Here is a 57,671-nt window from a genome sequence, read left to right on the forward strand (position 1 = left end):
ATATTCTCCCTTTAATTGAAAAACATATATATCAGAATATCTCTTTTAGGGGGCTTATTATGAAATTTATCACTTTTTCCGTCGGACTTATCGTTGTTTTTTTCCTTGCCTATATTGCTAGTAACAATAAAAAACATATTAAATTCAAACCAATTTTCATCATGCTTATTATACAGTTAATTTTAACCTATTTATTATTAAATACAGAAATCGGCCTCGTACTTATTACGATAATTTCTAATTTGTTTACAAAGTTACTCGACTACGCTGCATCCGGTATAAACTTTGTATTTGGCGGTCTTGCAAACAAAGGAGAAATGCCATTTTTCCTTAACGTGTTATTACCGATTGTCTTTATTTCCGTCTTAATCGGTATATTACAACATTTCAAAATACTGCCATTCTTCATTCATTGGATTGGTTTCTTTCTCAGTAAAATAAATGGTCTTGGGAAATTAGAATCTTACAATGCCATCGCTTCTGCTATTGTCGGTCAATCAGAAGTTTTTATTACGGTAAAAAAACAATTAGCTCAAATCCCAAAACATCGACTTTATACACTTTGCGCCTCTGCTATGTCCACAGTATCTATGTCCATTGTCGGTGCCTATATGACGATGATTGAACCAAAATATGTAGTAACCGCACTCGTTCTCAATTTATTTAGCGGTTTTATTATCGTACTCATTATTAACCCCTATAACGTTAACGATGATGAAGATATTTTGGAAATAAAAGGTGAAAAGCAAAGTTTTTTTGAAATGCTTGGAGAATACATCCTCGATGGTTTTCGCGTAGCAATTGTCGTCGGCGCTATGCTTATTGGATTCGTCGCATTAATGAGTTGCATTAATGACCTATTCCTCATTATATTCGGCATTACTTTCCAACAACTAATAGGTTATGTATTCGCTCCAATCGCATTCCTTATCGGCGTACCAAGTTCTGAAATTGTCACAGCTGGTAGCATTATGGCAACTAAACTTGTAACAAATGAATTCGTAGCAATGATGGATCTTAGCAAAATTTCCAGTACTCTCTCTATCCGTACAGTTGGTATTATTTCTGTCTTCCTCGTTTCTTTTGCCAACTTCTCTTCCATTGGAATTATTTCAGGTGCGGTAAAAGGGTTAAACGAAGAACAAGGAAATGTCGTTGCCCGATTTGGTCTAAAATTATTATACGGAGCTACTCTTGTTAGTATTTTATCTGCGATTATTGTAAGTATTATGCTGTAATTAGGTAAAATTTTATCATTTTCTTATTCTTATCTTTTGTATACAATAACGAATAGGTGTCTTATAAATAATCAAGACATCTATTTTTTATACATGTACAATCCCTTTTATTTAGCGTACAATATTTTTTTATGTGTTTTAATACGCTTCTAGATGTATACACTTTGATTGTTTTAAAGGAGAAAAAATGATGAAATCCGACATGAACAAAGAAACTCGAGCCACAAAAGGACGTTCAAAGAAAAAACGCCTACTTTGGTTCATTCTTATTCCATTACTTATTGTAGCAATGGGAGCAGGAGGTTACTCCTTTCACATATATAGTAAAGCAAAATCCGTCTTAAGCAACGCCTATTCTGGATTGGGCCGAGGAGATAAATCCAGCAAACGTGAAGAAGCTGTTAAACCTATGACTGACAATATTTCTGTTCTTATCATGGGTGTAGATGAAAGTGATATCAGGGAAAAGGATTACGGAAAAGCAACTCGTACGGACGCTTTATTACTTGCAACAATTAATAAAAATGATAAATCCGTTAAACTTGTCAGTATTCCACGTGACTCACGTGTTTACATTAAATCGCGTGATAAATATGATAAAATTACACATGCACACGTATTTGGTGGCGTAGACAGTACAATTGATACAGTGGAAAATTTTTTAGATGTCCCAGTTGATTACTATGTAAAATTTAATTTCAAATCCTTTATCAATATTGTTGATTCCCTTGGAGGTATTACTGTCGACGTTCCAGTTGAGTTTACAGAACAAAATAGTAGCGACGAAGCAAATGCTATTCACCTCAAAAAAGGACGCCAACATTTAAATGGAGAAGAAGCACTTGCACTAGCTAGAACTCGTCATATTGATAGTGATTATATGCGTGGTCAACGACAACAACTTGTTTTGGAAGCTATTGCCGAAAAAGCACTATCGCTCAATTCCGTTAATAAAATCGGAAGCTTATTAGATGCTGTCGATAACGACTTAAAAACAAATTTAACTTTTGATGATATGATGGCTATTGCCAAAAATTCAATGGATTCAAAATTAAAAATGGATAAGCTACAAGTAGAAGGTACTGATAAATATATAGGTGGTATTTATTATTACGTTCCGATCGAAAAAAGCGTTCAGGATATATCGACAACACTGCAAGAACATCTTGGTGTTACGAATAAAAATGAGCATAAAAAATTATAATAAAAAGGCTGCTAGATTTTTCTAAGCAGCCTTTTTATTATAATTTTCAACATATTCCGCATGCATATTGTGACAAAAAGAGACAATTATTACAACAGTGTAACGTTTTTTATGAAAACATTACACACACAGTAAAAATAATAGTATACTAGTACGTATATAATGTTATTTTCATCATTTTTATACAAAAAATGTAATACATATATTTATACATAAATTTCTGGGGGGAAATAAATGAAGCTAAGCAAAATACTAATCGGCTCCGCTATTGCTGGTGGCATATTACTTTGTGTAGGTGGCGTTGGTGGATATCAATATGTATCCAAACTAAATAATCAATTAGATACAACTGCACTACCAAACACTACATTTGAAGGTATTTCTCTTGATGGAAAAAATAAAGCAGATATACAAGCAATTGTTAATCAAAAGGTGAATGAATTAAATCAAAAATCTCTTAACTACACATTCCAAAACGATAAACAAACTTACACATGGAAAGATTTAGGCGTAGATTATAAAGAAAAAGACATTGTCGACAATATATTTAAGGAACAAGAAGGCAATATAATCAATCGTTATAAACTCCGCAAACAAGCTGAGACCGGCGAATTAAAACGCGACTACAAATTAACACCACAATTAAATACAACAGCTTATGAAACCTTTATAAAAGATAAATATAATGAAACATTAAAAAATCCTGTTAATGCAGAATTAAGTGTTGAAGGCTCTACAGTAAATATTAGTCAAAGTCAAAACGGAGAAAAAATTGATAAAGGAAAACTAAACGATTTAACAAGCGAAGCTATTACTACTGGTAAATCAGATGTTTTATTACCGGTTACACTAATAAAACCAGAACGGTCTACAGAAGATATACAGAAAATGGGGATTAAAGAAGTCATTGCTGAATATTCTACTCCAATGGCTGGCCGTAATGGAAGTCAATCTTTTAACGTAAATAAGTCAGCTAATACTTTAAGTGGAGCTATTGTAGCACCTGATGAAACATTTAGTTTTAACGGACGCGTTGGCGTAACTGATGCTGCACATGGGTATAAATCCGCAGCTGTATACTTGCAAGGTAAAGTTATACAAAGTGCTGGCGGGGGAGTTTGCCAAGTAAGTAGCACATTATATAGCGCAGCTTTAAGAGCTGACTTAGGAATTGTAGCTCGAAGCAACCATTCTATGCCTGTACATTACTTACCACTTGGCCAAGATGCAGCAGTGGCAGATTATGGACCTGATTTAAAATTTAAAAACAATACTGGGAATTATATTTACATTCAAGCCTTTTCAAATGGAGGTAGTATTACTGCACGCATTTTCGGTACAGCTACTGGGAAAGATGTGGACGTTTCTTCTAAAGTGATTAGTGAGACTGGCGATAAAATTACGGCTGTGACATATAAAAAAGTAACACAAAACGGTGAAGTAATCTCAAATGGACAAATTTCAAAAAGCGTATATAAAAAGGCGTGATTACTCACGCCTTTTTCTTTTGCAATAATAGTAAAAAAGTTTCAAGATGGTCTTTCGTTTCTTCTAAAGACCACATACGATTTCCTTGCTTCGCAACTAGTACGTAGGCTTCTTCCCACGCGTTCTTTTTCTTCATATATAATAATTCGTCTCGTAATTTCGAAACAATTTCTTCTTCTTCTTGATCTAGAAACTCTTCCATCACACTTACTATTTCATTCTCATGGATGCTTAACGTACAATACGATTTGAGAAAGTATTGTAATGTCGTATACATGTTTACTCCCCCTTCTTATTTGTCAGATGGATAAGAAGTAACAATCTTAAATCCTAATTCCCCTGACTTATCTCTCGCTAAAACAGTTACAGTCTTTACTAGTTTGTCTTTTACACTCATATTTTTCTTTATTACCGTTTTTCCAACCGGGAATGAATGAGTTGTATTCAATACAAGACGAGCTTCTTTAGAGTTTTTTAACCAGTCCTGAATTTCTTTATCATGTTGTTTTAAACTATCTTTCACAGCCTTTGTCGCTGTTTCCTTATCATAGTATGTACTTGCCGCTGAAACTTTATCTGTACTCAAACGTTTTTTCAACTCTTCTTCTGTTTTTCCAACATGCCTTTCAATCGTATGACCGTTTTTAGGTGGTCCTTCCATTTCATCTAAAATATTATCACTAATTTTCTCTACTGATGCCGAATGATCCTCTTTAGGTTTTTCTGTTTTTTGTTCTTTTCCAGCACATCCACTTAAAATCAGTACTAATGCAAGTAGACTACTCAAGAAAAGACTACTTAGTCGTTTCATCATATCACCTCTTCCATGATTATTATCGCAACTCCCTTAAAAGTCAATTTCGCATAGAAAAAACATGCAAATTTTAAATATCTACACATATTTCTATACATACTCAATCATATCTTCACTACACAATTGTACTTTTTTACAATTCCTCGTTCTTTTTCTATACCCACTGACCTAATTTCATCAAATCCAACGTTTTTTCACTTTTTTAAAATATACCCCTATTAATTTTAAATTATTTCCCGCAAAAATCAACCTTATATACACTCGATAATTCCTTTATTTAACGGTCTTTATTCGAACTTTATAAAATCAATGAATATACCCCTCATTTTATATACTCAATACCCCTATAAGGTATATGAGTATTATTTTATCAACAAATATCTATATTATGTAAATTTCCACTTGCCTATACTATAGAAATATGGTGTAATGCAAAAAAAGATAAAGGATTTTATAACTATGGCAGAAACGATTCAAAACTTCTTAATGGAATATTACTCAATTGCAATACCACTTAGTCTCTTGATCAATGTTGTTATTAGCTTATTAGGGGTTATTCCAAGCATCTTTTTGACCGCTATTAACATACAGCTTTTCGGTTTAACTAACGGAACTATTATTTCAATCGTTGGCGAAGCGTTAGGAGCTATTATCTCGTTTTATATTTATCGCTTAGGCCTTCAAAAATTCACTCACAATAAGGTAAATAAGTACCCACAAGTAGAACGCCTCCTTTATGTAGAAGGTAAAGAAGCCTTCCTACTCGTTCTATCGTTTCGGTTGATACCTTTCATTCCATCAAGCATCGTCACTTTATTTGCAGCTCTAGGGAATATGTCATTACTCTCCTTCAGTATCGCCAGTACAATAGGGAAAATACCGGCCTTATTGATCGAAGTATATTCGGCATACCAAGTTATGAATGGAACAAATGAAGCGAAGTGGATTGTAACAATCGCAGGTTGTATCGGATTATTTTATTTGTGGAAAAAATGGAGAAAAAAATAAAGAAGGAGCATAGGCTCCTTCTTTATTTTTTGAAGTATATTCTATTAATACATATCTCTTACGAATAGAAGTATCTTAGTTTACACCAACAGCACTAAATGATTGCTTAACTGCTGTTACTTCAGCAGAATTCGCACCATATAAATCAGCTGCAGCTTGTACTAATCCAGCACGAGCTTGACTAAATGTAGTAGATTGCGTGAAATACTGTGTATTTGCACGGTAGTAAATTGCACCTAATTTATCTTTTCCGATACCATTTACAGTTACACCGTAATGTGTACCACCATTTGCTAATAAATAAGCTTCTTTATTAATAATACCACTGTTCGTATGAACTCCACCGTTATCACTAGTGCCAGTATAACGCTTAGAATAATGATCTGGATCACCATATTTCGTTGGATCGCTCATAGAGCGAAGTGCATCTCCTGCTTTACCAGGCGTGTAAATATCTTCACCAATCTCCCAATCTGGGTTACGGTTATCATAAAACTCTACTAATGTTCCAAAAATATCAGAAACCGCTTCATTTAATGCTCCTGATTCATTTTGATAAATTAAATTCGAGCTATTTTCCGTAACAGCATGCGTCAATTCGTGACCAATTACATCAAGACCACCCGATAAGTAAGTAAATGTTACACCATCACCGTCTCCATATACCATTTGTGAGCCATTCCAGAAAGCATTATTATACTTACTTCCATAATGCACAGTTGATTTTAATGCTGCACCCGCATCATTAATTGAGTTACGATTAAATGTATTCTTATAGTAATCATACGTGATACCCGCATAGTAATGAGCATCAACTGCCGCTGCATCATACGCTGCATTAAATACATTATTGGCATTTGCCCATAATGTTCCTGGTAGTGTTGAACGGTTTTTCGCATCATATGTGAAAATCGTTGCTCCACGTGTATTATCTTGTAAGTAGTAAGATGACCCAGATAACGTTGTATTAAGCGACTTCGTATCACCTAACACTCCAATACCTGTTCCCACTTTATTCGTTCCTGTAACAGGCTTTACAACCGCTTTCGCATCCTGTTTAGGAGCATCTTGTTTAACTGGTGACTTATCATCTTTTGTCACATGATCAATGGTATTATATTTATTTAAAACTTTACCGCTATCCGCTTCAATGAAGTAATAATAGTTACCTGGGCTTGGATCTAGGAAGTTCAAGTTTACAACGTATGCATACGTTGTTTCTTCACCATTTTGATATACATATAAGTCCGCTTTTGGCTCCACTTCATACTTCGGTGTTACTCCTAAATCTTGTTGCGCGATTTCAATTGCTTTTGCGCCTTCAATCTTATTCTTATTTTTCAACTTATCCTTCTTGTCCAAATCAGGCGCAACTGTTCCAGACAATACTTTTAAAGAACCATCTTTACTCACGTGAGCTACTTGAGTAGACCCCCATACAGGTACTCCCTCGTAAACTTGTTGCATACGTACTACTGTTGAATCAGTTACAGAGTCTTTTTTCACTTGTTTCACTTTGAAAGAATCTTGGGCACTCTTTTCCCCTAGCTTATAATCACCTTTTGCCGCATTTAAGTAATCAAACACGACAGATTCCGCTTTATTTCCAGTTGCTCCAGTTAGATCACCAGAAATAAACTCAGGTGACTGCACTGTCTCGTTGTACTTCTTCGTAGAGAGCACATTTTTAGAATCTGCAAACGCAGAGCCTGTCCCTCCAAACGTTGTAACTGCCATTCCTGCCGCTAAAACTAATGCTAAACTCTTCTTTTTCATATAACCTTCCCCCTAATAAAAAATTTTTGAAAAAGAGTAATTTTATATTAGCATTATGTTTTCACTATTAATATACTAAAAATTCAATTAATTATTTTCTCAAGTTTTGTAGAATTTTAGGGAACAAATATTGAGAAACCCCTTTCCGAACGGAAAGGGGTTTCTCAATATTTTCTTAACCATAAATATCTGGATTAGAATAGTTTATAACTTTTTCTTGCGGGAAATCAAAACCATAAATGTCCGGATTAGAATAGTTTATACTTCCTTCTTGTAAAGATTGCAATCCATATATGTCTGGATTAGAGTAATTTACTGATTCTTCTTTCAGGGATTTTACTCCATATATATCCGGATTAGAATAGTTAACTCCTAAAGACAAAATCGTCACTATACCTAGTCCTACCACACCATATATACGCTTTTTCAATTCAATTCCTCCTTTTCCTCCAAAACTTTAATAGCTTCTTTATAATATTTATTACTTTCTTCATACTTAAATTCATTCTCAAAATACATAGCTAATTCTAAATACGCATTTTTCAATTCTTTCATACTACCTACACTTTTAAAGAATGGAATAGCCTCATTCTCTAAGAATCTCTTAAACTCTTGAGGTTCCTCAAAATATTTATACTTAAATATGCAGAACGAATAGATCATTTTATTATATTTTTCATCACTACGTGAGCAATCAATCCCTTTTTCTATCCATTCCTGTGCTTCCTCATAACGTTTAAGATGAATACATTGTTTAGCTAGCCCGTAAATTGTTTCAATATAATTCATATTGACTGCCTTCTGTAATTCGAAACTTTGAAGAAAATAGTTCTTTGATTTATCATGTTCATTTTTATAATGGTATAATTCTCCCATATTATTTAAAGTCATGGCCTTAATCATGTCTTTTTCCGCAAAAGAATCTACTTCTCTTAATATACTTTCATAAATCTTTAAAGCTTCTTCATACTGCGCTTTTTCCACATAACTTAAAGCAATAATTGTTTGACAATTGATTACATAACGAAATTTGTATTCGTTACGGAATCCTTCCATAGCAATATGAGCAAAATGCATGGCTAAATGCGGTATGTTTAGGTGGCTATATGCGAGACTCAAATTATAATATATACCATTTTCATAATATCCTTGTTCTCTAGCCATTTCTTCCGTCTCAATTAAATATTCCAAACTTTCCTTATGCTTATATTGCAAACTAAGCAATATAGCCTTACTATACGTATAAAGCATTTTTTGAAAAGGTGAATATTTCTTATAAACCTTTTTCAGTCTATCTAACTCTTCTTCAAGAACTAAAATATCCCTTTTCATAATTAAATAACGCGTATAAAGCAGTTTATAATAATTTATAATTTCAAAATCTAACACATGCTTCATTTCATCTTGTAACTCTTCATATATGCGTTCTACCTGTTGCCTGTCCAAATGAATTAGTGCATTCAACCACTCATCCAACTTCACTTTCACATCTTCTTCTACATCTCTCAAATCCGTCACGGCAATTTCTAATCTCGTGCAGAGCAATTGTAGAATCTCTTCTGATGCTTCTATCTTTCCATTTTCGATCTTACTTAAGTATGAGACAGAACAAATGCCCTGACATAATTCTTCTTGTGTCATTTTTTGCTGTAGCCGTTTATAAAAAACTTGCTTGCCTATTTTTTCTAATGTTTGTTGCATTGTCCTCCTCCATTCTCATTACCCCCATTACTCTAATAATACATAAAATCTAGAGAAATATAAATTGATAAATGTAAATTTTCTAAAAAATATGCATTATTTCATTTTTTTCTCTCTTGACTTCAAACCCATATTACTTCTTTGCTACGAAAGGTGGAAAATTGGTATACTATAACCAAATTACGGAGGTGTTTTCGCAATGAATCATTATAAAGACGATAGTTACGCCTTACATACAGATTTATATCAAATCAACATGGCTTATACATATTGGAAAGATGGTATTCATAATCGCCGTTCTGTTTTTGATTTATACTTTCGAAAGCTTCCATTTGAAAACGGCTATGCTGTTTTTGCTGGTCTTGAAAAAATTGTAGAGTACATAGAAAATTTCAGCTTTACCGCAAGCGATATCGCTTATTTAGCAGAGCTACAATTTGAAGAAGACTTCCTTCATTATTTACAAAATATGAAATTCACTGGAACGGTTCGTAGTATGCAAGAAGGTGAAGTTGTTTTTAATAACGAACCTTTATTACGTGTTGATGCACCGCTCGGCGAGGCACAAATCATTGAAACCGCCCTCTTAAACATTGTAAATTACCAAACATTGATTGCTACAAAAGCCGCACGTATGAAGCACGCTGCAAATAATGATGAACTTTTAGAGTTTGGTACAAGGCGCGCTCATGAGTTCGATGCTGCTCTTTGGGGGACACGCGCTGCCTTTATTGGCGGTTTTTCTTCTACAAGTAACGTTCGGGCAGGAAAACGCTTCGGCATTCCTGTAGCTGGCACACATGCCCACTCTTTCGTTCAAGCGTATCGCGATGAATATGTTGCGTTTAAAAAATATGCTGAAACACATAAAAAATGTGTATTTCTTGTCGATACATACGACACATTGAAATCCGGTGTTCCAAATGCGATTCGTGTTGCAAAAGAGTTCGAAGATCGTATCGATTTTTATGGTATTCGCCTTGATAGTGGTGATATGGCTTATTTATCAAAAGAAGCAAGAAAACTACTTGATGCAGCTGGATTTACAAACACAAAAATTATCGCTTCTAGCGATTTAGATGAATATACGATTATGCACTTGAAATCTCAAGGGGCGAAAATTGATGTATGGGGTGTTGGTACAAAGCTAATCACCTCCTTTGAACAGCCGGCATTAGGCGCTGTCTACAAACTAGTTGCCATTGAAGATGCTGACGGAAAACTAAATGATACGATTAAGATTTCATCTAATCCTGAAAAAATTACAACTCCAGGACTTAAACGAATTTATCGTATTATCAATCGGGTTAACGATCATGCAGAGGGCGATTATATTGCTTTAGATTCTGAAGAACCCGGAAAAGAAGAACGTTTAAAAATGTTTCATCCTGTTCATACATATATAAGTAAATTCGTAACCAACTTTGAAGCACGAGAATTGCATCAAGACATTTTCGTTAACGGTAAAAGAGCGTATGAACTACCAAACATATTAGATATTCAAAGATATAATGAAAACAGTCTCGCACTATTTTGGGAAGAATATATGCGCACTTTAAATCCCGAAGAGTACCCTGTAGATTTAAGCCAAAAATGTTGGGATCATAAAATGGATTACATTCAAACTGTTCGAGAAAAGGTTGCGAAAAATATACAAAAATAAACAGAGAAGTTTCCCCCTTCTCTGTTTTCTTAACGCCATATAAAATATATTAAAATAATACTTATTATTGTTTTATCAAGATTCATTTTCAACAAAATAGCTAAGACTAAAAATAAGAGAGGGCGTAATCGCGCCCTCTCTTATTTTTATAAATCTTTCACTCTCAGTACACGCATTGCATTTAAAACTGCAAGTAATGTAACCCCAACATCTGAGAAGACCGCTTCCCACATTGTTGCAATACCAAATGCGCCGAGTAATAACACTACCCCTTTTATCCCTAATGCAAATATAATATTTTGCCATACAATGCTACGTGTACGTTTTGCAATTTTTACAGCTGTTGCGATTTTTGAAGGTTCATCAGTCATAATAACGATGTCAGCAGCTTCAATTGCGGCATCTGATCCTAAACCACCCATCGCAATACCAACGTCCGCTCGTGCTAATACTGGTGTATCGTTAATACCATCACCAACAAAAGCAACCTTTTCTTTCCCGTGTTTTGCTGCATCAATTTTTTCGATTTCTTCTACTTTTTGTTGTGGTAATAATTCTGCATGAACTTCATCTAATCCTAATTCTTTACCAACAGCTTCACCAACTGTTTTTGCATCACCAGTTAACATAACCGTCTTCTTAATACCTAATTCTTTTAGCTTTTGAATGGCTTGTTTTGAATCCTCTTTTACCTCATCAGAGATAACAATATAACCTGCATATTCACCATCTACAGCAACATGAACTAGTGTACCTACTGTATCTGGTTGCTTAAATGTAATGTTTTCTTTTCTCATTAATTTGGCATTACCTGCGAAAATTTCTTTTCCTTGTACTTTTACAACCGTACCATGACCAGAAATTTCACTATAGTCTTCAATGCTATTTTCATCGATTGATTTTCCATATGCAGTTCGAATAGATTGTGCAATCGGATGGTTTGAATACACTTCAGCAAACGCTGCATACTCTAAAATTTCTTCACTTGTAGTACCTTCACTCGGCTCCATTTTTGTAACTTTAAAGACACCTTTTGTTAATGTTCCTGTTTTATCAAAAACGATATATTTCACATCATTCAATGCCTCTAAATAGTTACTTCCTTTTACTAAAATACCACTTTTAGATGCCCCACCAATACCTCCAAAGAAGCCAAGAGGAATGGATACAACTAGCGCACATGGACACGAGATAACTAAGAATACTAGCGCTCTATAAATCCAATCTGAGAACGTAGCACCTTCTAAAATAAGCGGTGGAATAAATGCCATGATCGCCGCTGTTATAACTACAACCGGAGTGTAATAACGTGCAAACTTCGTAATAAAGTTTTCTGTTGGTGCCTTTTTGCTACTTGCATTTTGTACTAAGTCTAAAATTTTCGATACGGTAGATTCACCGAACTCTTTTGTAACTTCAATTGTTAATACACCATTTTGGTTTACAAAACCACTTAATACATCATTACCAACTTCTACTTCACGCGGTACAGATTCACCTGTTAACGCTGAAGTATCCACCATTGATATTCCCTCGACTACTTTTCCATCTAACGGTACTTTTTCACCTGGTTTCACGATAATATAATCGCCGATTTGTACATCTTCTGGTGATACTTGTTTCGTTTCATTTCCAACTTTCACATTTGCATAATCAGGACGAATATCCATTAATGAAGTAATTGATTTTCGAGAGCGATTTACTGCAATACTTTGGAACAATTCCCCTACTTGATAGAATAACATTACCGCAACTGCTTCTGGATATTGCTGAATTGCAAAGGCTCCTAAAGTTGCAATTGCCATTAAAAAGTTTTCATCAAACACTTGGCCGCGCGTTATGTTTCTTACTGCTCTCCAAACAATATCTCCACCAATTAATAAATACGCAAGGACGAATAATGGAATTGTTATCATTTGCGGTAATTCGGCTAATGCAGCAATCCCTGTCAAAATTCCACCGACTACTAATCGTCCTATCATCTTTTTCACATTTCCATCACCATGATCATGGCCGTGATCGTGTCCTTTTTCCTCTTCACGAACAACTTTTACATCTGGTTCTAACTTTTGAACGACATTTTTTATATCCTGTACAGTCGATTCAAGTTCTCGTTTATTTGCAACTTCTACTCTTAATTTCTTTGATACGAAATCAACAGTTGCTTCTGAAACTGTTGGCATTTCTTTTACCTTATTTTCAATTTTCATTGCACAATTCGCACAGTCTAAACCTTCTAATATAAATACTTCTTTTGCCGCTTTTGTTTTTTGCTCTTCTTGCACTTTAATGTGCGGCTCTAATTTTGTAACAAGTTGCTTCGCTTCCGTAACAACTTGATTTTCTTTATTATGCGGTGTTTCTAAAAGCATCGTCTTTGTTGCGAAGTTTACAGAACAAGACGTTACTCCTTCTATATTCCCAACACCCTTTTCAATTTTCATTGCACAATTTGCACAATCTAAACCTTCTAGCATAAGTTTCTTTTTCACTAATGCTTCTGCCATCGTTCTCCCCCCTCACGTTTTTATTCTTCCTCGTTTACGTGTTCAAACGCTTGCTCGAAGATATGAATTACGTGCTGGTCAGCTAATGAATAATAAACAACCTTTCCCTCTTTACGGTTCTTCACAAGCTTCGCTTGTTTTAATACACGAAGTTGATGCGAAATTGAGGATTGTGTCATTCCTAATAAATAAGCTAAATCACAAACGCACATTTCAGCTTCAAATAGCGCATGTAATATTCTCGTACGTGTACGGTCACCTAATACTTTAAACAATTCTGCTACTTTACTTAAACTTTCATCAGTCGGAATTGTTTCTTTTACTTGATCAATAACTTCTTCATGAATTACCGTCTGAGAACAAATTTCTTGTTGTGCTTCCACTTTATTTCCAGCCATCATAGCTCACCTCTTCAATTGAACATATGAACAATCATTCATATATCTTATACTTTTATTATATGAGCGCCTATTCATATGTGTCAATAAAATCTGCTATATTTTTTTGAACATTTCGTTCACATTTCAAAATAGGCATATAAATATTCTCCGCATTTGCTGTATTCTTCATACAAAAAGAGATATCCCATAAGCCGAGCTTTCAGCCAGAGTACATCCCTCTCTATTTACAGCAATACCCTAACAAAAGATATGATATCAACGATTCGACAAGGAATATCGATTTACCGACAAAGATTGATAATAGTAGCAACCTATATAAAAAGAAGACTGTCCAAAATATCTTTTTGGACAGTCTTCTTTTATTCACTTCTTAACTTTCACTGCATCTACAATTAACGAAGCAAATCCCAATTCACCATCTTGATTTCTATGATCAAAACGTTTCGATCGATAAATGAATCCTTTCTTTTCATCCCAATCACTGTAATGCAATTCACCATTCTCATCACAGTACTCTAAAAGCTTCACTTGAAAACTTGCCGATTCAAACATGGATGTGATTGTTTTATAATTATGTACAATTTTATGGCTTGCAGCTGGATGATTTAGGGGACCAGGCCCTCCCACTTGCACACCTTGCTGATATTCTTCATCAGGAAAAAACGCATCTGGAACCGCACAACGAATATAACCATCATCTTGTAAAAACTCATAGCATATTTTAGCTGCTTCTATGCCTTCCTCATACGATAAATGCTCCCATACATGTTCAGCTAAAATTGCTAATAAAGAATTCGGCTGAAATTTATTAATCCACATCTCTCTTTTTAATAAATTTAATTCTTCTTCATTCGTATGTAACCACCCTGGGTTATTATTATATCCCTCTGCTCCAACGACAACTTTCGTCTCCATCTTTACACCCCTTTTTCATATTCCGATCATAAAAATTCGCCAAATTAACATTGGTATCCTTTATTTCCCCAAAAAGAAAAAGCCTTGCGCGCTCCCTAGACGCACAAGGCTTACTATCTTATATCCCTTTAATTAGCTTTTTCTAAACTATCTTGCGAACTTCCATCTTCTTTTAGATGACTATGTTTTTTCGAATATACAAAGTATACAACTACTCCAATTGCCAACCAAACACCGAAGTATATCCATGTTTTTAATGGTAAATTTACCATTAAGAATAGACAACATGCAACTGAAATAATCGGTAAGATTGGTACAAACGGTACCATAAATCCACGTTGTAATTTCGGATGCGTTTTGCGAAGAATGATAACAGTTACACCAACCATCGCGAATGTTAATAACGCTCCAATATTCGCTAAATTCGACAATTCTTTTAAATCGATAAATCCAGCAATTAAAGCACTACCAATTCCCGTTAACCAAACTGAAAATGTTGGCGCTTCTGTCTTCTTGTTAATTTTCGCGAAAGATTTTGGTAATAAACCGTCACGGCTCATAGCGAAGAATACGCGTGTCGTAGCGTAGATATACGCGAAAATTACAGCCATAATACCAATTACAGCTCCAATAGCAATTACACCAGCCACTTTATCTTGTCCTACAACTTCTAGTACATAAGCCATCGCTTCAGGTACATCTAATTCCTTGTAAGAAACCATACCTGTCATAACAAGACAAACTACAACATAAATGATTGTACAAATGACTAATGAAGCAATAATACCAATCGGTAGATCACGTTGCGGATTTTTTACTTCTTCAGCAGAAGTTGCTAATGCATCAAATCCTAAGAAAGCGAAGAATACTGCTGCTCCTCCGGCAAAGACTCCACTTAAGCCGTACGGTGCAAATGGTATCCAGTTTTCTGGTTTCACATAGAATACACCAACTGCAATGAATAAAACAACAATACCAATTTTAATTAATACCATTATGTTATTCACACGCTTACTTTCTTTTGTACCTCGTGATAATAACCAAGTTATCACCAACGTAACGATAACTGCGGGTAAGTTCACTATACCACCTTGCGCTGGAATCGTTAACAATGCTTTTGGAATTTCAAGTCCCAATCCACTTACTAGGTTATGGAAGTAACCTGTCCATCCACCAGCTACTGCGGCAGTCGTTACAACGTATACTGACAATAATGTCCATCCCATTAAATGAGCTACAAACTCACCAATTGTTGCATAGGAATATGTGTACACACTACCTGAAACAGGAAGTGTAGATGCAACCTCTGCATAACATAAAGCCGCAAATCCACAAACAATTGCTGCAATCATGAATGAAAAAATAACCGCCGGACCAGCATCTCTTGCTGCTACTAATCCCGTTAATACTAGAACTCCTGTACCAATTATCGCACCAATCCCTAGCATTGTTAGGTCAAATGCCCCTAGCGTTTTCGTCAAAGTTTTACTTTTACTTTCCCCTAACAATTGCGTAACGGATTTCTTTTTAAATAGGTTGGCCACGATGAATGCCCCCTTTTACTAAGAAGAGCTAAGAGGTATTATCTCTTAGCTCTTATCATGTTGTATTATATATTGTTCGATTTTGTTTTGTATAATGCTTCTATTAGCAAGATACTGTTTCTGCTTCTAATAATTCTTTAGCACCTTTGTACTCTACACCATGAGCTTCTGCAACTGCTTCGAATGTTACAAAGCCATCTAATGTATTAATACCTTTTAGTAATGCAGAGTTGCCTAGGCAAGCTTCTTTGTAGCCTTTGTTAGCAATTTGTACTGCATATGGTACTGTTACGTTTGTTAATGCAAGAGTTGATGTACGTGGAACCGCACCTGGCATGTTTGCAACTGCATAATGAACAACGCCGTGTTTTTCGTAAGTTGGGTTATCATGAGTTGTAATACGGTCAGTTGTTTCGAAAATACCACCTTGGTCAATCGCGATATCTACAACAACAGAACCTGTTTCCATTGATTTAATCATTTCTTCTGTTACAAGTTTTGGCGCTTTTGCACCTGGGATTAATACTGCACCGATTACAAGATCAGACTCTTTTACAGCTTCTGCAATATTGTAAGGATTAGACATTAAAGTTTTTACTTGGTTTCCGAAAATGTCATCTAATTGGCGAAGACGTTCTGCACTTAAGTCGATGATTGTTACATCCGCACCTAGTCCAACTGCAATTTTAGCAGCATTTGTACCAGCTTGTCCACCACCGATAATTGTTACTTTACCACGTTTAACCCCTGGAACACCTGCAAGTAAGATACCTTTACCGCCTTTGTTCTTCTCAAGGAATTGTGCACCGATTTGTGCAGCCATACGACCAGCTACTTCACTCATTGGTGCAAGTAATGGTAGAGAACGGTTTTCTAATTGTACTGTTTCGTATGCGATAGCAACGACTTTCTTTTCGATTAACGCTTTTGTTAATTCTGGTTCTGGAGCTAAGTGTAAGTATGTGAATAAGATTAAACCTTCACTGAAGTGTTTGTATTCGCTTTCAATTGGTTCCTTAACTTTCATAACCATATCCATGTTCCAAGCTTCTTCAGCTGTATCAACAATTTTTGCTCCCGCTTCAACATACTCTGCATCTGTGAAACCAGATCCTAAACCTGCACCCTTTTGAATGAATACTTCGTGGTTGTTACGAACTAAATGTACAACACCTGCTGGTGTCATTGCCACACGGTTTTCGTTGTTTTTAATTTCTGCTGGTACCCCAATACGCATAATGAAATGCCCCCTTATAATTAACAGAAAAAAGGAATTCTTTTTTCTTTTTTTAATAATTAATAACTTATGTCCTTATTCTAGCATAACTTAAAAGTTATGAAAACGCTAACATACTATTTTTTTAAAGTTTATATATTTAGAATAGTGTAAATATATAAAACATTGATTCTATTGGGTCTTTCGTACCATTTCATTATCTATCACTCTATTTTTATTATACCCACTCAAAATGCACAGTAATCATTTATTATTTGACAATAATGTAACGATGTAAAAAAACTAAGCAATGCCGTATACATATGCACTTATTACTTTGTACAATACTTTAGAAATATATTCTTTTCACAAAAAAAAACAGCTACTAGTATTTAGCCAGCAGCTGGGTAACTTATAAATAACTTTGAAAATAAATCTTCTGTCGTTTCTGTAATTTTATCAAACAGATCACTTTCTTCCGCTTCTTGTTCTTTTAACATCTTAATTGTTTCACGTGCATCTTCAGGATAATCGGTAATGATACCATCTACGTTTAACTTATAATATGCCTTTAAACTCTCCATATCGTTCACTGTCCATACGTAAATTGGCTTATTTAACTTCCTTGCTTCTTTTACTAATTTCTTATTTAACATATATTCTTCTGCTACATAAAAATCAGCCTTCACATTCTTTAAGTTAGCTCTACTTGCATAAAGTATATATCCTACTTTTATATCTGGATTTGCACGCTTAAACTCTTTAATAAGCGGGTAATGTAACGTTTGAATTACACATTGCTTCTCAAAGTCATTATCTTTAATCGTTTTTAATACTTTGTTTACAAAATCTTTCTCGCCCCCATGAAGCTTCACTTCAATATTGAGTTTGATTTTATCCTTTGCCAGCTTAATGATCTCATCAAGCGTACTTATTTGTCCTGAAAATCCATCTTGACTAAGAGTAAGCTGCCTTAACTCATCCATCGTCAAATCTGATACATGCACATTCGCATTCGCAAGACGTTTTAGCTTCAAATCATGTATGACTGCTAGTTCACCGTCTTTCGTTTGCAATACATCTATTTCAGCATAGTCTGCTTTTGCATCAATAGCACCTTGTATCGCTTCTTTCGTATTCTCTACACCTTTTGATATATATCCACGGTGCGCCATAATAATCGGTTCTTTATACGAATTTGAAATAAACGTTACAATGAATGCAACGACCATTCCAGCAGTAATAATCCCCACGATATATACACCAATAAACTTCCAACGATGTTTTTTGAAGAAACATTTATCTGCTTTCGTTTTTGAATAATCTAATCCTTCTTCTAGTAAAACATCTTCAACCGGAACCTTTTGCAAATATAATCGCGTAATCGCCATAATATAAAATGGCGTCACAATAAAACTAAATAAATACAATGTACTCGTTAAAAATACAGACATTGTTGATTCAGCTAATAATGCAAATGTTCCTTTCGGATTTGTAAATTCATAAACACCCCATAGACACAATAAATATATTCCTAAAAATACAACATACACAATTCCTATTGAAATGAAAAAACCTACTAAAAAGAATAGTACTTTAAAAAAGCTTTCTTTTACTAACGTTGCACTTTTACGTGCTGCCATGCGAAATGGCTTTTGCTCTAAAACAACAATAGGTAAAACAAAAATCCAGCGAAGGTTCAAATACGCAACTACAGCAAAGAACGTGTAATAACCAACTTGTCCCATCGTTGTCTTAAACAGTTCTCCTGTAATGAAGTTAGGAATTTGAATTTGAGGGATTAATGCCGTTTCATATCCCATATTTAAAAGAGGTAACAATACGACAGCATATAAAATAAATCCCGGTAAGCAATATGTGAAAAGAGCTGGCAAATACGTTACCGTTTTATACAAAATCGGGCGTAATTTCACCTTTTGTCTTTTATGAGCGAAGTATGAAATAATAATAAGCACTGCAAACTCTGTAAAAATAAGAAACAATGCTAGTATGGATAAAATTACAATCGCCAAAATTCCGTATGGTGTTTTCAAAAATGCTAATAACTCATCATTTGTCGCATTTGCATAACCACCAAAGTACAATAACTTATTAAAAATAATACCGAAGAGTGGGATAAACACAATCGCTGCTAACAATTTATAAACGAGTTGGAATGTTAACACATTCCAAAAAGCGAATTTTACTGTTTGAAAGGAATGTCTCATTACCCCTGGTATAGATAGTCTTTTACGGTGTTGCATATATTCCTCCACATTCTAAAACGATATTTGAGATGGATTCCACATTTCCAGTTCCAATCCATCTTTTTAATAATAATATATTCCGCTTAACATGAACACTCTTATACATACAATGAAAAAAAGTGATGGCCACTTCCCATCACTTTTTTTCATTCCCTCTATTTTTTCTCTAGCCCTTGCCCGAATGCTTTTAAAAAGCTAAAACCAAATGTAATTGCTCTATTGATATCTGGATCTTTTAATACCTTAAAGAAATCCATTACCTTTGTTTTTTTTCCACTATTTAATTCATCCGTTGCAAATTGTAATCCAGTGACTAAACTAGATGCTATTTGTTTCGTTATTTCTGGGTCCACTGAAGACAACGCTTCTCCGGCTCCCATCATATTATTTAATGCATTTTTTACTGGTTCACGATTTAATTGTTCAACAGCTATTTTTGAAACATCTTCTTTTGCAGCAAGTAAACTAATTGCCGCATCTAAAATCCCTGCTTTTTGTAATTGCGCTAAAAGCTGCATCGTTTCCTCGACTGCTTCACGGTTATGAGCTAACTCTGTTAACAATTCATCTGCTAACTGTTGTTTCTGCTCTTCTTCTGTTACAACTTTCTTTTGAATTAACGTAATTTCTTTCGCCACTATCTCCGCCCCCTAATCTTGATCCACAAGTGATACGTATTGTTTTCTTTGCCACTTTTGCTGAATTTCAACACCATTTTGCGGATGACGTTTTTTGTCTCTTGGGTTTGAAGATGGTAATGGACGATTTCCTTTTTCACGTAATACGCGCAGTTTCACCATCGTTTGTTTATAAGCTGGTGTACACGTATAAATGTCTGTCGCTGTTCCTGTTAAAATATTAATAGCTTCTTCATTTACTGTCGCATGCATTGGTAAATATAGCTCATTTCCAGTTACACGGTCTGTAACAAGCGCTTGCACTTTAATCTTTCCGAACGGCGATGCTAATTCTACAAGACCACCATCTTTCACATTGCGCTCTTTAGCAAGTTCAGGCGAAATCTCAACAAATACTTCAGACACTTTAGATAAAATTCCAGCCGACTTATTCGTCATATTCCCTTCATGGAAATGCTCTAACATACGGCCATTATTTAATAGCAAATCATACTCATCTGGTGCTACTACTGGCGGTACCCATTCATCTAGTGATAAGCGTGCTAGTTTGTCTGGGAAGTTAAATCCATCTACATATAATAGTGGTGTATCACTACCATCGTGGCTACCCCAGCATAAACTATTCCAACCTTCTAAACGATCATACGTTGCTTGTGAATATAACGGGGCAAGCGATGCAATTTCATCCATAATTTCACTTGGACTTTCATAGTTCCAGTCCCCGCCAAGTGCACGAGCTACTTTTTGTAAAATCCACCAATCAGGCTTAGAATCACCAAGCGGCTTCAATACTTCATACAACCTTTGAATACGGCGCTCTGTATTCGTAAACGTTCCTTCTTTTTCTAAGCTTGGTGCTGCTGGTAAAATAACATCAGCAAAACGAGCTGTTTTCGATAAGAACATATCTTGAACAACGAGGAAGTCTAAGTTCGCTAAAATATGTTGCACATGGTTAGCGTTCGAATCTACTAAAGCCATTTCTTCACCCATGACATACATACCACGCAATTTTCCTTCTTCTGCTGCAAGTAACATTGCAATATTATTTAATCCTGGTTCTTTCGGAATAGTAGTACCGTATGCTTTTTCAAATTTTGCACGATGCACATCATCTGAAACTGCTTGATAACCTGGAAGCCAGTTCGGTAATGTTGCCATATCACAAGCGCCTTGTACGTTATTGTGCCCGCGTAATGGATACGCACCTGCACCAGGACGACGATAGTTACCCGTAACAAGAAGTAAATTTGAAATTGCAGCTGAAGCTGTACTTCCTCCTGTATTTTGAGTTACTCCCATACCCCAAAGTACACAAGTACCATCTGCTTCATATACCATACGAGCCATTTCTTTCAGATTCTCTTTAGAAATCCCCGTAATTTCTTCTGTATAATCAATCGTATACTTTTCTAGCATTTTGCTATATTCATCAAAGTTTTTCACATTTTCAGCTAAGAATTTTTTATCATGCCAATCTTGATCAATAATATATTTCGTTATCCCAGCAAGCCATACATAATCTGTTCCTTGGCGCGGATGAATAAATAGATCCGCACGTTCTGCCATCTCATGTTTACGAAGGTCTGCTACAATTAGTTTTTGTTCATGTAATTTATGAGCACGTTTCACTCTCGTTGCAAGTACAGGATGTCCTTCTGTTGGATTTGCGCCAACAATAATAACAAGACCTGCCTCAGCAATATCTTTCACCGTCCCAGCATCTCCGCCCATACCGACAGTTTTAAATAAACCATCTGTCGCTGGGGACTGACAATAGCGTGAACAGTTATCTACATTATTTGTTCCATATATTTGACGAGCTAGTTTTTGCATAAGATAGTTTTCTTCATTTGTTACTTTAGAAGAAGAAATAAATCCAAATGCATCGCTACCATATTCTGATTTAATGTGCTGCATGTTAGATGCAACAACTTCAATAGCCTCTTCCCATGAAGCCTCAACAAACATATCCCCTTGGCGAATTAAAGGCTTTGTAATACGATCTTCACTGTTTACAAAGTCCCATCCGAATTTACCTTTTACGCATGTAGAAATACCATTTACTGGTGCATCTGATACAGGCTGTACTTTTAAAATTTGGCGGTCTTTCGTCCATACTTCAAACGAACAACCTACGCCACAAAATGTACAAACTGTTTTTGTTTTATTAATTTTCGTCTTACGCATTGCAGACTCTACTTCTGAAACAGCTAAAATACTACTATATCCTGGCTCTACATCTTTAACAAAATCAATCATTGGGTCTAGTACATCTGGTTTTAAGCCAGTCATGAACCCAGCTTCTCCTAGCATTGTTTTCTCCATTAATGCATTACATGGACAAACTGTTACACATTGTCCACAGCTCACGCAAGATGAGTCATTTATACTCACGCCATTGTCCCAAATAACACGCGGGCGATCTAAGCTCCAATCAATTGATAAAGTTTCATTCACTTGTAAGTTTTGGCATACTTCTACGCACTGTCCACAAGCAATACATTGATTGGGATCGTACCGATAAAATGGATGGGACATATCCACTTCGCACGCGCTCACTTTCGGCTCATATGGATACTTTTGTTCTTCAATTCCCATCATATGTACCGTATTATGCACTTTACAGTTACCATTATTGTTATCGCATACTGTGCAGTACAATAAATGATTTTCTAATATACGATCCATTGCTTCAGTTTGTGCTTCTTTCGCACGTGTTGATTGTCTCTCAATATGCATACCATCTTCCAACTTCGTTGAACAAGCACGCATTAAACTTCCATTCACTTCTACAATACATGTATCACAAGTTTGAATAGGATCTACTTCTGGTACATGACAAATTTGAGGATGTTCTAAATTACTTTCGTTAAATAATTGGAGTATCGTCTTTTCACCTGATGCGAAAAATTCTTTACCATCAACGGTTACACGGACTTTCTGTTCTGTCATAGTTTCCCCTCTCCTTACAACTAACTGTACAACACAGTTATGAATCCGTTTTCAAAACTGCGTTGCTGTACATATTTTTGAAACGCCCTGTTGAAATACTTTCCTCTTGAAGTCGATTCTAGATGTTATAAGGTATAACTACGTAAGCTTATAAATGTCACTACTCTACAAATCTATTATATCGTAAATATACAATTATAACCAAAATAATCTGCTACCTTCTAGTGGATGCTTTTATTTTTTCGATGTTTTATGATAAATATGGAGAAAAATACATATAAAGGGGAATTTAATATGGAGCCTACTCAAGAAACGTACACAATTGTACGCTATCAATCTGGTACATTTTCAAAACAAACCGATGAGATTGTTACGGAATCTCCTATTACAATTAAATTAAATAGCGAAGAATACGTAACAGTCGTATGCACTCCTAATTATATTGAAGATATGGTAATCGGTTTTTTAATTTCAGAAGGAATTATTTCTTCTTATAAAGATATTGAAGAGTTATGGATTCAAAAAGAAAGCGGAATTGTCCATGTAAAATCATCAAAAATTAATCCGCTCTATCAAACTTTATATAATAAACGGTACGTAACTTCTTGTTGCGGAAAAAGTAGACAAGGTTTTGTTTTCGTCAATGATGCCGCAAAAGCCAAAAAGTTACATGATATACATATAACTATTACTCCGGAAGAATGTTTTCACCTAATGACTTCCTTACAGCAATCTTCAACTACATTTCGCCAAACGGGTGGTGTGCACAATACCGCTCTATGTGATCGAAAAAACATTCTTTTATCAAGAATGGATATCGGAAGACATAATGCGCTAGATAAAATATACGGTCATTGTTTACGAAACAATATATCTGTTCAAGGGAAAATCATTGCGTTTAGCGGACGCATCTCGTCTGAAATTTTGCTAAAGGTTTCAAAAATAGGATGCGAAATTGTTCTATCTAAATCGGCCCCAACTAAACTGGCCCTGCAACTTGCCCATGATTTAGGTATTACCGTAGTAGGATTCATTCGAAATGAATCTTGCAATATTTATACACATCCAGAACGAATTGATGGGTATAAAGCAAAAAATTAAATACGAAATGCAAAATGACTCCTTTACATAGGAGTCATTTTAGTTATAAAAATACAATATATTAAACACTTGAATAGTTAATGAAGTTAATATATAATTTCATTACATAAACAGAAATGAAAACATAGTAGCATAATCTTCTCATTCTTTTACAAATTAAGAAAGAATAGTCACAGCGTGCATTTACAAAGTAAAACTATACTCACTCTTATGAAGATAATGAATTAAATTTGGATCAACCAAGGAGGTTACAATTATGGAAATTCGCTTATTAACAACAGAGGACGCAGAAATATATTTAAAAGTTTGTATGGAAGGTTTAACAAAAAACCCTGAAGCTTTTAGCTCTTCTTACGAAGATGTTCTGAAACATGAGGACCCTGTCGCTGCCATGGCAAAACGATTAAGCAATCCGGACAAGTATACTCTAGGTGTCTTCAAAGATAATGATTTAATCGGTATTGCTACTTTAGAAACAAAACCCTTTATTAAACAAGAACATAAAGCAAAAATCGGCTCCGTTTTTGTTTCCCCAAAAGCACGTGGACTCGGAGCGGGACGAGCTTTAATTAAAGCCATTATTGAAAATGCCGATAAATTACATGTAGAACAACTCATGCTTGATGTCGTTGCCGATAACACAGCTGCAAAAAAATTATATGAGTCCCTCGGCTTCCAAACTTACGGTGTGCAGGAACGTTCCTTAAAGCATAACGGACAATATTGGGATGAAGAGCATATGGTTTTATTCTTAAATGATTAATACGTCAACTTTTCAAAAGCATCTTTTTATTAATAAAGATGCTTTTTTTATTACAATAATGTAATTTTCATGTCACCTTTATCGATCGTTCCAATCCTTTCCATTCGTTATACTAAAAATATAAAGTGAGACTTTAATCAGTGGGGGTTTTGTCCATCACCCACTAATTATTAGCCGACACCAATCGGGCCCGCAAATAGCGGGATAACGTGAACGAACAGCATTCAATTGATATGTAGAGGAGAATGTGATATGAAACAAAACAAACAAGCTATCGTTTTAATATTTGCTACAGCAATCGTAACTTCTGGGTTAGCAATTCTACCTTGGTTTATTATATAGAACGCATTAAAAAAGCTTATTGCTTCTTAAGAGGCAATAAGCTTTTTTTCTATTATAAAATCCCGAAAAATTTATTTACACAACTTATCATAATAAGCATAGATACCGCAACACACATTACAATCGCATTACGATCTTGCTTTTCTTTTTGTAAACGTTCTACTTTTTTACTCATGTGTACAATCCCCTTTATAATAAAAAAAGTGTGAGATAGGAATTTTTTCTTATCCGATGCGAGGTGAATACGAAAACCTTCTCTATCCCACATACACAATAGAATGGAATTGTCATTTTATAAATAAAATGACATGACGTTATGTCGCAACATAGGGTATTTTGTGTCGCTACGTTTTCTATTATAAAAAAGAGTTGTGCAAAACTAGTGCATTTTTTATGTCAATTGCCCTGAAAGAAAAAATCAAACTTCCATTCAATCACATAAAAAGAGTTTTTTATTATTTTCATGTAAACTATACAAGTAGAATGAATAGTTTGGGGTGCACAAGATTATGGTGAAAATTTTATTAGTAGACGATGAAGAACGTATGTTACGATTGCTAGATCTGCTCTTAAGCCCTCGTGGCTATTTTTGTATGAAGGCTACATCTGGCCTTGAAGCGCTAGAGTTAATCGAACAAAAGGACTTCGATATTATTTTATTAGATGTTATGATGCCAAATATGGATGGCTGGGATACTTGCTATCAAATTCGTCAACTTTCCAACGTTCCAATTATTATGCTAACGGCTCGCAATCAAAATTATGATATGATTAAAGGCCTGACGATGGGAGCAGATGATTATATTACAAAACCATTTGATGAGCATGTACTGGTTGCACGAATTGAGGCCATATTACGCCGCACAAAGAAAGATGGCTTTGTTAGTTTCAATGGAATTGAGTGGGATAAAACAAAACATACTGTTACAGTTTATGATGAAAAAATCTCCCTAACTCCTATTGAATTTTCATTACTCGGACTGTTTTTACAAAATACAAATCGCGCTTACAGCCGAGACGATTTAATCGAAAAAATCTGGGGCTATCAAACAGACATCGAATACAGAACTATCGATTCACATATTCGTAATATCCGTGATAAATTACGCAAAAAAGGATTTCCAGTTGAAGATTATTTAGAAACCGTCTATAAAGTCGGTTACAAATGGAAAAGTGAATAATTAATTTGGTCAGTGGACAATAATAGTAAACCACTGGCCCTTTATATGAAATAAGGCATGGTGAGAAAATGAGCAAACTTTCCCTTAAAATTGGGACATACTTTTTAATATTAGCTTTATGTATTGAAACAATTGCTTTCGTATCTTTTTATAAAAGCCTTTCAAAAATGCGGGTTGAGGAAGAGACCCTTTCTCTTTTAGAGAAAGGAAATCGCTATCGCGATACGATTGAACGGCGTGCAAAATGGAGCAAATACGACAAATACACTGAGAGAAAAAAATATGCTGAACGTCTCAATCACCCTGAACCCCCTGCTTTCGCTATTGAACATGCCGCTGAAGATTTAATGGAAACAGAGGCACTTACTAATTCTGATATAGTTATTGTTATAACTGATAGTAATGGAAAAATTATGTCTTCCTCAGCGACTGTAACACAAGATATACAAAAACAACTTCATTGCAATACACAACCTGTTGAAAGAGATGGCTTAATAGTAGAGAAGAACTGGAAAAAATCAAAATTCATCTCAACAGTAAGCCCGATTAAAACAGAAGACTTTAATGGTAACTTACACATGTTCTTAAAAACATCCTTCTTAGAAAAGATGTTACTTAGACTTATGGATCAATTCATCATCGTTAGTATTTTAACACTTATTTTAACAACTATTTCTGTCTTTGTTTTTTCTCGAGTTATTACAGAGCCTCTTATAAAAATGAAAAGAGCAACAGAAAAAATGCCGAAATTGAATAAACCAATTCAACTAGGAATTAAACGTAATGATGAACTCGGAAGTTTAGCTAAGACCATTGAAGATTTATCTAGTGAACTTACGTATATGAAAAAAGAGCGAAATGAATTTCTCGCTAGCGTTGCCCATGAACTATTAACTCCATTGACCTACATGAAAGGCTATGCGAAAGTGGCAAAGAGAGACTCTTTAACGAAGGAAGAACGTGAAGAATATTTACAGATTATCGAAGATGAAACGGATAGTATAACGGATCTCGTACAAGATTTATTCATACTTGTACAATTAGAGCAGCACCAATTCGTTATAAAAAAACAAACTATGCTCCTTAGTCCATTTTTAGAGCGAATGGTTGAAAAAACAAAAACAACATTAACAAACAAACAGATGAAAATCCATGTATACTGTAACGATGGCCTAGAAGTTTGCATAGATGAAAGACGTATGGAACAAGTTATGTTAAATTTACTGCATAACGCCTATCAACATTCACCAGAAAACACTTCCATAACAATACGTGTACGAACAAATATGGATACTTTTACAATAAGTGTACAAGATGAAGGAGAAGGTATTCCTGAAGAAGATATCCCACATATTTTCGATCGCTTTTACCGTGTTGATAAATCTAGGACACGAGCTACAGGCGGAAAAGGTATCGGACTAGCTGTTGCAAAAGAAATTGTAGAACTTCATAACGGTTCTATTCTAGTTACAAGTGAATTAAACGTCGGAACAGAATTTATAATTGAGCTACCATTTGAATAATATATGCGTGAAATCACCAGTAGTAGTAAACACTACTGGTGTTATTTTGTTCATAAAACTAGCATTATAAGCTAAGCTTTTGAAATTATTCTTATTTCAATATAAAATAAAGGTACATTTGTCAAAGATTTGGAGGGTGATATAATTGGATATCCATGTATTAACAAAAGACGAAGCGGAAATTTACTTAGAACTTCGCGTAGAAGGATTAAAGCAAAACCCTGAAGCTTTCAGCTCTTCTTATGAAGATATTATTAATAAAGAGTGTGCTATTGAATATAAAGCGCAAAAATTAGCACAAGATGAAAACTATACACTAGGTGCATTTAAAGATGGAAAATTAATCGGAGTTGCAACATTGGAAACGAAACCATATGTAAAACAAGAACATAAAGCAAAGATTGGTTCAGTATACGTGTCTCCAAAAGCACGCGGACTTGGAGCAGGAAAAGCACTTATTAAAGAATGTCTTGAACTTGCTAAATCTTTAGAAGTAGAACAAGTTATGCTTGATGTTGTTGTTGGCAACGATGGTGCGAAGAAACTTTATGAAACATTAGGATTTAAAACCTTCGGTGTGCAAGAACGTTCATTGAAATATAACGGACAATATTGGGATGAAGAGCATATGGTCTTATTCCTAGATGAGAATAAATAATAAAAAACATCCTCTCATGTATGAGGATGTTTTTTTACTTTCTTGTAAACCATGCCGTATTTAATAATTGAATCGCTTTCGCAATTTCTTCTTCTGATAAAATCGCAAACCCAAGTAAAACTATATTTTCAGGTGCAGTACCGTCTTTATAGTACGTAGAAACAGGATATAATTTAATACTATATTTTGCTGCTTCTTTAATTAATTCTTCTTCTCGCATTCCATTATGCACTTTTAATAAAATGTGTAATCCCGAATCTTCCCCTATCACTTCAACACGATTAGAAAAATACTTTTCTATTTCAAAAACAAGCCGATCTCTCTTCTTTCGATAGACGACACGCATTTTATGAATATGTTTTTCCCAATGTCCTTCATTTAAAAACCTTCTGATCACTTCTTGGTCCATTCTTGAAACACTTTGTGTATAAAACAAATATTCCTTTTGGTATTTTTTAATTAAATTCTTTGGTAATACCATATAGCTCATCCGTAACGATGGCAACAATGCTTTAGATAGTGTACCCATATAAATAACTTTCCCATCCGTATCTAGCCCTTGCAGTGCCGGTATTGGCTTTCCTGAATAGCGAAATTCACTATCGTAATCATCTTCAATAATATACCTACCTTCTTCTTTCTTCGCCCATTGTAAAAGCTGCATACGTCTCGTGATAGGCATAATCATTCCATACGGGAACTGATGAGAAGGAGTTACAAATACAACATTTGCATCGCTATTTTCTAAATCTGCAATACAAATTCCATCCCTATCTAAAGATAACATTTGAACTCTTTTTTCTCCCTGTTCAAAAACAACCATTTTCCTATGATACCCTGGGTTTTCAACGGCATAATTGCTTCCCTTTAACAATTGAAATAGTAACTTCACTAATATTTGTGTTCCCGCTCCTAATACGATTTGACTAGCTGAACAACGCACACCTCTAGATTCATACAAATAGTTCGCAATTTCTTCTCTTAAGCTCACTTCCCCTTGAGGGTGCCCAAGAAAGAGCAAATCATTATTATATGGCTGCCATACATCATTTATAAGTTTGCGGTACATAGTGAACGGAAAAGTATTCGTATCGACTCCTGTTTGTGTAAAATCAAATTTATAATTCTTTTCCTGAAATGGTACCTCTCCTATTCTCTCTTCGCTTCCTTCTACAGAAACCATTTGCTCAATTTCACACACAAAGTAACCTTTTCTCGAAATTGACTCAATATAACCTTCTGCAAGTAATTGCTCGTAAGCCGCCTCTACTGTATTTTTACTTACTTGTAAATGTGTTGCTAACTTTCGCTTAGCTGGTAACTTCGTAAAAGCCGGAATCGTTCCATCTTTAATTTCTTTTTTTATATACTCATACAATTGCACGTACAATGCCTTTTTACTATTCATATTTAAATTAGGCGTTAATTCTAACATAATATCTGACCCCTTAATAAAACTAAAATCTGATACTTTTTGCAGTACCAGAAGTTATATATAATTCCTTTTATCATGTCACACATAAAAAATCAAATACTAGAGAGGAGATGCATGATAATGAACAATAGTAGACGCATTGGACTTATGATGATTATTACAGGAGCTACTTTATGGGGATTATCTGGTCCCATGATTCAGTGGCTATTTCAACATACTAACGTATCATCAATTGATTTTTTAACAATTCGCCTGTTACTCGCAGGAATATTCATTTTATCCTTCTTGCTTATAAAAAAACAAAACATATTTCACATTTGGAAACAGCCTAAACACTTTATACAGCTTTTAATTTTCTCTATTCTTGGCATGCTTGGTGCTCAGTACGCTTTTATCGAAACAGTTCATATTAGTAATGCCGTCACGGCAACACTATTTCAGTTTCTAGGTCCCGTTCTTATTACAATTTACGTTGCGTTTGAGCAAAAGAAATTACCTGCTTCTATGCAAATACTCGCAATTATAACTGCTCTAACAGGGACATACTTTATTATTACAAACGGCTCAATTGAAAATATTGTTTTATCTAAAGCAGCCATTATTTTTGGCCTATTAACAGCAGTTGGATTTGCATTTTATACCCTTCATCCAGCTTCTCTTATTAAGGAATGTGGAACAACAATAGTAATTGGATGGGGAATGTTAATTGGAGGGATTGCATTGCTTATGTGCAATCATTCGTTTGGATGGAATCAGCTTTCACAAACCTTCACACTCCAAACTTTTTCTATGCTTATTCTTATCATTATAAGCGGCACTCTTTCTTTCCTTCTTTATATCGGTAGTCTTAAATACTTAGCAGCAACCGAAACAAGTATTTTATCTAGCATTGAACCACTTGTAGCTGCCATCGTTTCAATTACTTGGCTTAATGAATCTTTTGGAGCATATCAATTATTAGGCGGTATATGTATCGTTCTTTCTGTTATTTTTTTAACGATGCCTCAAAAAGAGAGGGAACAAACCTTTACAACTGAACAAGTATAGATAATGTCAAAAGAGGTCGCACAAAACTTACGACCTCTTTTTATGATTTAAAGGAATTGTCCCGCCTTCTAGCAAATACAATTACACTAACAATAAAAAATAGGAGTGTGGCACCATGAAAAAAATCGGAACTATGCTACTTTTCTCCTTCCTCATTACTGGCTGTACGCAACCGCAACCCGATTCAAAAGCGCCTAAAAAAGAAGTAATAGCAACGGCATCTTCTCAAATTAACGCACCTTCCTTTTTTCATCTTAGCGTTTTAAAAGATGTAAGTTGGGAAGAAGCGCCATCCTTCGTAGATGGAAAAATGCCTTTAAAGGGCATTGAAGGAAAAATCGCAATGGCTGATAGCCCCATCATCGCAAATGAACAAAATGAAATAATGTGGTTCTTTCTAGATCCTGAAATGCCAACCGGAAAACTATCTATTATCGCGTTAAAACAAGGTACTACAATTCCAACACCAATCCTCTTTCAAAAAGAAACTTCCAAACAAACTTGGACTACTTCCAATATAGTCGATACTACAATAAAAGAACTCCCTCTCGTAATGTCATTACCTTCATCTGGATTATGGGTATTAAATATATATGTGAACGAAAAATATTATAATCAGTTTGTAATCAATGCCGAGTAAAGTGACAAAACTGCAACACTTCCTTACAACAATGTAATTTAGACGTCATGTACTTCGATAGTTGAACTCTCTCTCTTCTCTTATACTTAAAGTAAGAAATGAAACGAGGAGAGATGAGAGATGAGAAAAATGATAGAAGTGATCGTAGCAGTAACTGAGGTTTTAGTAAATGGTAAACAAGTTGCAATGGAATTAAATAAATAATGAGGGGACATGAATAACTCTACACTTCTTCTTCATTATTTTGATTTCTTATCTCAAAAAAGCAGTGCCTTAAAGGCACTGCTTTTTACTATTAATAACTTGGCATTTTCGTAATTTGTGCCACTCCTGAATCAATGGCTGCTTTTGCTACTGCTTCTGCAACACTTGGAACAACTCTTTTATCTAATGGATTTGGAATGACATAATTCGCATTACGCTCTTCATCCGTAATAATGTTAGCGATTCCATATGCTGCCGCTAATTTCATCTCTTCTGTAATATCCGTCGCGCGCACATCTAACGCACCACGGAATATACCAGGAAACGCCAATACATTATTTACTTGATTCGAGTAGTCAGAACGCCCAGTTCCTACTACAGCTGCCCCAGCCTCTAGTGCATCCTCAGGGAAGATTTCTGGAATTGGATTCGCCATTGCAAATACAATTGGTTTCTCATTCATCGACTGTACAAGCTCTTTCGTTAATACGTTAGGAGCTGATACACCAATGAAAATATCAGCCTGATGAATCGCTTCCTTTAATGTTCCACGTACATATTCTCGATTTGTCTTTTTCGAAACTTCGATTTGCGCTTCGTTCATCCATGTTTCACCTTCACAAACAATACCTTCTAAACTAACTAACGTGATGTGCTTTGCACCAGATTTTAACAATAATTTTCCAATTGCAATTCCTGCCGAACCCGCACCGTTAATAACAATTTTCACATTACCCATTTGTTTACTTACGACTTTTAATGCATTAATAACAGCTGCTAAAACGACAATAGCCGTCCCATGTTGATCATCATGAAATACCGGAATGTTAGTTTCTTCTTTTAATCGTTTTTCAATTTCAAAGCAACGTGGTGCTGCAATATCTTCTAAATTAATACCTGCAAATGTAGGCTCCAAATTTTTCACAAGGGTAACGATTTCATCCACATCAGTCGTCCCTAAACATAGCGGGAAAGCATCTACATTCGCAAACTTCTTAAATAAAATACTTTTCCCTTCCATAACAGGCATAGCCGCTTTCGGTCCAATATTCCCTAAGCCAAGTACTGCTGTTCCATCTGAAACGACTGCAACCATATTCCCTCTTGCCGTATAGTCATACACTGTTTCTTCATCTGCTGCAATTGCTTTACAAGACTCCGCTACGCCTGGTGTATAAGTCAGGCTTAAATCATCCGCTGAATTCACTTCTACTTTACTTGTAATCTCAATTTTCCCTACTAACTCTTTATGCAATAACAATGATCTTTCATTAATTTGATTTTCTAACATACTTATAATCTCCCCTTAATTTGACAAGCTAGCTATATGAATATAGCTAGCTTGTTTGATCATGAAAACATTTTTAATAAAATTGTCGCTGTTACAACCATTGCTGCCCCGCCTAAACGCGTTGAAATTTGCGCAAACGGCATTAATTCCATACGGTTTGAGGCTGATAAAATAGCAACATCTCCAGTTCCACCTAAACCACTATGACATCCAGTTACAATCGCTGATTCAACTGGATACATTTTCATCACTTTCCCTACAAGAAAACCTGTTGTTACCATTGTAAGAACAACCGATGCACACACAACAACATATCCTACAGAAAGAACTGCTGCTACATCTTTTAACGGAATATATAGCAATCCTAAACCGACCATTAACGGCCAGGTTAAATTCTTTGAAATAAATTTATATAAATGGAATGCACCTTGCTCCATTTTTGCTGGCATTAAATTAAAATACTTCACAATTGCCGCTGAAAAAATCATAATGATTGCCCCAGGAATACCGATGAACTTAGAAGCAAATCCTCCGAAGATGAAGAACGTACATGCAATTAATAACCCTGCTCCCATTAATGAGAAGTCAATTGGCTTTTCTGCATTTTGCTCTTTTAATAATTCTGCTTGATTGTCTGTTTTCACTAATACACCGTTACCACTAAGCTCAGGTTTCTTCTCACCTAAACGTTTCATATAGCCTGCGCTCACGATCGCAAACATATTTCCGATAATAGCCGCAGGAATAAGCTGTGATACAAATGTTGCTGATGATTCATTTAAAATATCACTGTAAGCTAACGACAATGGTAAAATCCCTTCCCCAATACCACCACTCACAATAGGGACGATAATAAAGAAGAAAGTCTTCTTCATTTCAAACCCAAATAGTGAACCAACTAATAAGCCTACTGCTATAGAAGCTAACGTTCCTACTACTAAAGGAATAAACATGCGAACGAAACCTTGTACTAACACTTTGCGATTCATTCCTAAAATACTTCCTACTACTAAGCAAGAAATATATAAATATAAAAAGTTCGATTTTTTCATTAACATAGTCGCAGCTTCCATTGAAGCTGGATTCATCCAGTTAAAAAATACAAGTAACGATGGAATAAATAATGAGAGAATTGCTGGACCACCGATATTTTTTAAAATTGGGATTCTCATCCCAATGTCACCTAAGAAAATACCCATAATCATAATAACTGCAAATCCGCCAATCATATCTGCTGGTAATTTATTATATACAGATGCTCCATAAATAATAGCGGCCAATACTACATATAACGGTAAAGGTATAACACCGATTTTAACATTCATAATTTTAGAAGCGAAAGATTCACTTTTTAATTCATTCCCCTCAGGAAATGATACCGCTTCCACATTCTTTTGCATTCCCATATGGCACCCCCTTGTTTTCTTAATAACAATATTAAAACGCTTTCAATAGTAAAAATAGTTTTTGTAAGTTTTGTAACTGGTTTTGTAATTAAAAAAAGTATAAGCGACTTATAATAAGTCGCTTATACGTAAAAATCTATTTTATTTTGGTCAACACATCTTAATTTACTTACAGGTCTTCCCACATGTTGATACACCATTTCGTTTTCTAAAACTCCAATTTCAGTCAAAAACATTACATACTTTCGAATAGAAACTCTTGAAACCCCTACTAATTTCGCCATTTCATCTGTTGTAAATGCTTGTCCATGAAGCGACTCGATTTTCTGCCAAATTAGTTGCAACGTTTGCTTCGTTAATCCTTTCGGAAGCTCTTTAGTGACAGTAGACTCTCTTTTTTCTTTTTGTAAAATTAACAAATCTAATTCTGATTGACTAATTTTTTGTTGTTCTTTCATAAAAGTAAATTTTTCTCGATATACAGTTAACGCCTCTTTAAATCGTTCAAATGTAAATGGTTTAATTAAATAATCTACCACTCCATATTGTAATGCTTTTTTTATACTCCCCATATCATGCACAGCTGAAATCATCATAATATCAATTTCTTTTTCTTGATTCCGAATATACATTAAAAGCTCAAATCCAGTCTCCTCAGGCATAAAGATATCAAGTAATACTAATTCTACTCGTGACTTCTCTAATACTTCTATCGCCTCTTTTACTGATTTAACTGCATGAACAAGTTCAAACCCTCCCACTTGCTCTAAATAATGCGTATTTAACATTGCAACCATCGGATCATCTTCTACAATCAAAACTTTGATCATCTTATCTCTCATCCCTACTTTTAGGTATTTCAATTGTTATCGTTGTTCCCTCTCCTAACAATGAATGAATATGAATTTCCCCATTTATTCGCTGTATGCTTTCCCTTACAAGGTACAAACCATACCCCCGATTATCACCCTTTGTGGAATAACCTTTTATAAATAATGCATCCATTTCATCTTCTTGTATGCCTTTCCCTGTATCTTGTACTGTAATGATTAATGTATCCCCATATTGTATTCCAACTTCAACTTGCTTCTTCTCACAATTCGTCACCGCGTCTAATGCATTATCAATTAAATTTCCGACAATGGTGATTAGTTCATGAATGATACGTTCATCATATATTTCTGGTAAGTAAGAATCTTCTTTTATAATTAACTTTATATTTTTCTCTCTAGCATAGCTAAGCTTACCTAATAAAAAACCAGCAAATACTGGACTTTTAATTCTTTTCATAACCCCACCAATTTCATATTGATGCTCTGATACCATACTACTTACATATTTCTGCAATTCTTCATACTGTTTCATATGTGTAAGCCCTAATACGACATGCATTTTATTCATAAATTCATGAGATTGCGCCCGTAATGCTTCCGCATATAACCTAATACCAGTTAGTTCTTCTGCTAATTTTCTAATTTCTGTTTTATCACGAAATGTTGCAATCGCGCCAACTATTTCTCCTTTTACATATAAAGGGACACGATTAGTAACAATCGTAATTCCATAAATATTTTGTTCTTCGTTTAATTGTACCTCTCCAGTTTGCAATACTTCTTTTATACGTGAATTTGGCATGTACAATTCAACATCTTTACCAATAAAGTCTTCTTCAAGTCCACTTTTCTTAAATAACCGTTTTGCCTCATTATTGATTAAAGTTACGTTCGCCTCTTTATCTACAGCAATAATACCTTCTTTCACCGAAAGCAACATCGTATTTCTTTCTTCAAGAATTTTCGCTATCCTATGCGGCTCAAGGCCAAATAAACTTTTCTTTATATGTCTAGCTAGCAATATCGCTCCTATAATGCCAACCAACACTCCAACTCCAACACCTATATAAATAATATGTCTACTTTCTTTCACTCTTTCTTTTACATTATCTGCTGAAATTCCAACCGCAACCGCTCCAAGTTGTTCCCCTGTTTCAGAAAAAACTGGAACAAATACTCTCATAGAAATCCCTAAAGTTCCTTCTGCCAATGATACATGTTCATTCCCCTTCAATACGGGCCCTTCATCTCCCCCAATAAAATGATGACCTATTTTTTGAGGATTGGGGTGAGATTTTCGGATTCCATTCATATCCATAACCACAATAAATTGAACATCCGTACTCTTTAATATCTTATTTGTATACACTTGAATCAAGGCGGTATCTACTTTCCCCGCCAATCCATCAATTACAATAGAATCATCCGCCACAATACGTGCAATCGTTTTTGCCTTCTCTGCTTGGCTATCTTCTGTCGTTCGTTCAACATTATGGCTAATCAAAATATCTGTTACGAGCAAAGAAAAAATTACAACTGTACACACTAATAATGTAATCGTTTTCCATAAATTCCATAGTCTTTTTCTTTTTTTCATCCCGTTAATGACTCCCCTAATTGCTGTATAGAAAAATAAGTAAGGTGATATCATTTCCACCTTACTTATTTCCTGTTATTATACTTTAAATTTACTAATCATTTCTTATAATTCTTCTGTCATCTCTGCTAAGTTTTGAGTGACTAAACTAACTTATTCCATTTAATTGACTTGTTCTTCTGTAGCCTTTGCAATCTCATCAATGGCATTTGTTACTTCATTTTCATCGCCAGCTAAACCTTTCATTGTTTCTGCTGCTCGATTAATTTTGGAAACAAAATATAATAATAACATGTATTTTTTTACTGATTATGCATTTTTACATATGTAGTTATTCTTAAAAGTTTAAATTACAAAATAAGAGAACCTCCATACATAGAAGTTCTCTTTCTTCTTATTATTTTTGCTTCTTTAAAACACTTCTCACAAAACCTTCTTTATAATCCGTATACCCTTTTATCCCAACTGAATTCTTCTTGATATAATCTAATTTTAAATCTTTGTACTCGATTTTCGCTTCATCATTGTCATTCAAATAATCTCTAAAGAAAATTAAATTATTCCAAATTTCTTTTTCATACTCTACTAAATGAATATAATGTGTGCGCCTTTGAAAAGTAGAATCAGTAAACTTCGCAAAGACAATTTCGCCAGATCGTACCACCTTCAATCGTAAAAAACCTATAGATTGTAAACCATCTATCACAGATTTTTCTACTGCATTTAAATCATCTATAGCTACTAATATACCTATAGCTGGCTTGGATATCATCCCTTCAATAGCCGTACTACCGATATGTTCGATACGATTTGCATCTATGTTTGTACTTTTTTGTATTTCATGTTTCACTTTAGAAAATTCTTTTTTCCATTCATCTGTATAACTCACTAGTTTAATTTCGTCACCCGTTATTCCTAAGTCCATACCCCTTTTCCCCCTAATTTATTTTGAACTTTTCACATAACTAATTGCTTGACTTCCCATCTGTACCCACGCCTTTTCAAAGTTTTCTCTCGGCACACTTACATCTGGACTATCATTAAGAGGATCTTGAATATATACGGACTCCTTATCGTATCCAACAAGTACAACACAATGTTCACTATAAGTAATCGAAACATCGCCACTATCTGTTTCCCATGTAGCAAATTCATCCTCACCTAATGGTGCATATGTTGCATTCGTAATCATTACTACCGGTTGCCCTGCTTTTACACTCTTATAAATTTCTTCTATACTTTTCCCTGTTAAATCCACAGCTTTATTAGGTAAATATTTTTTCGCTAATTGAAAGAGCGGTTCGTGATATACACCATATCCTGATTCAGAAAATGTATAAATATCCCCTACAAATCCTTCATTCGGATTTCCACGTGCACCATTATCCAAAAAATCAACTTTCTTTATTTCATCTGCCAATTTCATCTTATCTACAGAAACACCCGCGTATTGTAACATCATCGCTAAGCTCGTCACCTCGCACCCTCTCTCTAGCTCTGGTAATTGCTGAATTAAAGGCACATTTGATAAGACGATTTTTTCATCACCTCGATTATTAGTAGATATTGTTTGTTTCTGACTTTTTGTAGTGGATACTGTTACTCTCTTTACTTTCTCGGCATACTTTGTAAACCCATTCGTATATATGCCCCATATTACCGCCCCGAATATAATCACATACATACACACTTTCCAATTTCGTATCATGCTCCTATTCCCACACCCTCTTTAATTCGTTAAATAAGAATAAAACGCATCTGCATCTGTTTGAATCATCGGTACAAAGTTTAGTTCTTTTCCCTTTTCAGGTTGTTCTCGTTTTATTTTTTCTGCTAAATCTTGAATATTCATATTCGTTCTATCCATATTAAGCTCATCTGCCATTTGCACCACTTTTTGTTCATTAATTTCTCTTAATACTTGATATATATCTTTGCCGTATAGATCAATATGATATTTTTTTGCTTCTTCCTGCACTTTTTGTTCATACACTTCTTGTGCTAGATCTTCTATCCCTTTTCCTTTTTTAGAAATACCGAGCTTTTCTGCTTCTTCTCTTACTTTCGTTCCATAAATTTCTTCCGCAATATCTTGCATTTCTTTTCCTTCTATTGAAACCCCTAGTTTATCTGCTTCATTATTAATTTTGATTGTATTAATTTGATTTATTAAATCCACAATCGATGTATTCTCTATTGATATTCCTAGTTTCAATGCTTCCTGCTTCACTTTTGTTTCATAAATTTCTTCCGAAAGAATTCCAACATCTTTTTCTTCTGTTGAAATACCTAATTGTTCCGCTTCTCTTCCTACTTCCGTTTCATGAATTTCTTTTTCTAACGTAATTTGTTCTTTTCCATCCGTTTCAATGCCTAGCTTTTCCGCTTTTTCTTCTGTATGTATTGCATGTATTTTCCCATCGTTTAATTGTTCTTTACTACGTTGCGCGTAATCTGTCTTTCCTTTTGTCGTTCCAGAAGGAGAGGCGCCCCCTAATATACTTAAGCTCATTACTCCAATAGCGCATACCATCATCATCTTCTTTTTCAAGACTTCTTCCTCCTTCTCATGCTTTATTTTCCCATCTTTCCCATAATTTTTTTAATACTATACATCAACTTCATCACTGTTAGAAATAACAGTATGATTTATCTAATTCATCCAAAAATATCCACTCCAGCATCTCTTTCTATTACAAGTCTCCATGATGTAATACATGATACAAGTTGTTCCTTAACTTTCCCTTAAAAAAAGACGACCTTGTAAAAAACAAGATCGCCTTCTCACTTATAATCTTTGATTCTTTGGGAAAATCACTTCAAAACAAGTGCCTTCTCCCCATTTGCTCTCTACCGATATTTTTCCGTAATGCTTTTCTACAATCCAATTAGCTATTGAAAGACCTAATCCAGCACCTTCTGATGCACTTCTCGCTTTATCTCCTTGATAAAAACGATCAAATAATTTTGGTATATCATCCTCCTTAACTCCTATCCCGTTATCCTTCACCTGTATGCGAATTGAACTGCTCGTTTGCGTACCGTTAATTTGAATATGTCCACCTTCATTCGTATACTTCATCGCATTATCTAACAGTATGACCATCATTTGATGGATTCTCTCTCTATCGCCAATAAACGATATGTTACGTTCTACTTTTAATATCATCTCTTTTTCTTGATAAGAAGCAATTTCTTTATATGGATCTACTATTTCCTCTAACAATTTATCTAGTTCAAATGTTTTCTTATCCATCTCAATTTGATTAGAATCCGAACGCGCTAACAATAATAAATTGCTAACTAGTTTTGATAACCGTCTACATTCCTTTGAAATTGTAGAAATATCCATCGCCTTTTCTTCTATCGTTGCAGATGGCGACTGGAATAATACATCTGTTTTTGATTGAATAACCGCAAGTGGTGTTCTTAATTCATGCGATGCATCAGAAACGAATTGCTGCTGTTTCTCCCATGAATTTTGGATAGGTACGAGCGCCCTACCTGCTAGGAAAAATCCGATGCCTATTGCACATAGACTTCCTATGCTGCAACCGATTATAAGAATTAGCAATAATGTGCGAAGTACTTCTTTTTCAGTTGTTGTTTCACGCAATATTTGAAGTGTAAAGTTCTCTCCAAACTGTGTAGTTGCATGAACTGCTCCAGTTCTATAACTTCTCCCCTTAATTTCTATATCATAGAAATCTCCAACTTTTTTTGGAAATAAACTTGTTTGGTTCTCTTCAAAAAAGCTGCGATCTCGAGGTCTTGGGTCTATATCTTGCAACTGATCATTTTCATTCCATACCAAAAAAGTGGCCCTTGAATCCCCTATACGTAAATCTTTATTTAATTCAAATTGAGCGGGGCCTTGGCGCTTTTCTCTCGTTATCTTCATAATAGCGTCTCTTATCGATCCATCTACTCCCTTGTAGATTTGGTCATATGTATATGAATAAACTAAACTTCCCAGTATCCCAATTAATATAATAAACACTAACGAATTTAATATAGTCAAACGAATGCGTGTTTTTTGAAACATACTTCCCTTTTTCATTGCTCTTTTAATATATATCCAATACCACGAACAGTTTGAATATCTTTCTGATAACCGAATGGCTCTAATTTTTTACGTAAGTGATGAACATACACTTCTACAATCGCTACTGTCGTATCTGAATCAAATCCCCAAACACGATCAAAAATTTGTTCACGCATTAAAATCTTACCGCTATTTTGAATGAGGTACTCTAGAAGTTCATACTGTTTTAAAGTCAACTTAATTGCTTGTCCATCTACTTGTGCATCTTTATCTTTTCCAAACAGTTCGATCCCTTTATAACGAATTGTCTGCTTTGTTGTTAAGCTACCACTTCGTCGTAATAAAGCACGAATTCTCGCTTTTAATTCCGGTGCTTGAAACGGCTTAACGAGATAATCATCCCCGCCAAAATCTAAACCTTTTACTCGATCCTCCAAAGAATCTTTCGCTGTTAAAAATAAAACTGGCGTTTCAATCTTCTCATCTCGTATTTTTTGAATAACTTCAAATCCATCCATTTCTGGCATCATGACATCGAGTAAAATTGCATCATATATATTTTGTAATGCCAAAAACAAACCATCTTCCCCATTCATTGCCGTGTCCACTTCAAATTCATCACGTAAAATTTGTACTATAGACTCCAATAAAGAAGCATTATCTTCTACTATAAGTAAGCGCATCGGCCTTTCTCACCTTCCACAATATATTTCAATTCGCTTTTCCTTTATTATTACATCACTTCTCTTAATAACGAAAGAAAGTAGTCGCATTAGTTGTCTTTTTAATTATTTCCATCTAAATGTTTAAATTGAATAAAATTTGGAAGCTTTATTATAGAATCCATTTCTTAACTTTGTCTTAATAAAAGATTGAAAGAAATAAGGAAGTCCTTATTTCTTTCAATCTTTTACTGCATATACCTTTTTACTCGGTAACTCCAAACAATTTAACTGCCCACCATACACAGCCCCGCCATCAATTCCTATAATACGATTACTACCAAAATATACTCCGCAATCATCATTACCATGAAGCGTCTTTGTTCCCGTATGTCCAAATATAACAACCTTTTCGCCACTATACCCACTATGAAATTCATTACGTATCCACATTAACGTGTATGGTTCACATTCAGAAACTCGTTTCATCGGCTCAATACCAGCATGTACAAATATATACTCTTCTGTTTCAATGTAATGATCTAATTCTTGAATGAACTTTACGTGTTCCTCTAATATATGAGATTGTAAAATTGGCTTTTGGAAGTCTCCCTCATTTACCTCAATATCTTCTTCTACAAATCCATAGCTATATAATGTTTTATCGCCACCATTTCTTTTTACCCAATGATTCCACGAACGTTCTTCATCTGTCGTTAACGCTTTAATCATCATGTCTTCATGATTTCCCTTTAAAACGAAGGCTCCCTCTTCTTTTAACCCTTTTACCTTTTCAATTACAGCACGCGCATTTGGACCACGATCTACATAATCACCTAATAAAATTAGCTGATCCTGTTTCGCATCGTATTGTACTTCTATGAGTAACTTTTCAAATTTATCAATTTCTCCATGAATATCACTGATTACAAGTATTCTATTCATTTTTTCCCCTTCTTTCTAAATACATTTATCTCTAATTATAACTTTTTTTAAGAATCTTCTGAACATAATTACTAGAAAGCATTATTATTACAAATGAATCTATTATCCTTACAACAATGTAAGCCTCTTGTCATCCAATTCGATAGTTGTAATTACTGTATTTCCTTATACTAAAAGTAAGAAATGAAACAAAAAACAAGGAGAGATGAGATATGAAAAAAGTGATGGAAGTTGTAGTAGCGGTGGCAGAGGTTTTCGTAAATGGCAAACAAGTTGCAATGGAGTTAAATAAATAATGAAAAGGACAAGATTCGTTCTAGACCCTTTGCTCATATAAAAGAGATAAGACTTCATCATTTCTTTGATCCCTTATCTCTCTATAAAGAAAGCCGTATCCTTAAGAAGGACACGGCTTTCTTTTATTTTTGACTCGTACGAGCTGAAATACTAATGGCTCTATCTGTTGCTTTTGCAGCCTCATCTAACGCCTCTTTACTATTTTTTCCGTCATACATTGCTTCTAATGCTTTCACAACTGCATCTCGCGATTCTGGTAATACACTAATTAATGCTCCTTGCGTTGCTGGAGATTGCTTCGTTGCTTGCAGTTGATCCACCGTTACTTTTAATTGCGGATACTTTTCATATTGTTCTTTTACTAGCGGTTCATTATATGCATCTGGATTAATTGAGAAATAACCCGTTGCTGTATGCCATTTTGCTTGTACGTCTGGTTTCGTTAAATATTTCATAAAGTCCCAAGCACCTTGCTGCGTTTCTTCTGAAACCATATTCGTCATCCATAATGACGCTCCGCCAATAACAACACCATTTTGTTTCGTATCTTCTGGATATGGAATATATGCAACACCAACGTTAAACTTAGATGCATCAATTAAATCACGAACACCAGCTGAAGAATCTAAATACATAGCAACTTGTCCAGATTGGAATGCGGCACGAATATCATCCCAACTTGCTCCATACTTTCCTAGTGCACCAGCTTTATTCAATTCATCTAACATCCCAAATACTTTTTGCCCTTCTTTTCCATTAAATACCGCTTTCGTTGCTGCATCTTTTCGCCCATTCTCATTATCCACGTATAGACCGCCTTGTGTCGCTAATAATTCTTCAAAGAACCATCCATAGTTCAGCATGGAGAATCCATATTGTTTTACATTTCCGCCTTCTTTAATCGTTAACTTTTTAGCTGCTTCTTTTAATTCCGCATATGTTTTCGGAGCTTTCTCTGGATCTAACCCAGCCTTTGCGAAAGCATCTTTATTATAAATTAATACTGGTGTAGATGAATTAAATGGCATAGAATACATTTTTCCATCAACTGAGTAATAATTCGTAATTGCTTTTTCTAATTTTGATGTATCGTACTTATCTTTTTTAATCCAGTTATCAATAGGCGTAATCTTTTTGCTATCAATCATATATTTCGTTGTAATTTCACTTGATTGAACAAGAGCTGGCGCTTCTTTCGTTGCAGATATCGTTTTAAACTTCGTTAAAGACTCTTCGTATGTTCCTTGGAACTCTGCCTTTATCTCGTATTTATTCTGTGACTTATTATAGTCTGCAACAAGCCCATCTAGCACACCTTGTGTTTTTCCACCCATCGCATGCCAGAAGCGAATTACAGTTTTATCACCATTTTTTTCAACAGGAGCTACTTTTGCCTGTGCTTCAGATTTCCCCTCTGTTTTACTACTTGAACAAGCTGCCCCGGTTAACGCCATTGTGGCTGCCATCAAAAGAGCGGCACTTTTTTTCAATAAACTCATCCCAATCCCACCTTTTCCTATGTATGCTTATTTAATTGCACCTTTTGTTAATCCTTGTTGCAATTGCTTTTGCCCTAAAAATAGTAAAATCAACGTTGGAATGACGATAACAGTAACACCAGCCATTACACTTCCCCAATCAGTTGCAACTTCTTGAGACTGGAGCTGCTTCACACCAATTTGAACTGTTCTTACTTTTTCATCAGTGGTCACTAAGAGCGGCCATAAATACATATTCCATGTTGTTAAAAAGCTATATACTCCAAGCGTAATAAAACTCGTTTTACAATACGGAATTACAACGCTGAATAAAAACCTTAAATTTCCAATCCCTTCAATAAAAGCAGCTTCTTTCAGTTCATTCGGAAGTGTCATAAAATGCTGACGTAGTAAGAAAATACCGAAAGCTGTTGCAAAAAACGGCACTGTCATCCCAGCAAAGCTATTGATCCATCCGAAATTTTGAATCGTTAAAAAGTTTGGTACCATCGTTGCTTCCCACGGAATAAGCATCGTTGAAATAAACAGGAAGAAAATAAAGTTTCTTCCTTTAAACTGAAGAAAGACAAAAGCATAAGCAGCTAAGCTTGACACGATAAGTTGTCCAATCATAACAACTGTCGATACAATTAAACTGTTATATAAGTACGTAAAAAGCGGTACTTTTTGAAAGATATTAATGAAATTATCAAAAGTAAATTGAGTCGGAAATAACCTTCTCATTTGAATATCATCTGGTGTCATAAAGCTTATTAAAAACGCATAGAGTACAGGAAAAAACACCATCACTGCACTAATAATGAGCAGTATGTATAATAGGAAGTTTTGTTTCCACTGTTTAACAATCATTTATAATGCACCTTTCTCTCTGCAAACTTGAATTGAAGTAATGTAGCAATGAAAATGAAAACAAATAATACCATCGCTTGTGCACTTGCTGTTCCAAATTGATGATTCACAAATGCTTCTTTATAAATCGAGTACACAATTAAATTCGTTGCATCGTTCGGTCCACCGTGCGTCAAAATATCGATTTGTCCAAAGCTTTGAAATGCACTAATTAAAGTTACTGTTACAATAAAAAATAACGTTGGTGATAACATCGGTAATGTAACGCGGCGAAGCTTATATAAATAGCTCGCACCATCTATAGATGCACTCTCATATAAAGACGTATCAATATTTTGTAAACCACCTAATATAACTAAAAATGCAAATCCTGTATTCACCCAAACCGTTGTAACCGATACGGAAAACAATGCCCAGTCTGGACTCGTTAACCATGCAATCGCAGGGAGATTCATAGAGGCTAATATGTTATTAAATAACCCTACACTTGGATGAAATAAAAATAGCCAAATCACTGCACTCGCAGCTACTGATATGCCCATCGTTGAGGAAAAGAGCACCCGAAATAATCCAATACCTCTTACTTTCTCATTTGCAATTAATGCAAGAAATAAAGCGAATATAATACTAGTAGGTACTGTATATAAAACAAATAATAAAGTTGACTTTATACTTTTGTAGAAAGCAGGATCAGAAAATAAATATTGATAATTTTCCAAGCCAACAAAAAGATTAGCTTCTCCGTGTATATCTGTTAAATAAAAACTATAGTAAATCGTCCTAAACAATGGATAGAAAAGAAAAATCGAAAACAATAAAATAGATGGTGCTAAAAATAATAATCCTATTCTTAAATCTTTCGTTCTCCCCCATAATGCCTTCTTTTTTGACACTTTTGTTTGAGCTGGTAATTTCCCTACCTCAATCATTATTTCGCCACCACTTTCAGCTCTTCTTCAGCTACCACTTTTAATCGTTCATTCGTATTCTGTTGAAAGAAGCATAGTTTTTCTTGCGAGAATAATAATTTTACTTTGTCACCTTTATTCAAGAGTAACTGTCCGATGACTTTTGCACTCCAAGTTACCCCATTTACCGAAAAGTTTAAAATAGATTCATTCCCTAATACTTCTACAGATTGCAGCGTAACTTCTTGTCCTTCCTCAGACAATGCAATATGCTCAGGACGCATGCCTATTCGAATAATTCCTTCTGGTAATTGCTTTAACTGTCCAATAGATAACGGAATTTGCAATTGGCCTATATGCAATACACCTTTTTCTTTATCCACTTCCCCATCATTCATATTCATAGAAGGAGAACCTATAAAACTTGCAACAAATTCATTTGCTGGTTCGTTATATATATCAAGCGGTGTTCCAACTTGCTGTATACTTCCTTTATTTAAAACCATAATGCGGTCTCCCATAGTCATCGCTTCAATTTGATCGTGAGTAACGTAAATCATCGTAATTCCTAATCGTTGCTGAATTTCTCTAATTTCAATCCTCATTTGCGCACGCAATTTCGCATCTAAATTCGAAAGCGGCTCATCCATTAAGCAAATAGGTGCTTGACTCACAATCGCCCTAGCAAGCGCAACACGCTGTCTTTGTCCACCTGATAATTGGCCTGGTTTCATTTTCACATACTCTTTTAGTCCTACCATTTCAACAGCTTCCATTAATCGTTTTTGCCGCTCTTCTTTCTGTACTTTTCTTACCTTAAGGCCAAATAAAATATTTTCTTCTACAGATAAGTGTGGATATAACGCATAGTTTTGAAATACCATTGATAGATTACGATCTTTCGGCTCTAAATCATTTGCAACACGCTCATTAATAATTAAATCTCCCGAAGAAATTTCTTCTAAGCCAGCAATCATTCGTAATAATGTACTTTTCCCACATCCCGAAGGTCCAACTAAAACAAAAAATTCTCCCTTCTTAATGTGAACCGATACATCTTTAACCGCTGTCTCTTTCACGCTTTTATATACCTTTAATACATTTTTCAATTCAATCACAAGATTGCACTCCTTTTTTCGTCTTGTATCCATACTTCATAATGACTTGTTGAAATCGCACTTGCTCCTGCACGAATTGCAATTTCTGCATCTTCTCGAGTTTGAATCAGTCCGCCTGCAATAATAGGAAATTCTATTTCCTCTGCTAGCTGTTTAATAATAGAAGGCATAATACCAGGCATAATCTCTATTGCATTCGGTTTGGTCGTTTTACAATTTTCAATTGATTTTGTAAGAGATAAAGTATCAACGATAAAAATACGTTGAATCGTTTTCAATCCAATTTTATTGGCATTTCGAATTGTCGATCCCTTTGTCGAAATAATACCTTGTGCTCCGATAACATCTTGAATATACAAAAGCGCTTCCTCTGTGTTCGTATTTAAGCCCTGTATAAAATCACAATGAAGAAATACATCATGTCCATTTTTCTGTAGTTCATATACACGCTCTGGTAACTCCAGCATTGAACCAGTCATAAGAAACACTGTTTTCGGTAATTTTTTGTATGTTTTATACCCTTTCCACTCTTTTATCATCGCTATATAAGATTCTTTAAACATTGACTCCACCTAGCTTTTCTATTTTTATCCAAACTAAAAACACCTACTTACATAGAACACCTTTCTCCTTATTTGAACTCTAGGGAATAGAGCACACCTAAGAAAGTGGCACGTTATATGTAAGCGGGTGTTCTCAAATGTTCTCTACCCTAGTTATTTTGTTATCTTTACTATATTACGCATTTATTAAGTCAGTTTTGATAAATTGTTAATTAGGTGTTAATCGAATGTTAATATTCACCATATTACTTTTACAATAATCCAGATACACGAATAAACTCCAACAGAAAACAACTCTGTTTAAAATTTAAGTGATATGTAAATCCATACCATAGTTACTCAGTTTTAGCTTTCTTGCCACTGCTTGCGAAGCAAAATTATCCCAAGCCGTGCTGTAAAGCGGAATGCGTTTTTCTTCTTGTATTGATATCGCCCAGGCCGTAACAACATCTGAACCATATCCTCTTCCTTGAAACTCAGATAACGTTTCTACACTCGCTTCAGAAGCTATTGGTGTACTTCTTGCACTACAACATATAGAAACTACCTTTTCATTTTCAACAATTGCAAAATAAGGTTGCCTCCATTCCATCTGTTCTATTAAACTAGGAAAGCTTTCTCGCAAGAGTTCTTTATTCTTCCCTGTTATTTGCAGCGTCCTAATTGGTTTTATTAAATCATTAGGAAATATATAAGCAGGACCTATCCAAATATTCTCCACTGTTCTCTCTTCGTTTAATACTTTAATGATTTTTGCTATCTCTATGTGATTTGAATGTTTTTGAATTAACTTCTCAATTTTATTTATCATTTCACTATGAAGGTCATAATGATATTTCGTTACGTTTCCCTCACGAGTTCGCCCAAGAAAAAAGCGAGGCGCTTTCGGATACCCATGTTCATTTACACTCTTTATTCTTCCTGCTTGATTATACACAAATAAAGCTTCTGCCTGAATTGCTATTAATTCAAGTTCTGAAAGTCTCATTTATATCCTCCTTGGTTACTATATGTACAAAATCCCTATAACAAGCCTTTATAGAATAAAGTGAAACTTTAATCAGTGGGGGTTTTGTTCATCCCCCACTGATTATTAGCCCACACCAATCGGGCGTTTACGGGTAGTTGATCTCCCACCTAACTTCCTTGCATTCTCCGAATTTTGAGGTGGGAGTCTTACTGCCCGTTAATGCGGGATAAATACAAAAGAACTCCTTCTCAAAACAAAAATCCCATTTAAATAAACATCAATGAGTCCACCTTGTCGAATGATCTCCTTGTTCTGTCTATTTAAATGGGATAATTTCATGACTGTTATTTTCTTAGCCTCTTATCTCACTCTTATATTACTCTGTAGGTTGCTGCTGTATAACCTCATTTGCCCCAGCTAATCTCAACATATTTGCAATATCTTTAAACCCTCTTTTTTCAGCATATTGCAGCGGCGTAGTTCCTTCACTGTTAGCCATATTTACATCCGCCCCATGCTCAATAAGCATTTGAATTACCTTTTTATGATTTTCGCTACCATTTCCTAATACAATCGCTTCTAACAACGCCGTTCCGCCACGATTATTTTTGTAATTCACATCAATATCTGTGTGCTCTAATAATTCTTTTACGACCTCTACATGACCACGCTCAGATGCAGAAGTTAATGCTGTTCCACCTGACCGAGTAGTTTCTTTCGTATTAACTCCTGCATTAATTAATAATTTTACGATATCCTTATAACCTTCTCTACTAGCATAAAGAAATGGATTGCTTTGTTTCTCATCTTGAATTTCAATATCAGCTCCCGCATCAATTAACGCTTTAGCTGTCTCTACATGATTCTGATACGTTGCTGCAAGGACAGGCGTTTCTCCGTTATCACCTTCTACGTTAATATTCGCTCCATCTTTAATCAACTTCATAGCCGTTTCGGTATCACCTAGAGTCGCAGAAAGTAATAATTGCTTATCCATTAAATTTATACCTGTTTCTTCTTTAGCTTCTTCCTTTTCTTTATGCTTTTCCTTCTTTTTTTCATTTTTCACCTGAACCGGTTTCGATTCAGGTTCTTCTTGCTTATCACAAGCTACTGTCATCATTAAAAGTCCTAATAACATGCATAATAATATTTTTTGTTTTCTCACAACTACAGCTCCTATGAAAGATAATGTTTTCTAAACCATTCCTCCATCACATGCAATAACTCTTCTTCAATAGATTTATCCATAAGCACCTTATATTCCTTCTTCAATTGAATCATAGAACGCTTATGCCCATGTTTTCTCAACAAATAATTCATGTTTGGAATGATATGCCGCCCGGCTTCATCATTAACATATGAAGCAATTAGTTTAGCATGTTTCGGTGACACTTGTACATCTTTGTTATCCTTAATTCCCCTAAAGATGTCACTATTTTATATTGTAACTGTTCTTCTAACTATTTTACACCTTTTATCTTTCTATTTTCATCTCACTGGCAATAGAAAAAGACAACCTTGGGTGGTTGTCCTTGTTCTAGCTACTTCTTCGTATTAATGAGAATGTCCTCCGCTATTCCCTTTTTTCGGTTTCCCCATCATCTCTTTATTCATTTCCCACTTATGCTCTGATAATTCTTTGTCGGAAAGGACCTTCCCCATATATTTAGATACAAAACTTTCCGCATCTTTTTTATCTTTAAATGAGATTACGTTATAAGCCATAGGTGTTGTTATTGTTTTATCATATACGTAAGTTGCGTCCTGCATTGGAACCCAATCTTTCGTATTATAGTCTCGCACAAACTTTTCTTTCGTCTTCTCATTTTTATTATTATCCATCCATTTATACATACAGCCAATATCATCAAACTTTAAGGATTTTCCATTCTCTAAAATAATTTCTGTTGCAAATTGATTATCCATTACCCCTATTTGACAAATATCACACTTATCATTTTTCTCATCAACTGCAATAGCTTCTATGTCCTTTTTCCCACATCCTACTATTGTAAATAAGAAGCATAAACATATAACAAGCACAGCATACTTTACTCTCATCCAGATTTCCTCCCTAAAAAGAACAATATACTCCCCATTAGTAATAATAAATTATTCTTAAAAATCTATTCGTTATACTGAACTAAAAGCATATCAAAAAGTTGTGTGAGGTTTGTGAAAAAACAATGTACTTTTTGTAATATATGGAACAAAAAAGATGTGTAGCTACTTCTACACATCTTTCATCATTCACAACCAGTAATTAACAAATCATCTTCAAGCTTAACTAATAATGTATTCGTATCAATTTCCTGTCCTACTTCTACATTCACTAACCTTATATTTCCACTGATCCCTACCCCGATTTTTTCAAGCTCACCATCGTGTTTTCGGATCATCATTAATTTTTCCCATTCATATACGTAAGAGGATTCATTAATAAAAATCTCCTCTACTCTTCCTTCACATGAACTATAAATTTCTTCTATTCTTCTTTTCATTCAAAATCTACTCCCTACTCCACACTTCACTATTTTCACCTTATTCTACCATTCTTGTGCGAAGTAAATTATCTTTTTAAAAATTCAAAATTACCCTCGTGAACAAAATGATCAAAATAAAGATTATGCTTCTAATGATGTTATTTTTTTAATTATTTACCATTTGAATTGAAACTTTTATTATAAACAAAAAACCTTTTATCTGAATTTTTACTTTATTTTGAAAGCGCAATCATTTTTGAGGGGGAGATCACATGTTAGCATTACTCGGATTTGTAATGGTATTTGTCTTTATGTTTTTGATTATGACTAAACGTATGTCAGCATTAGTAGCATTAATATTAATTCCAATTATTTTTGCATTAATTGGCGGCTTTTATGCAAATATGGGCCCTATGATGCTAGAGGGGATTAAAAAGCTAGCACCTACTGGTATTATGCTTATGTTCGCCATTTTATATTTCGGAATTATGATTGATAGTGGTTTATTCGATCCTGTCATTAGTAAAATCTTAAAATTTGTAAAAGGTGATCCGTTAAAAATTGTTGTTGGTACGGCTATCCTTACTATTATCGTTTCATTAGATGGGGACGGAACAACAACATATATGATTACTGTTTCCGCAATGTATCCACTGTATAAACGTCTTGGAATGAATCCGCTTATATTAGCTGGAGTTGTTATGTTAGGAGCCGGTGTGACAAATCTTACACCTTGGGGTGGACCAACTGCACGGGTTATGAGTGCACTTGGTCTTGATGCATCAGAGCTCTTCACACCACTTATACCAGGAATGATCGCTGGTGCAATTTGGGTAGTTTTCGTTGCCTACTATCTTGGAAAAAAAGAAAGAAAACGTTTAGGAATTATGGATGTACAGTATTTAAAACAAATGCAAACAATGGATGAGCAAGCTGCAACAGTCGAAGCTGAAGTACATAAACGCCCTAAACTGCTATGGATTAACTTTTTATTAACTGTTGCCTTACTCGTCTGTCTCATACTAGAAGTTATGCCGTTACCTGTTTTATTTACAGTCGCTTTTGCAATTGCTGTTATGATTAACTATCCAAACTTAGAACAACAGAAAGAACGTATTGCGTCTCATGCTGGAAACGTATTAGCAGTTGTTTCTCTCGTATTTGCTGCTGGAATCTTCACAGGTATTCTATCTGGAACAAAAATGGTAGATGCAATGGCTCAAAGTGTAGTTACTCTCATACCAGATGCACTTGGACCCCAGCTGCCAATTATTACAGCTCTTCTAAGTATGCCGTTTACATTTTTCATGTCCAACGATGCATTTTACTTCGGGGTATTACCTATTTTAACAAAAGCCGCAGCTGCTTATGGAGTTAGCGCAGCTGAAATGGGACGCGCTTCGTTACTTGGGCAACCTGTTCACTTACTAAGCCCTCTCGTCGCTTCCACTTATTTATTAGTCGGAATGGCCAAAGTTGATTTTGGTGAACACCAACGCTTTACTTTACTTTGGGCTGTTGGAACGACAATGGTTATGTTGATTACTGGAATTGTAATTGGGATTATTCCAATATAAGATGACACTAGAAAAAACAGTAGCGGAAATGTAATCCTCTACTGTTTTTATTGTTATGAAAGTTTCCTATGAAGAAATACGGAAATACCTTCTTTCTGGCCTCCCCACACTCCCATATATAAGCTCTGCATGCACTTTCTTTCCAGAAATCAAATACTCTAAATAGCGCCTCGCTGTGGATCGGCTTACACCTACCATTGAGCTTAGCATCTCTGCAGTAATTCCCTCTTCATTAACAGTTAGTATATGCTTGTTTATTTTTGCTAACGTTAATGGATCTATCCCTTTTGGGGCATATTCTATTTGATTTGCCTGCACTCCTCTTTGAGACCATAGATGTTCAATTTGTTCTGGAGATAATTGAGCACTTTTCTTTAACTTCATAATCTTCTTTTGGTAATTTTCTAAACTTGTTTTAAATCGATCAAACGTAAGTGGCTTTACGATATAATCTGTTACCCCGCCTCGTAAAGCATGCCGCACTACATCTGTTTCTGATGCGGCTGTAATCATAATAATGTCTGTATCATGCAAATTATGCCTAATATATGTGACGAGTTCAGTTCCTTGCATATCGGGTAAATATACATCTAATAAAACAAGCTGTGGCTTCACAAGCTCTAGCCATTCCTTTGCTTCTTCCCCAGTCGTTGCCGTTCCAATCACTTTAAATCCATCAATTTTTTCAGCAAAACGACGATGAATCTCCGCAATCCGAATATCATCTTCTACAATCAATACTTCAATCCCCTCAGCCATTACAATTCGCCTCTCTCTTTCGGTAATGCAATGATAAATAACGCACCACCTAAATCCCCTTTTTCGATTGCGATACTCCCATTTAAATCTTCCACTAGCTCTTTCACTTTTGCTAATCCATATCCACGTTTTTCGCCCTCTTTCGTCGAAAAACCTTTATAGAATATGCTTGTTATTATTTCATCATGAATCCCGTGTCCTGAATCTTCCACTTCAATTAATATTTCTTCTCCAATATCCGTTACAAACATTCTAACTTTCTTGTCATACTCTTGATTTTTTTCAATTGCTTCAAATGCATTCGTAATTAAATTTCCCAAAATAGAAACAACATAATTACTATCAATATGCGGACTTAACTTCTCTAAACTACTTTCTCGATCTAACACAAAATCAATTTTCAACTCTCTTGCTCTATTGTAAAATCCAATTAAAATTCCACCTAGCCATGGATTTTGAATTCGTTTCATAATAAATTGAACGAAATCTTGATATACTGCCGTTTCCTTATGAATAAGCTCTAAAGCATCTTCATATGACTCTAATTGGATAAGACCCGAAAGCGTATACAACAAATTATTATATTCATGCGTTTGTGCTCGTAATGCTTCTGTATATTGCCGCGTTTGAGACAACTCTGCTGTTAATTGGTCCATTTCAGATTTCAAACGTAAACTGGATACAACACCAGTTGCTTTATTATTAACTTTAATAGGTAGACGGTTAGCAATAACAGCCTTTCCCTTTATATTTAATTGACGATCAAACTGTCCCTCACCAGTTTGAAGTACATCTAGTATCGATGAGTTAGGAATAACATTTAAAATAAATTCTCCAATTATATTTTGCTGTTTTTCTAAAGAAAGAATGTCATATGCCGCTTGATTTACTAAACTAACAATTCCATTTTTATCGATTACTATAATCCCTTCACGTACAGATTGAATAACTGTACTATGTTCTTCATATAAGGATGAAATTTCTTCTGGCTCCATCCCAAACATCATCCTTCTTATGCTTCTTGCTAAATATATAGAGCCGATTATGCCTAACAATAAACCAGCTATAGCAATCCAAAACACACGCGTACCATATACTTCTACAGCTTGATAAACATCGTCCATCGAAAAACCAACAGATACTACTCCAATAATTTCATTATCTTGATTACGTATTGGAACTTTTCCGCGTAACGATGGTCCTAATGATCCAGTAGCCTTTGAAATATAAGACTTCCCTTCCAATAATACGCCTTTATTATCGCCGCCAACCATTGCTTCTCCTATTCTATCTCGCTTAGGATGTGCATAACGAATGCCATCTTTATTTCCAACTACAATGAAATCAGCATCTGTTTCGATTCGAATTTTTTCTGCAATTGGCTGAATAATAGAACTTGGATTTTCCTTTTGGAAAGCTTCTTGAATTTCTGGTATAGTGGCAACTGTTTTTGCAACATACAATGCTCTTTTGCCAATTTGCTCTTCTACCGTTTCAGATAATATATAATAAAATAAATAACTCGTTAACAGAAGCACCGCAAGAATAAGTGTACTAATAGTTAATATAATCCTCGGTTGCAGTTTTAATTTCTTAAATTTCAAAACCATTCCCCTAACATAGATAAAGTGAAACTTTAATCAGTGGGGATTTTGTTCATCCCCCACTGATTATTAGTTGAACCAATCGGGCTTTTACGGGCAGTTGATCTCCCACCTAACTCCTTTGCTTTACAGCCGAATTTTGAGGTGGGAGTCTTACTGCCCACAAATAGCGGGATAAAGATAGAATTTAAAGAAAATACTGTCTTTTATTTTCATATTTAATCATAACACGATTACTATATATTTCTTCAATTTATCTCATTATCGTCATCACAAAAAAGAAACGAAGTAAAATTACTACCTCGTTTCTTAATATTTGTTATTATACTTTAAACTTACCGATCATCTCTTGTAATTCTTCAGCCATTTGCGATAAGTGAACTGCTGCTGAATTTATTTCTTCTACTGAAGCTACTTGTTCTTCAGAGGAGCCAGCAATATTTTGAACACTTGCTGCATTTTCTTCAATCGTTGCTGCAATTTCATTAATAGATGCACTTACTTGCTTTGCATCTATCGTCATTCGTTTCGCTACTTCTACCATGCTATCAATTTGTACAACTGTATCATTTGTAGATTTCAATATTTCTACAAAGCTTTGTTTCGTTTCATTTGCAACTACAAGCCCTGATTGTACCTCTGTTCCAACTTGATTCATAGAGCTTACAGTTTCTTTTATATCAAATTGTATCTCTTTCACTAGCTTGCCAATTTCCGTAGAAGACTGTCCCGATTGTTCTGCTAATTTCCGCACTTCATCCGCTACAATTGCAAAACCTCTTCCTTGCTCTCCAGCTCTTGCAGCCTCAATTGCAGCATTTAATGCTAATAAGTTTGTCTGCTCTGCAATATGTTGAATCACTTCTAAAATAGCTCCAATTTGCTTCGACTTATCATCTAATAAAGAAATGACTTTGTCTGACTGTGACACAGACTCATGAATTAATTGCATTTGATTCACAGTTTGCTCAACTAACTTTCCACCATCTTCAGCTTTTTGCTTCGTATACATAGATGCTGTAAATACTAATGAAGAGCTATCCGCAACACGCTGAATTCCTTCTGTAACTTCTTCTAACAAAGTCGCTCCTTCTTCAACTTCCCGCGTTTGTATTTCTGCTCCACTCGATACTTGTTCCATTGCTTGTGTAATTTGTTCCGTCGCTTCACTTGCTTGCTTCATGCTAGCTGTTAATTCTTCCGAAGAAGCTGCTACATGACTAGCTGAAGTATTAATATTTGAAATTACATCATGTAATGATGCCGCCATCTCATTAAAACTTTCTCCTAACTGTCCAATTTCATCCTTCGAACGAACAGTAATTGATTCCGTTAAGTCACCTTCGCTAATTTTCCTTGCTGATATAACAAGTTGTTTTAACGGTTTAATAATAGAAGCAATTATGAAGTAAATTACAATTCCACCAATTATTAATGAAATTCCAAGAACAGTTATTGTTTTATAGAAAATAGGTTCAGCCGCTTCAATAATTTCTTTTGAAGGCATAATTCCTGCTATTTTCCATCCAGTTATCTTATTCGTTTTAAAAGTGATATTGCGATCCTCACCATCTAATGAAAATTTAAAATCACCTATTTCCTGTTTGTACAGCTCTTTTTCAAGTTTTTCTTCTACCTTATCCCCCGGCTTCAGCGTTGGATGTGCTACCACATTTTTATCTTGATCAAAAATTGCAGCATACCCTTGTTTACCGATATTAACCATTTTTGAAGTGTTTACAATATCATTAATAATTAAATCAATACCGAGGACGCCACTTTTATCCTCATTTTGTTTTGCTATTGTAATAACAATATTTCCTGTCGTTTTTGATTTATATGGAGCTGTGATAATCACTTCTCCGCTTTTTTTCACTGCCTCTTTGTACCACTCTCTTTCTGTAGGATTATATCCTTCTGGCATTTGAATAGCTGGTGATTGAACAAATTGTCCATTACTAGATCCCGTGTAGATTGCTTCCATTTCTGGATGTAATTTATTATATTCTTCTAATTTATTTTGCACGTTTTGA

At 34.9% G+C, this 57,671-nt stretch carries 52 protein-coding genes and 1 pseudogene (1 of these 53 cut by a window edge); 13 read left to right on the forward strand and 40 right to left on the reverse strand.

Annotated elements, in window-relative coordinates; translation table 11 throughout:
• Nucleotides 1-59 precede the first annotated feature (59 nt).
• From ACTFQM_RS21975 to ACTFQM_RS21985, 3 genes are all read left to right on the forward strand, one after another.
• A complete protein-coding gene (locus ACTFQM_RS21975) occupies nucleotides 60-1,238 on the forward strand; it encodes a NupC/NupG family nucleoside CNT transporter (protein ID WP_440036265.1) in 1,179 nt (392 codons plus the stop codon).
• Between the two features lie 187 nt (nucleotides 1,239-1,425).
• Complete coding sequence (locus ACTFQM_RS21980) at nucleotides 1,426-2,442, forward strand: LCP family glycopolymer transferase (RefSeq protein ID WP_440036266.1); 1,017 nt, start codon at nucleotides 1,426-1,428, stop codon at nucleotides 2,440-2,442.
• 234 nt (nucleotides 2,443-2,676) lie between these two features.
• The gene (locus ACTFQM_RS21985) at nucleotides 2,677-3,930 is read left to right on the forward strand and encodes a VanW family protein (protein ID WP_440036267.1); all 1,254 of its coding nucleotides are present in this window, start codon (nucleotides 2,677-2,679) and stop codon (nucleotides 3,928-3,930) included.
• 4 nt (nucleotides 3,931-3,934) lie between these two features.
• Here the strand turns inward: ACTFQM_RS21985 and ACTFQM_RS21990 are convergent, their stop codons facing one another.
• Nucleotides 3,935-4,207 carry a hypothetical protein gene (locus ACTFQM_RS21990; protein WP_440036269.1) on the reverse strand — a complete coding sequence of 91 codons (273 nt, stop codon included), beginning with the start codon at nucleotides 4,205-4,207 and terminating at the stop codon, nucleotides 3,935-3,937.
• A gap of 15 nt (nucleotides 4,208-4,222) precedes the next feature.
• Complete coding sequence (locus tag ACTFQM_RS21995; protein WP_002174823.1) at nucleotides 4,223-4,741, reverse strand: RNase A-like domain-containing lipoprotein; 519 nt, start codon at nucleotides 4,739-4,741, stop codon at nucleotides 4,223-4,225.
• A gap of 462 nt (nucleotides 4,742-5,203) precedes the next feature.
• Here ACTFQM_RS21995 and ACTFQM_RS22000 point away from each other — a divergent pair, with 462 nt between their 5' ends.
• On the forward strand, nucleotides 5,204-5,752 hold the full coding sequence (locus tag ACTFQM_RS22000; RefSeq protein WP_025149772.1) for a TVP38/TMEM64 family protein: 549 nt from the start codon (nucleotides 5,204-5,206) through the stop codon (nucleotides 5,750-5,752).
• A 75-nt stretch (nucleotides 5,753-5,827) separates the two neighbouring features.
• Here the strand turns inward: ACTFQM_RS22000 and ACTFQM_RS22005 are convergent, their stop codons facing one another.
• The 3 genes from ACTFQM_RS22005 to ACTFQM_RS22015 all read right to left on the reverse strand — a co-directional run bounded on the left by ACTFQM_RS22005 (nucleotide 5,828) and on the right by ACTFQM_RS22015 (nucleotide 9,229).
• Nucleotides 5,828-7,528, reverse strand: coding sequence for a M4 family metallopeptidase (locus ACTFQM_RS22005; protein ID WP_440036271.1), 1,701 nt, complete (start codon nucleotides 7,526-7,528; stop codon nucleotides 5,828-5,830).
• 175 nt (nucleotides 7,529-7,703) lie between these two features.
• Complete coding sequence (locus tag ACTFQM_RS22010) at nucleotides 7,704-7,958, reverse strand: Phr family secreted Rap phosphatase inhibitor (RefSeq protein WP_440036273.1); 255 nt, start codon at nucleotides 7,956-7,958, stop codon at nucleotides 7,704-7,706.
• Nucleotides 7,955-9,229, reverse strand: coding sequence for a tetratricopeptide repeat protein (locus ACTFQM_RS22015; RefSeq protein ID WP_440036274.1), 1,275 nt, complete (start codon nucleotides 9,227-9,229; stop codon nucleotides 7,955-7,957). The genes ACTFQM_RS22010 and ACTFQM_RS22015 overlap by 4 nt, the downstream gene beginning before the upstream one ends.
• A 199-nt stretch (nucleotides 9,230-9,428) precedes the next feature.
• On the opposite strand from ACTFQM_RS22015, the gene ACTFQM_RS22020 reads away from it, so the two are divergent.
• Nucleotides 9,429-10,892, forward strand: a complete 1,464-nt coding sequence (locus tag ACTFQM_RS22020) for a nicotinate phosphoribosyltransferase (RefSeq protein ID WP_440036276.1) — start codon at nucleotides 9,429-9,431, stop codon at nucleotides 10,890-10,892.
• A gap of 146 nt (nucleotides 10,893-11,038) precedes the next feature.
• On the opposite strand, the gene ACTFQM_RS22025 is transcribed toward ACTFQM_RS22020, so the two are convergent.
• The 8 genes from ACTFQM_RS22025 to fdhF form a co-directional block, all read right to left on the reverse strand.
• Nucleotides 11,039-13,399, reverse strand: a complete 2,361-nt coding sequence (locus ACTFQM_RS22025) for a heavy metal translocating P-type ATPase (protein ID WP_440036278.1) — start codon at nucleotides 13,397-13,399, stop codon at nucleotides 11,039-11,041.
• Between the two features lie 20 nt (nucleotides 13,400-13,419).
• Entirely contained in the window at nucleotides 13,420-13,797 is a 378-nt protein-coding gene (locus tag ACTFQM_RS22030; RefSeq protein ID WP_002174816.1) for an ArsR/SmtB family transcription factor, read from the reverse strand.
• Between the two features lie 366 nt (nucleotides 13,798-14,163).
• On the reverse strand, nucleotides 14,164-14,715 hold the full coding sequence (locus tag ACTFQM_RS22035; protein ID WP_440036280.1) for a class I SAM-dependent methyltransferase: 552 nt from the start codon (nucleotides 14,713-14,715) through the stop codon (nucleotides 14,164-14,166).
• A 128-nt stretch (nucleotides 14,716-14,843) separates the two neighbouring features.
• Complete coding sequence (locus ACTFQM_RS22040; protein ID WP_178941130.1) at nucleotides 14,844-16,259, reverse strand: amino acid permease; 1,416 nt, start codon at nucleotides 16,257-16,259, stop codon at nucleotides 14,844-14,846.
• Between the two features lie 103 nt (nucleotides 16,260-16,362).
• Nucleotides 16,363-17,496 (reverse strand): alanine dehydrogenase, encoded by a 1,134-nt coding sequence (gene ald, locus ACTFQM_RS22045; RefSeq protein WP_025149765.1) that lies wholly within the window; start codon nucleotides 17,494-17,496, stop codon nucleotides 16,363-16,365.
• 371 nt (nucleotides 17,497-17,867) lie between these two features.
• Nucleotides 17,868-19,739 carry a glycerophosphoryl diester phosphodiesterase membrane domain-containing protein gene (locus ACTFQM_RS22050; protein WP_440036282.1) on the reverse strand — a complete coding sequence of 624 codons (1,872 nt, stop codon included), beginning with the start codon at nucleotides 19,737-19,739 and terminating at the stop codon, nucleotides 17,868-17,870.
• Between the two features lie 158 nt (nucleotides 19,740-19,897).
• Nucleotides 19,898-20,380 carry a DUF1641 domain-containing protein gene (locus ACTFQM_RS22055; RefSeq protein ID WP_002174811.1) on the reverse strand — a complete coding sequence of 161 codons (483 nt, stop codon included), beginning with the start codon at nucleotides 20,378-20,380 and terminating at the stop codon, nucleotides 19,898-19,900.
• 12 nt (nucleotides 20,381-20,392) lie between these two features.
• Complete coding sequence (gene fdhF / locus ACTFQM_RS22060; RefSeq protein ID WP_440036283.1) at nucleotides 20,393-23,335, reverse strand: formate dehydrogenase subunit alpha; 2,943 nt, start codon at nucleotides 23,333-23,335, stop codon at nucleotides 20,393-20,395.
• A 294-nt stretch (nucleotides 23,336-23,629) separates the two neighbouring features.
• Here fdhF and fdhD point away from each other — a divergent pair, with 294 nt between their 5' ends.
• Together fdhD and ACTFQM_RS22070 are read left to right on the forward strand one after the other, a co-directional pair.
• Nucleotides 23,630-24,436, forward strand: coding sequence for a formate dehydrogenase accessory sulfurtransferase FdhD (gene fdhD, locus ACTFQM_RS22065; RefSeq protein WP_002174809.1), 807 nt, complete (start codon nucleotides 23,630-23,632; stop codon nucleotides 24,434-24,436).
• Nucleotides 24,437-24,692: 256 nt separating this feature from the next.
• A complete protein-coding gene (locus ACTFQM_RS22070) occupies nucleotides 24,693-25,199 on the forward strand; it encodes an N-acetyltransferase family protein (protein ID WP_440036284.1) in 507 nt (168 codons plus the stop codon).
• 394 nt (nucleotides 25,200-25,593) lie between these two features.
• Here the strand turns inward: ACTFQM_RS22070 and ACTFQM_RS22075 are convergent, their stop codons facing one another.
• A complete protein-coding gene (locus ACTFQM_RS22075) occupies nucleotides 25,594-25,716 on the reverse strand; it encodes a hypothetical protein (RefSeq protein WP_002029704.1) in 123 nt (40 codons plus the stop codon).
• Nucleotides 25,717-26,050: 334 nt separating this feature from the next.
• Here ACTFQM_RS22075 and ACTFQM_RS22080 point away from each other — a divergent pair, with 334 nt between their 5' ends.
• From ACTFQM_RS22080 to ACTFQM_RS22090, 3 genes are all read left to right on the forward strand, one after another.
• The gene (locus ACTFQM_RS22080) at nucleotides 26,051-26,722 is read left to right on the forward strand and encodes a response regulator transcription factor (protein ID WP_048370667.1); all 672 of its coding nucleotides are present in this window, start codon (nucleotides 26,051-26,053) and stop codon (nucleotides 26,720-26,722) included.
• Nucleotides 26,723-26,790: 68 nt separating this feature from the next.
• Entirely contained in the window at nucleotides 26,791-28,245 is a 1,455-nt protein-coding gene (locus tag ACTFQM_RS22085) for a HAMP domain-containing sensor histidine kinase (protein ID WP_440036286.1), read from the forward strand.
• A 145-nt stretch (nucleotides 28,246-28,390) separates the two neighbouring features.
• Nucleotides 28,391-28,903, forward strand: coding sequence for a GNAT family N-acetyltransferase (locus ACTFQM_RS22090; RefSeq protein ID WP_002174804.1), 513 nt, complete (start codon nucleotides 28,391-28,393; stop codon nucleotides 28,901-28,903).
• 34 nt (nucleotides 28,904-28,937) lie between these two features.
• Here the strand turns inward: ACTFQM_RS22090 and pdxR are convergent, their stop codons facing one another.
• Nucleotides 28,938-30,338, reverse strand: a complete 1,401-nt coding sequence (gene pdxR, locus ACTFQM_RS22095; RefSeq protein ID WP_440036287.1) for a MocR-like pyridoxine biosynthesis transcription factor PdxR — start codon at nucleotides 30,336-30,338, stop codon at nucleotides 28,938-28,940.
• A gap of 120 nt (nucleotides 30,339-30,458) precedes the next feature.
• Here pdxR and ACTFQM_RS22100 point away from each other — a divergent pair, with 120 nt between their 5' ends.
• Both ACTFQM_RS22100 and ACTFQM_RS22105 read left to right on the forward strand, forming a co-directional pair.
• The gene (locus ACTFQM_RS22100; RefSeq protein WP_440036288.1) at nucleotides 30,459-31,385 is read left to right on the forward strand and encodes a DMT family transporter; all 927 of its coding nucleotides are present in this window, start codon (nucleotides 30,459-30,461) and stop codon (nucleotides 31,383-31,385) included.
• 115 nt (nucleotides 31,386-31,500) lie between these two features.
• Nucleotides 31,501-32,025, forward strand: coding sequence for a DUF4871 domain-containing protein (locus ACTFQM_RS22105; protein WP_400531001.1), 525 nt, complete (start codon nucleotides 31,501-31,503; stop codon nucleotides 32,023-32,025).
• A gap of 295 nt (nucleotides 32,026-32,320) precedes the next feature.
• Here the strand turns inward: ACTFQM_RS22105 and ACTFQM_RS22110 are convergent, their stop codons facing one another.
• The 21 genes from ACTFQM_RS22110 to ACTFQM_RS22210 form a co-directional block, all read right to left on the reverse strand.
• Nucleotides 32,321-33,520 carry an NAD(P)-dependent malic enzyme gene (locus tag ACTFQM_RS22110; RefSeq protein ID WP_327921122.1) on the reverse strand — a complete coding sequence of 400 codons (1,200 nt, stop codon included), beginning with the start codon at nucleotides 33,518-33,520 and terminating at the stop codon, nucleotides 32,321-32,323.
• Nucleotides 33,521-33,579: 59 nt separating this feature from the next.
• Nucleotides 33,580-34,926: a 2-hydroxycarboxylate transporter family protein gene (locus ACTFQM_RS22115; protein WP_440036289.1), complete on the reverse strand. Its 1,347-nt coding sequence runs from the start codon at nucleotides 34,924-34,926 to the stop codon at nucleotides 33,580-33,582.
• Between the two features lie 122 nt (nucleotides 34,927-35,048).
• Entirely contained in the window at nucleotides 35,049-35,756 is a 708-nt protein-coding gene (locus tag ACTFQM_RS22120) for a response regulator (protein ID WP_440036291.1), read from the reverse strand.
• Nucleotide 35,757: 1 nt separating this feature from the next.
• Entirely contained in the window at nucleotides 35,758-37,356 is a 1,599-nt protein-coding gene (locus tag ACTFQM_RS22125) for a sensor histidine kinase (protein WP_440036293.1), read from the reverse strand.
• A 162-nt stretch (nucleotides 37,357-37,518) separates the two neighbouring features.
• Nucleotides 37,519-37,650 carry a hypothetical protein gene (locus tag ACTFQM_RS22130; protein ID WP_269719663.1) on the reverse strand — a complete coding sequence of 44 codons (132 nt, stop codon included), beginning with the start codon at nucleotides 37,648-37,650 and terminating at the stop codon, nucleotides 37,519-37,521.
• A 103-nt stretch (nucleotides 37,651-37,753) separates the two neighbouring features.
• Entirely contained in the window at nucleotides 37,754-38,281 is a 528-nt protein-coding gene (locus ACTFQM_RS22135) for a GrpB family protein (protein ID WP_440036294.1), read from the reverse strand.
• An 18-nt stretch (nucleotides 38,282-38,299) separates the two neighbouring features.
• Nucleotides 38,300-39,064, reverse strand: a complete 765-nt coding sequence (locus ACTFQM_RS22140) for a C39 family peptidase (RefSeq protein ID WP_440036295.1) — start codon at nucleotides 39,062-39,064, stop codon at nucleotides 38,300-38,302.
• A gap of 21 nt (nucleotides 39,065-39,085) precedes the next feature.
• On the reverse strand, nucleotides 39,086-39,907 hold the full coding sequence (locus ACTFQM_RS22145; RefSeq protein WP_440036297.1) for a transporter: 822 nt from the start codon (nucleotides 39,905-39,907) through the stop codon (nucleotides 39,086-39,088).
• Between the two features lie 237 nt (nucleotides 39,908-40,144).
• Nucleotides 40,145-41,416: a sensor histidine kinase gene (locus tag ACTFQM_RS22150; protein ID WP_265624034.1), complete on the reverse strand. Its 1,272-nt coding sequence runs from the start codon at nucleotides 41,414-41,416 to the stop codon at nucleotides 40,145-40,147.
• Nucleotides 41,413-42,084, reverse strand: coding sequence for a response regulator transcription factor (locus ACTFQM_RS22155; protein WP_440036298.1), 672 nt, complete (start codon nucleotides 42,082-42,084; stop codon nucleotides 41,413-41,415). The genes ACTFQM_RS22150 and ACTFQM_RS22155 overlap by 4 nt, the downstream gene beginning before the upstream one ends.
• 219 nt (nucleotides 42,085-42,303) lie before the next feature.
• Complete coding sequence (locus tag ACTFQM_RS22160) at nucleotides 42,304-43,008, reverse strand: metallophosphoesterase family protein (protein ID WP_440036300.1); 705 nt, start codon at nucleotides 43,006-43,008, stop codon at nucleotides 42,304-42,306.
• 419 nt (nucleotides 43,009-43,427) lie between these two features.
• A complete protein-coding gene (locus ACTFQM_RS22165) occupies nucleotides 43,428-44,804 on the reverse strand; it encodes an ABC transporter substrate-binding protein (RefSeq protein ID WP_440036301.1) in 1,377 nt (458 codons plus the stop codon).
• Nucleotides 44,805-44,831: 27 nt separating this feature from the next.
• Entirely contained in the window at nucleotides 44,832-45,653 is an 822-nt protein-coding gene (locus tag ACTFQM_RS22170; protein ID WP_002174787.1) for a carbohydrate ABC transporter permease, read from the reverse strand.
• Nucleotides 45,650-46,582: a carbohydrate ABC transporter permease gene (locus ACTFQM_RS22175; RefSeq protein WP_002174786.1), complete on the reverse strand. Its 933-nt coding sequence runs from the start codon at nucleotides 46,580-46,582 to the stop codon at nucleotides 45,650-45,652. Before ACTFQM_RS22175 ends, ACTFQM_RS22170 begins: the two co-directional genes overlap by 4 nt.
• Nucleotides 46,582-47,679, reverse strand: coding sequence for an ABC transporter ATP-binding protein (locus ACTFQM_RS22180; RefSeq protein ID WP_440036303.1), 1,098 nt, complete (start codon nucleotides 47,677-47,679; stop codon nucleotides 46,582-46,584). The genes ACTFQM_RS22175 and ACTFQM_RS22180 overlap by 1 nt, the downstream gene beginning before the upstream one ends.
• A complete protein-coding gene (locus ACTFQM_RS22185) occupies nucleotides 47,676-48,242 on the reverse strand; it encodes a glycerol-3-phosphate responsive antiterminator (RefSeq protein ID WP_440036305.1) in 567 nt (188 codons plus the stop codon). The genes ACTFQM_RS22180 and ACTFQM_RS22185 overlap by 4 nt, the downstream gene beginning before the upstream one ends.
• Nucleotides 48,243-48,549: 307 nt before the next feature.
• A complete protein-coding gene (locus tag ACTFQM_RS22190) occupies nucleotides 48,550-49,230 on the reverse strand; it encodes a GNAT family N-acetyltransferase (RefSeq protein ID WP_440036307.1) in 681 nt (226 codons plus the stop codon).
• Nucleotides 49,231-49,588: 358 nt separating this feature from the next.
• Nucleotides 49,589-50,395, reverse strand: a complete 807-nt coding sequence (locus tag ACTFQM_RS22195; protein ID WP_440036321.1) for an ankyrin repeat domain-containing protein — start codon at nucleotides 50,393-50,395, stop codon at nucleotides 49,589-49,591.
• Complete coding sequence (locus ACTFQM_RS22200; protein ID WP_440036309.1) at nucleotides 50,392-50,607, reverse strand: hypothetical protein; 216 nt, start codon at nucleotides 50,605-50,607, stop codon at nucleotides 50,392-50,394. Before ACTFQM_RS22200 ends, ACTFQM_RS22195 begins: the two co-directional genes overlap by 4 nt.
• Before the next feature lie 162 nt (nucleotides 50,608-50,769).
• Nucleotides 50,770-51,276: a nitrous oxide reductase accessory protein NosL gene (locus ACTFQM_RS22205; RefSeq protein ID WP_440036310.1), complete on the reverse strand. Its 507-nt coding sequence runs from the start codon at nucleotides 51,274-51,276 to the stop codon at nucleotides 50,770-50,772.
• Between the two features lie 185 nt (nucleotides 51,277-51,461).
• Nucleotides 51,462-51,716, reverse strand: a complete 255-nt coding sequence (locus tag ACTFQM_RS22210) for a hypothetical protein (protein WP_440036311.1) — start codon at nucleotides 51,714-51,716, stop codon at nucleotides 51,462-51,464.
• A 254-nt stretch (nucleotides 51,717-51,970) separates the two neighbouring features.
• On the opposite strand from ACTFQM_RS22210, the gene ACTFQM_RS22215 reads away from it, so the two are divergent.
• Nucleotides 51,971-53,275: a CitMHS family transporter gene (locus ACTFQM_RS22215; protein ID WP_002174779.1), complete on the forward strand. Its 1,305-nt coding sequence runs from the start codon at nucleotides 51,971-51,973 to the stop codon at nucleotides 53,273-53,275.
• A gap of 66 nt (nucleotides 53,276-53,341) precedes the next feature.
• Here the strand turns inward: ACTFQM_RS22215 and ACTFQM_RS22220 are convergent, their stop codons facing one another.
• The 4 genes and pseudogenes from ACTFQM_RS22220 to ACTFQM_RS22235 form a co-directional block, all read right to left on the reverse strand.
• Complete coding sequence (locus tag ACTFQM_RS22220) at nucleotides 53,342-54,034, reverse strand: response regulator (protein ID WP_440036312.1); 693 nt, start codon at nucleotides 54,032-54,034, stop codon at nucleotides 53,342-53,344.
• On the reverse strand, nucleotides 54,034-55,638 hold the full coding sequence (locus ACTFQM_RS22225) for an ATP-binding protein (RefSeq protein ID WP_440036313.1): 1,605 nt from the start codon (nucleotides 55,636-55,638) through the stop codon (nucleotides 54,034-54,036). The genes ACTFQM_RS22220 and ACTFQM_RS22225 overlap by 1 nt, the downstream gene beginning before the upstream one ends.
• Before the next feature lie 322 nt (nucleotides 55,639-55,960).
• Nucleotides 55,961-56,908 (reverse strand): methyl-accepting chemotaxis protein, encoded by a 948-nt coding sequence (locus tag ACTFQM_RS22230; RefSeq protein ID WP_440036323.1) that lies wholly within the window; start codon nucleotides 56,906-56,908, stop codon nucleotides 55,961-55,963.
• A pseudogene (locus ACTFQM_RS22235) lies at nucleotides 56,900-57,671 on the reverse strand (HAMP domain-containing protein) (its annotated part continues 266 nt past the right edge of the window); the annotation flags it as partial. The pseudogene ACTFQM_RS22235 and the gene ACTFQM_RS22230, both read right to left, overlap by 9 nt.

Source organism: Bacillus cereus group sp. MYBK30-2 (genome assembly GCF_051915945.1).
Taxonomy (GTDB): Bacteria; Bacillota; Bacilli; order Bacillales; family Bacillaceae_G; genus Bacillus_A; species Bacillus_A paramycoides.

Excerpts from the sequence above, each read along its gene's own strand:
- ACTFQM_RS22085 (WP_440036286.1), top strand. The coding sequence starts at position 26,791 with ATGAGCAAACTTTCCCTTAAAATTGGGACATACTTTTTAATATTAGCT.
- ACTFQM_RS21975 (WP_440036265.1), top strand. The coding sequence starts at position 60 with ATGAAATTTATCACTTTTTCCGTCGGACTTATCGTTGTTTTTTTCCTT.
- ACTFQM_RS22130 (WP_269719663.1), bottom strand. The coding sequence starts at position 37,650 with ATGTTATTATTATATTTTGTTTCCAAAATTAATCGAGCAGCAGAAACA.
- ACTFQM_RS22160 (WP_440036300.1), bottom strand. The coding sequence starts at position 43,008 with ATGAATAGAATACTTGTAATCAGTGATATTCATGGAGAAATTGATAAA.
- ACTFQM_RS22205 (WP_440036310.1), bottom strand. The coding sequence starts at position 51,276 with ATGAGAGTAAAGTATGCTGTGCTTGTTATATGTTTATGCTTCTTATTT.
- ACTFQM_RS22025 (WP_440036278.1), bottom strand. The coding sequence starts at position 13,399 with ATGGCAGAAGCATTAGTGAAAAAGAAACTTATGCTAGAAGGTTTAGAT.
- ACTFQM_RS22170 (WP_002174787.1), bottom strand. The coding sequence starts at position 45,653 with ATGATTGTTAAACAGTGGAAACAAAACTTCCTATTATACATACTGCTC.
- ald (WP_025149765.1), bottom strand. The coding sequence starts at position 17,496 with ATGCGTATTGGGGTACCAGCAGAAATTAAAAACAACGAAAACCGTGTG.
- ACTFQM_RS22035 (WP_440036280.1), bottom strand. The coding sequence starts at position 14,715 with ATGGAGACGAAAGTTGTCGTTGGAGCAGAGGGATATAATAATAACCCA.
- ACTFQM_RS22230 (WP_440036323.1), bottom strand. The coding sequence starts at position 56,908 with ATGGCGGCATCATTACATGATGTAATTTCAAATATTAATACTTCAGCT.
- ACTFQM_RS22135 (WP_440036294.1), bottom strand. The coding sequence starts at position 38,281 with ATGGACTTAGGAATAACGGGTGACGAAATTAAACTAGTGAGTTATACA.
- ACTFQM_RS22190 (WP_440036307.1), bottom strand. The coding sequence starts at position 49,230 with ATGAGACTTTCAGAACTTGAATTAATAGCAATTCAGGCAGAAGCTTTA.
- ACTFQM_RS22000 (WP_025149772.1), top strand. The coding sequence starts at position 5,204 with ATGGCAGAAACGATTCAAAACTTCTTAATGGAATATTACTCAATTGCA.
- ACTFQM_RS21985 (WP_440036267.1), top strand. The coding sequence starts at position 2,677 with ATGAAGCTAAGCAAAATACTAATCGGCTCCGCTATTGCTGGTGGCATA.
- ACTFQM_RS22115 (WP_440036289.1), bottom strand. The coding sequence starts at position 34,926 with ATGGGAATGCAAAAGAATGTGGAAGCGGTATCATTTCCTGAGGGGAAT.
- ACTFQM_RS22070 (WP_440036284.1), top strand. The coding sequence starts at position 24,693 with ATGGAAATTCGCTTATTAACAACAGAGGACGCAGAAATATATTTAAAA.
- ACTFQM_RS22185 (WP_440036305.1), bottom strand. The coding sequence starts at position 48,242 with ATGTTTAAAGAATCTTATATAGCGATGATAAAAGAGTGGAAAGGGTAT.
- ACTFQM_RS22220 (WP_440036312.1), bottom strand. The coding sequence starts at position 54,034 with ATGGCTGAGGGGATTGAAGTATTGATTGTAGAAGATGATATTCGGATT.
- ACTFQM_RS22175 (WP_002174786.1), bottom strand. The coding sequence starts at position 46,582 with ATGATTGAGGTAGGGAAATTACCAGCTCAAACAAAAGTGTCAAAAAAG.
- ACTFQM_RS22210 (WP_440036311.1), bottom strand. The coding sequence starts at position 51,716 with ATGAAAAGAAGAATAGAAGAAATTTATAGTTCATGTGAAGGAAGAGTA.
- ACTFQM_RS22165 (WP_440036301.1), bottom strand. The coding sequence starts at position 44,804 with ATGAGTTTATTGAAAAAAAGTGCCGCTCTTTTGATGGCAGCCACAATG.
- pdxR (WP_440036287.1), bottom strand. The coding sequence starts at position 30,338 with ATGTTAGAATTAACGCCTAATTTAAATATGAATAGTAAAAAGGCATTG.
- ACTFQM_RS22100 (WP_440036288.1), top strand. The coding sequence starts at position 30,459 with ATGAACAATAGTAGACGCATTGGACTTATGATGATTATTACAGGAGCT.
- ACTFQM_RS21980 (WP_440036266.1), top strand. The coding sequence starts at position 1,426 with ATGATGAAATCCGACATGAACAAAGAAACTCGAGCCACAAAAGGACGT.
- ACTFQM_RS21990 (WP_440036269.1), bottom strand. The coding sequence starts at position 4,207 with ATGTATACGACATTACAATACTTTCTCAAATCGTATTGTACGTTAAGC.
- ACTFQM_RS22050 (WP_440036282.1), bottom strand. The coding sequence starts at position 19,739 with ATGCAACACCGTAAAAGACTATCTATACCAGGGGTAATGAGACATTCC.
- ACTFQM_RS22005 (WP_440036271.1), bottom strand. The coding sequence starts at position 7,528 with ATGAAAAAGAAGAGTTTAGCATTAGTTTTAGCGGCAGGAATGGCAGTT.
- ACTFQM_RS22155 (WP_440036298.1), bottom strand. The coding sequence starts at position 42,084 with ATGCGCTTACTTATAGTAGAAGATAATGCTTCTTTATTGGAGTCTATA.
- ACTFQM_RS21995 (WP_002174823.1), bottom strand. The coding sequence starts at position 4,741 with ATGAAACGACTAAGTAGTCTTTTCTTGAGTAGTCTACTTGCATTAGTA.
- ACTFQM_RS22125 (WP_440036293.1), bottom strand. The coding sequence starts at position 37,356 with ATGAAAAAAAGAAAAAGACTATGGAATTTATGGAAAACGATTACATTA.
- ACTFQM_RS22120 (WP_440036291.1), bottom strand. The coding sequence starts at position 35,756 with ATGATCAAAGTTTTGATTGTAGAAGATGATCCGATGGTTGCAATGTTA.
- fdhF (WP_440036283.1), bottom strand. The coding sequence starts at position 23,335 with ATGACAGAACAGAAAGTCCGTGTAACCGTTGATGGTAAAGAATTTTTC.
- ACTFQM_RS22015 (WP_440036274.1), bottom strand. The coding sequence starts at position 9,229 with ATGCAACAAACATTAGAAAAAATAGGCAAGCAAGTTTTTTATAAACGG.
- ACTFQM_RS22140 (WP_440036295.1), bottom strand. The coding sequence starts at position 39,064 with ATGATACGAAATTGGAAAGTGTGTATGTATGTGATTATATTCGGGGCG.
- ACTFQM_RS22020 (WP_440036276.1), top strand. The coding sequence starts at position 9,429 with ATGAATCATTATAAAGACGATAGTTACGCCTTACATACAGATTTATAT.
- ACTFQM_RS22075 (WP_002029704.1), bottom strand. The coding sequence starts at position 25,716 with ATGAGTAAAAAAGTAGAACGTTTACAAAAAGAAAAGCAAGATCGTAAT.
- ACTFQM_RS22080 (WP_048370667.1), top strand. The coding sequence starts at position 26,051 with ATGGTGAAAATTTTATTAGTAGACGATGAAGAACGTATGTTACGATTG.
- ACTFQM_RS22105 (WP_400531001.1), top strand. The coding sequence starts at position 31,501 with ATGAAAAAAATCGGAACTATGCTACTTTTCTCCTTCCTCATTACTGGC.
- ACTFQM_RS22150 (WP_265624034.1), bottom strand. The coding sequence starts at position 41,416 with ATGAAAAAGGGAAGTATGTTTCAAAAAACACGCATTCGTTTGACTATA.
- ACTFQM_RS22030 (WP_002174816.1), bottom strand. The coding sequence starts at position 13,797 with ATGGCTGGAAATAAAGTGGAAGCACAACAAGAAATTTGTTCTCAGACG.
- ACTFQM_RS22110 (WP_327921122.1), bottom strand. The coding sequence starts at position 33,520 with ATGTTAGAAAATCAAATTAATGAAAGATCATTGTTATTGCATAAAGAG.
- fdhD (WP_002174809.1), top strand. The coding sequence starts at position 23,630 with ATGGAGCCTACTCAAGAAACGTACACAATTGTACGCTATCAATCTGGT.
- ACTFQM_RS22215 (WP_002174779.1), top strand. The coding sequence starts at position 51,971 with ATGTTAGCATTACTCGGATTTGTAATGGTATTTGTCTTTATGTTTTTG.